Origin of the sequence: Puniceibacterium confluentis, assembly GCF_007923445.1 — a bacterium.
Taxonomy (GTDB): domain Bacteria; phylum Pseudomonadota; class Alphaproteobacteria; order Rhodobacterales; family Rhodobacteraceae; genus Puniceibacterium; species Puniceibacterium confluentis.
In genome coordinates this window covers 1-45,282 of sequence record NZ_VOJI01000024.1, presented here as the reverse complement: position 1 = coordinate 45,282, position 45,282 = coordinate 1, and the positions used below count along the sequence as shown (strand labels likewise).

General features: G+C 62.4%; 58 protein-coding genes and 1 tRNA gene. 45 read left to right on the top strand and 14 right to left on the bottom strand.

Annotated features, from left to right (window positions below; genetic code table 11):
• The first annotated feature begins 188 nt into the window (after nucleotides 1-188).
• The 10 genes from rpsJ (at nucleotide 189) to rplP (ending at nucleotide 6,747) form a co-directional block, all read left to right on the top strand.
• Entirely contained in the window at nucleotides 189-497 is a 309-nt protein-coding gene (rpsJ, locus tag FOY53_RS19045; protein WP_047995998.1) for a 30S ribosomal protein S10, read from the top strand.
• Between the two features lie 15 nt (nucleotides 498-512).
• Nucleotides 513-1,379: a 50S ribosomal protein L3 gene (rplC, locus tag FOY53_RS19040; protein WP_146591838.1), complete on the top strand. Its 867-nt coding sequence runs from the start codon at nucleotides 513-515 to the stop codon at nucleotides 1,377-1,379.
• Nucleotides 1,376-1,993, top strand: coding sequence for a 50S ribosomal protein L4 (gene rplD, locus FOY53_RS19035; RefSeq protein WP_089269151.1), 618 nt, complete (start codon nucleotides 1,376-1,378; stop codon nucleotides 1,991-1,993). The genes rplC and rplD overlap by 4 nt, the downstream gene beginning before the upstream one ends.
• Nucleotides 1,990-2,286 carry a 50S ribosomal protein L23 gene (locus FOY53_RS19030; RefSeq protein ID WP_146591835.1) on the top strand — a complete coding sequence of 99 codons (297 nt, stop codon included), beginning with the start codon at nucleotides 1,990-1,992 and terminating at the stop codon, nucleotides 2,284-2,286. Before rplD ends, FOY53_RS19030 begins: the two co-directional genes overlap by 4 nt.
• 97 nt (nucleotides 2,287-2,383) lie before the next feature.
• On the top strand, nucleotides 2,384-3,772 hold the full coding sequence (locus tag FOY53_RS19025; RefSeq protein WP_246107471.1) for a GAF domain-containing sensor histidine kinase: 1,389 nt from the start codon (nucleotides 2,384-2,386) through the stop codon (nucleotides 3,770-3,772).
• 327 nt (nucleotides 3,773-4,099) lie between these two features.
• A complete protein-coding gene (rplB, locus tag FOY53_RS19020; protein WP_146591833.1) occupies nucleotides 4,100-4,942 on the top strand; it encodes a 50S ribosomal protein L2 in 843 nt (280 codons plus the stop codon).
• 3 nt (nucleotides 4,943-4,945) lie between these two features.
• The gene (gene rpsS / locus FOY53_RS19015) at nucleotides 4,946-5,224 is read left to right on the top strand and encodes a 30S ribosomal protein S19 (RefSeq protein WP_099911981.1); all 279 of its coding nucleotides are present in this window, start codon (nucleotides 4,946-4,948) and stop codon (nucleotides 5,222-5,224) included.
• A gap of 3 nt (nucleotides 5,225-5,227) precedes the next feature.
• Nucleotides 5,228-5,608 carry a 50S ribosomal protein L22 gene (gene rplV, locus FOY53_RS19010; protein ID WP_089270634.1) on the top strand — a complete coding sequence of 127 codons (381 nt, stop codon included), beginning with the start codon at nucleotides 5,228-5,230 and terminating at the stop codon, nucleotides 5,606-5,608.
• Entirely contained in the window at nucleotides 5,608-6,330 is a 723-nt protein-coding gene (gene rpsC / locus FOY53_RS19005; RefSeq protein ID WP_146591832.1) for a 30S ribosomal protein S3, read from the top strand. Before rplV ends, rpsC begins: the two co-directional genes overlap by 1 nt.
• Nucleotides 6,331-6,333: 3 nt before the next feature.
• Entirely contained in the window at nucleotides 6,334-6,747 is a 414-nt protein-coding gene (rplP, locus tag FOY53_RS19000; RefSeq protein ID WP_146591830.1) for a 50S ribosomal protein L16, read from the top strand.
• A gap of 92 nt (nucleotides 6,748-6,839) precedes the next feature.
• Here rplP and FOY53_RS18995 read toward each other — a convergent pair whose 3' ends face one another.
• Both FOY53_RS18995 and FOY53_RS18990 read right to left on the bottom strand, forming a co-directional pair.
• Nucleotides 6,840-7,568 carry a SpoIIAA family protein gene (locus tag FOY53_RS18995; RefSeq protein WP_186766669.1) on the bottom strand — a complete coding sequence of 243 codons (729 nt, stop codon included), beginning with the start codon at nucleotides 7,566-7,568 and terminating at the stop codon, nucleotides 6,840-6,842.
• 174 nt (nucleotides 7,569-7,742) lie between these two features.
• Entirely contained in the window at nucleotides 7,743-8,051 is a 309-nt protein-coding gene (locus FOY53_RS18990; RefSeq protein ID WP_146591825.1) for a YciI family protein, read from the bottom strand.
• 232 nt (nucleotides 8,052-8,283) lie between these two features.
• Between FOY53_RS18990 and FOY53_RS18985 the strand changes: the two genes are divergently transcribed.
• From FOY53_RS18985 to FOY53_RS18835, 31 genes are all read left to right on the top strand, one after another.
• Nucleotides 8,284-8,601: a bactofilin family protein gene (locus FOY53_RS18985; RefSeq protein ID WP_146591823.1), complete on the top strand. Its 318-nt coding sequence runs from the start codon at nucleotides 8,284-8,286 to the stop codon at nucleotides 8,599-8,601.
• A gap of 63 nt (nucleotides 8,602-8,664) precedes the next feature.
• Nucleotides 8,665-9,285 carry a TIGR02466 family protein gene (locus FOY53_RS18980; RefSeq protein WP_146591821.1) on the top strand — a complete coding sequence of 207 codons (621 nt, stop codon included), beginning with the start codon at nucleotides 8,665-8,667 and terminating at the stop codon, nucleotides 9,283-9,285.
• A 283-nt stretch (nucleotides 9,286-9,568) separates the two neighbouring features.
• The gene (rpmC, locus tag FOY53_RS18975; RefSeq protein WP_146591819.1) at nucleotides 9,569-9,775 is read left to right on the top strand and encodes a 50S ribosomal protein L29; all 207 of its coding nucleotides are present in this window, start codon (nucleotides 9,569-9,571) and stop codon (nucleotides 9,773-9,775) included.
• Nucleotides 9,776-9,789: 14 nt separating this feature from the next.
• The gene (rpsQ, locus tag FOY53_RS18970) at nucleotides 9,790-10,020 is read left to right on the top strand and encodes a 30S ribosomal protein S17 (RefSeq protein ID WP_146591817.1); all 231 of its coding nucleotides are present in this window, start codon (nucleotides 9,790-9,792) and stop codon (nucleotides 10,018-10,020) included.
• Between the two features lie 75 nt (nucleotides 10,021-10,095).
• Nucleotides 10,096-10,464 carry a 50S ribosomal protein L14 gene (rplN, locus tag FOY53_RS18965; RefSeq protein WP_007427594.1) on the top strand — a complete coding sequence of 123 codons (369 nt, stop codon included), beginning with the start codon at nucleotides 10,096-10,098 and terminating at the stop codon, nucleotides 10,462-10,464.
• Nucleotides 10,464-10,775 carry a 50S ribosomal protein L24 gene (rplX, locus tag FOY53_RS18960; RefSeq protein WP_146591815.1) on the top strand — a complete coding sequence of 104 codons (312 nt, stop codon included), beginning with the start codon at nucleotides 10,464-10,466 and terminating at the stop codon, nucleotides 10,773-10,775. The genes rplN and rplX overlap by 1 nt, the downstream gene beginning before the upstream one ends.
• Nucleotides 10,768-11,331, top strand: a complete 564-nt coding sequence (gene rplE, locus FOY53_RS18955) for a 50S ribosomal protein L5 (RefSeq protein ID WP_146591813.1) — start codon at nucleotides 10,768-10,770, stop codon at nucleotides 11,329-11,331. Before rplX ends, rplE begins: the two co-directional genes overlap by 8 nt.
• Nucleotides 11,332-11,344: 13 nt before the next feature.
• A complete protein-coding gene (gene rpsN, locus FOY53_RS18950; protein WP_146591811.1) occupies nucleotides 11,345-11,650 on the top strand; it encodes a 30S ribosomal protein S14 in 306 nt (101 codons plus the stop codon).
• A gap of 12 nt (nucleotides 11,651-11,662) precedes the next feature.
• Nucleotides 11,663-12,055, top strand: coding sequence for a 30S ribosomal protein S8 (gene rpsH / locus FOY53_RS18945; protein ID WP_146591809.1), 393 nt, complete (start codon nucleotides 11,663-11,665; stop codon nucleotides 12,053-12,055).
• 12 nt (nucleotides 12,056-12,067) lie between these two features.
• A complete protein-coding gene (rplF, locus tag FOY53_RS18940) occupies nucleotides 12,068-12,601 on the top strand; it encodes a 50S ribosomal protein L6 (protein ID WP_146591807.1) in 534 nt (177 codons plus the stop codon).
• 11 nt (nucleotides 12,602-12,612) lie between these two features.
• Complete coding sequence (rplR, locus tag FOY53_RS18935; RefSeq protein WP_146591805.1) at nucleotides 12,613-12,972, top strand: 50S ribosomal protein L18; 360 nt, start codon at nucleotides 12,613-12,615, stop codon at nucleotides 12,970-12,972.
• 124 nt (nucleotides 12,973-13,096) lie between these two features.
• A complete protein-coding gene (gene rpsE, locus FOY53_RS18930; RefSeq protein WP_146591803.1) occupies nucleotides 13,097-13,675 on the top strand; it encodes a 30S ribosomal protein S5 in 579 nt (192 codons plus the stop codon).
• 12 nt (nucleotides 13,676-13,687) lie between these two features.
• Nucleotides 13,688-13,876, top strand: coding sequence for a 50S ribosomal protein L30 (rpmD, locus tag FOY53_RS18925; RefSeq protein ID WP_146591801.1), 189 nt, complete (start codon nucleotides 13,688-13,690; stop codon nucleotides 13,874-13,876).
• A 249-nt stretch (nucleotides 13,877-14,125) separates the two neighbouring features.
• The gene (locus tag FOY53_RS18920) at nucleotides 14,126-14,566 is read left to right on the top strand and encodes a GFA family protein (protein ID WP_146591789.1); all 441 of its coding nucleotides are present in this window, start codon (nucleotides 14,126-14,128) and stop codon (nucleotides 14,564-14,566) included.
• Nucleotides 14,567-14,826: 260 nt separating this feature from the next.
• The gene (rplO, locus tag FOY53_RS18915; protein ID WP_146591786.1) at nucleotides 14,827-15,303 is read left to right on the top strand and encodes a 50S ribosomal protein L15; all 477 of its coding nucleotides are present in this window, start codon (nucleotides 14,827-14,829) and stop codon (nucleotides 15,301-15,303) included.
• A gap of 110 nt (nucleotides 15,304-15,413) precedes the next feature.
• Nucleotides 15,414-16,778 (top strand): preprotein translocase subunit SecY, encoded by a 1,365-nt coding sequence (gene secY / locus FOY53_RS18910; protein WP_146591784.1) that lies wholly within the window; start codon nucleotides 15,414-15,416, stop codon nucleotides 16,776-16,778.
• Nucleotides 16,775-17,419, top strand: a complete 645-nt coding sequence (locus FOY53_RS18905) for an adenylate kinase (RefSeq protein ID WP_146591781.1) — start codon at nucleotides 16,775-16,777, stop codon at nucleotides 17,417-17,419. Before secY ends, FOY53_RS18905 begins: the two co-directional genes overlap by 4 nt.
• A 313-nt stretch (nucleotides 17,420-17,732) precedes the next feature.
• Nucleotides 17,733-18,101: a 30S ribosomal protein S13 gene (gene rpsM, locus FOY53_RS18900; protein ID WP_146591779.1), complete on the top strand. Its 369-nt coding sequence runs from the start codon at nucleotides 17,733-17,735 to the stop codon at nucleotides 18,099-18,101.
• 15 nt (nucleotides 18,102-18,116) lie between these two features.
• Nucleotides 18,117-18,509, top strand: a complete 393-nt coding sequence (gene rpsK, locus FOY53_RS18895) for a 30S ribosomal protein S11 (protein WP_146591777.1) — start codon at nucleotides 18,117-18,119, stop codon at nucleotides 18,507-18,509.
• Between the two features lie 114 nt (nucleotides 18,510-18,623).
• Nucleotides 18,624-19,640 (top strand): DNA-directed RNA polymerase subunit alpha, encoded by a 1,017-nt coding sequence (locus FOY53_RS18890; RefSeq protein WP_146591775.1) that lies wholly within the window; start codon nucleotides 18,624-18,626, stop codon nucleotides 19,638-19,640.
• Between the two features lie 169 nt (nucleotides 19,641-19,809).
• Nucleotides 19,810-20,232, top strand: a complete 423-nt coding sequence (gene rplQ, locus FOY53_RS18885; RefSeq protein ID WP_146591773.1) for a 50S ribosomal protein L17 — start codon at nucleotides 19,810-19,812, stop codon at nucleotides 20,230-20,232.
• 189 nt (nucleotides 20,233-20,421) lie between these two features.
• Nucleotides 20,422-21,801 (top strand): trypsin-like peptidase domain-containing protein, encoded by a 1,380-nt coding sequence (locus tag FOY53_RS18880; protein ID WP_146591771.1) that lies wholly within the window; start codon nucleotides 20,422-20,424, stop codon nucleotides 21,799-21,801.
• A gap of 1 nt (nucleotide 21,802) precedes the next feature.
• A complete protein-coding gene (locus FOY53_RS18875) occupies nucleotides 21,803-23,101 on the top strand; it encodes a replication-associated recombination protein A (RefSeq protein ID WP_146591769.1) in 1,299 nt (432 codons plus the stop codon).
• 97 nt (nucleotides 23,102-23,198) lie between these two features.
• The gene (gene crcB / locus FOY53_RS18870) at nucleotides 23,199-23,576 is read left to right on the top strand and encodes a fluoride efflux transporter CrcB (protein WP_146591767.1); all 378 of its coding nucleotides are present in this window, start codon (nucleotides 23,199-23,201) and stop codon (nucleotides 23,574-23,576) included.
• Nucleotides 23,573-24,613, top strand: a complete 1,041-nt coding sequence (locus FOY53_RS18865) for an RluA family pseudouridine synthase (RefSeq protein WP_146591764.1) — start codon at nucleotides 23,573-23,575, stop codon at nucleotides 24,611-24,613. Before crcB ends, FOY53_RS18865 begins: the two co-directional genes overlap by 4 nt.
• Nucleotides 24,613-25,293 carry an HAD-IA family hydrolase gene (locus FOY53_RS18860; RefSeq protein ID WP_146591762.1) on the top strand — a complete coding sequence of 227 codons (681 nt, stop codon included), beginning with the start codon at nucleotides 24,613-24,615 and terminating at the stop codon, nucleotides 25,291-25,293. The genes FOY53_RS18865 and FOY53_RS18860 overlap by 1 nt, the downstream gene beginning before the upstream one ends.
• The gene (locus FOY53_RS18855; protein WP_146591760.1) at nucleotides 25,290-26,024 is read left to right on the top strand and encodes an ATP12 family chaperone protein; all 735 of its coding nucleotides are present in this window, start codon (nucleotides 25,290-25,292) and stop codon (nucleotides 26,022-26,024) included. The genes FOY53_RS18860 and FOY53_RS18855 overlap by 4 nt, the downstream gene beginning before the upstream one ends.
• A 181-nt stretch (nucleotides 26,025-26,205) precedes the next feature.
• The gene (locus FOY53_RS18850; RefSeq protein ID WP_146591758.1) at nucleotides 26,206-27,222 is read left to right on the top strand and encodes an amino acid ABC transporter substrate-binding protein; all 1,017 of its coding nucleotides are present in this window, start codon (nucleotides 26,206-26,208) and stop codon (nucleotides 27,220-27,222) included.
• Between the two features lie 134 nt (nucleotides 27,223-27,356).
• On the top strand, nucleotides 27,357-28,571 hold the full coding sequence (locus FOY53_RS18845) for an amino acid ABC transporter permease (RefSeq protein ID WP_146591756.1): 1,215 nt from the start codon (nucleotides 27,357-27,359) through the stop codon (nucleotides 28,569-28,571).
• Between the two features lies 1 nt (nucleotide 28,572).
• Nucleotides 28,573-29,865, top strand: a complete 1,293-nt coding sequence (locus FOY53_RS18840) for an amino acid ABC transporter permease (protein ID WP_146591753.1) — start codon at nucleotides 28,573-28,575, stop codon at nucleotides 29,863-29,865.
• 11 nt (nucleotides 29,866-29,876) lie between these two features.
• The gene (locus tag FOY53_RS18835) at nucleotides 29,877-30,644 is read left to right on the top strand and encodes an amino acid ABC transporter ATP-binding protein (protein WP_146591751.1); all 768 of its coding nucleotides are present in this window, start codon (nucleotides 29,877-29,879) and stop codon (nucleotides 30,642-30,644) included.
• A 48-nt stretch (nucleotides 30,645-30,692) separates the two neighbouring features.
• Here the strand turns inward: FOY53_RS18835 and FOY53_RS18830 are convergent, their stop codons facing one another.
• The 11 genes from FOY53_RS18830 to rpmH all read right to left on the bottom strand — a co-directional run bounded on the left by FOY53_RS18830 (nucleotide 30,693) and on the right by rpmH (nucleotide 39,821).
• Nucleotides 30,693-31,181, bottom strand: coding sequence for a SixA phosphatase family protein (locus tag FOY53_RS18830; protein ID WP_246107470.1), 489 nt, complete (start codon nucleotides 31,179-31,181; stop codon nucleotides 30,693-30,695).
• Nucleotides 31,182-31,224: 43 nt separating this feature from the next.
• Nucleotides 31,225-31,881, bottom strand: coding sequence for a ferredoxin (locus FOY53_RS18825; RefSeq protein ID WP_146591749.1), 657 nt, complete (start codon nucleotides 31,879-31,881; stop codon nucleotides 31,225-31,227).
• Nucleotides 31,878-32,768 (bottom strand): acetylglutamate kinase, encoded by an 891-nt coding sequence (gene argB / locus FOY53_RS18820; protein WP_146591747.1) that lies wholly within the window; start codon nucleotides 32,766-32,768, stop codon nucleotides 31,878-31,880. The genes FOY53_RS18825 and argB overlap by 4 nt, the downstream gene beginning before the upstream one ends.
• Nucleotides 32,769-32,864: 96 nt before the next feature.
• Nucleotides 32,865-33,515, bottom strand: coding sequence for a ribosome biogenesis GTP-binding protein YihA/YsxC (gene yihA, locus FOY53_RS18815; protein WP_146591745.1), 651 nt, complete (start codon nucleotides 33,513-33,515; stop codon nucleotides 32,865-32,867).
• Entirely contained in the window at nucleotides 33,515-34,258 is a 744-nt protein-coding gene (locus FOY53_RS18810) for an MOSC domain-containing protein (protein WP_146591743.1), read from the bottom strand. Before FOY53_RS18810 ends, yihA begins: the two co-directional genes overlap by 1 nt.
• The gene (yidC, locus tag FOY53_RS18805; RefSeq protein WP_146591741.1) at nucleotides 34,255-36,063 is read right to left on the bottom strand and encodes a membrane protein insertase YidC; all 1,809 of its coding nucleotides are present in this window, start codon (nucleotides 36,061-36,063) and stop codon (nucleotides 34,255-34,257) included. The genes FOY53_RS18810 and yidC overlap by 4 nt, the downstream gene beginning before the upstream one ends.
• A gap of 179 nt (nucleotides 36,064-36,242) precedes the next feature.
• Nucleotides 36,243-37,790, bottom strand: a complete 1,548-nt coding sequence (locus FOY53_RS18800; protein ID WP_342784271.1) for a putative bifunctional diguanylate cyclase/phosphodiesterase — start codon at nucleotides 37,788-37,790, stop codon at nucleotides 36,243-36,245.
• 131 nt (nucleotides 37,791-37,921) lie between these two features.
• The gene (gene ttcA / locus FOY53_RS18795; RefSeq protein ID WP_146591739.1) at nucleotides 37,922-38,791 is read right to left on the bottom strand and encodes a tRNA 2-thiocytidine(32) synthetase TtcA; all 870 of its coding nucleotides are present in this window, start codon (nucleotides 38,789-38,791) and stop codon (nucleotides 37,922-37,924) included.
• 216 nt (nucleotides 38,792-39,007) lie between these two features.
• Nucleotides 39,008-39,250, bottom strand: a complete 243-nt coding sequence (gene yidD / locus FOY53_RS18790; RefSeq protein WP_146591737.1) for a membrane protein insertion efficiency factor YidD — start codon at nucleotides 39,248-39,250, stop codon at nucleotides 39,008-39,010.
• Complete coding sequence (gene rnpA, locus FOY53_RS18785; protein WP_146591839.1) at nucleotides 39,247-39,660, bottom strand: ribonuclease P protein component; 414 nt, start codon at nucleotides 39,658-39,660, stop codon at nucleotides 39,247-39,249. Before rnpA ends, yidD begins: the two co-directional genes overlap by 4 nt.
• A 23-nt stretch (nucleotides 39,661-39,683) precedes the next feature.
• Complete coding sequence (gene rpmH / locus FOY53_RS18780; protein ID WP_011453767.1) at nucleotides 39,684-39,821, bottom strand: 50S ribosomal protein L34; 138 nt, start codon at nucleotides 39,819-39,821, stop codon at nucleotides 39,684-39,686.
• Between the two features lie 296 nt (nucleotides 39,822-40,117).
• Here rpmH and FOY53_RS18775 point away from each other — a divergent pair, with 296 nt between their 5' ends.
• The 4 genes from FOY53_RS18775 (at nucleotide 40,118) to FOY53_RS18760 (ending at nucleotide 43,819) form a co-directional block, all read left to right on the top strand.
• Entirely contained in the window at nucleotides 40,118-40,852 is a 735-nt protein-coding gene (locus FOY53_RS18775) for a TVP38/TMEM64 family protein (RefSeq protein ID WP_146591735.1), read from the top strand.
• Nucleotides 40,853-40,855: 3 nt separating this feature from the next.
• Nucleotides 40,856-42,274, top strand: coding sequence for a dihydrolipoyl dehydrogenase family protein (locus tag FOY53_RS18770; protein WP_146591733.1), 1,419 nt, complete (start codon nucleotides 40,856-40,858; stop codon nucleotides 42,272-42,274).
• A gap of 20 nt (nucleotides 42,275-42,294) precedes the next feature.
• Nucleotides 42,295-43,677 (top strand): sensor histidine kinase, encoded by a 1,383-nt coding sequence (locus FOY53_RS18765; protein WP_146591731.1) that lies wholly within the window; start codon nucleotides 42,295-42,297, stop codon nucleotides 43,675-43,677.
• Between the two features lie 65 nt (nucleotides 43,678-43,742).
• Nucleotides 43,743-43,819, top strand: a tRNA-Arg gene (locus tag FOY53_RS18760).
• Nucleotides 43,820-44,094: 275 nt separating this feature from the next.
• On the opposite strand, the gene FOY53_RS18755 is transcribed toward FOY53_RS18760, so the two are convergent.
• Nucleotides 44,095-44,919 carry a site-specific integrase gene (locus FOY53_RS18755; protein ID WP_146591729.1) on the bottom strand — a complete coding sequence of 275 codons (825 nt, stop codon included), beginning with the start codon at nucleotides 44,917-44,919 and terminating at the stop codon, nucleotides 44,095-44,097.
• Nucleotides 44,920-45,282: the final 363 nt, after the last annotated feature.

Here is a 45,282-nt window from a genome sequence, read left to right as displayed (position 1 = left end):
GTCGGCTCGGGCGTGGTTTCCAAAGTCCTCGAGTAAGGCGCCGCAAGGCACCCCCCGGCGACCCGCAAGGGACGCCGGTTCGACCGTGACAATTCGGCTGTCCCTCGGGTCAGCCACCCGGGTTCGAAGAGGGGGCAGGGTGTTCCTGCCCCCTCCTCTCAACTCAAACGCCGCGAAAGGCCAAGAATATGCAAAGCCAGAACATTCGCATTCGGCTCAAGGCTTTCGACTACCGCGTCCTGGATGCCAGCACGCAGGAAATCGTCAACACAGCCAAGCGGACCGGTGCCGCTGTGCGCGGGCCCATCCCGCTGCCGAACAAGATCGAGAAATTCACCGTTCTGCGTGGACCCCACGTGAACAAGAAATCCCGCGATCAGTTCGAAATCCGGACGCACAAGCGTCTGTTGGACATCGTCGATCCGACCCCCCAGACCGTGGACGCGCTAATGAAGCTCGACCTCGCCGCTGGTGTGGATGTCGAGATCAAGGTTTAAGGGGGCAGATCAGACATGCGCTCTGGAATCATAGCAAAGAAAGTCGGCATGACCCGGCTTTTCATGGAAGACGGCAAGCAGATCCCTGTGACCGTTCTTCATGTCGACAACCTTCAGGTCGTGGCGCAGCGTACCGCTGACGCACACGGTTACTCGGCTGTTCAGCTGGGCACCGGCACGATCAAGGCCAAGAACGTAAGCCAGGCGATGCGCGGCCACTTTGCCGTTGCCAAGGTGGAACCCAAGCGCAAGGTCGCCGAGTTCCGCGTCGCCCCCGAGAACCTCATCGCCGTCGGCGAAGAGATCACGGCCGACCATTACTTTGAAGGTCAGTTCGTGGACGTTTCGGGCACCTCCATCGGTAAGGGTTTTGCCGGTGCCATGAAGCGGCACAACTTCGGCGGCCTTCGCGCGTCGCACGGTGTGTCGGTCAGCCACCGTTCGCACGGCTCGACCGGTCAGTGTCAGGATCCGGGCAAGGTCTTCAAAGGCAAGAAGATGGCCGGTCACATGGGTGCCGCCAAGGTGACAACCCAGAACCTGCAAGTGGTCAAGACCGATGCCGAGCGTGGCATCATCATGATCAAGGGCGCGGTTCCGGGCTCCAAGGGTGGCTGGGTGACAATCAAGGACGCGGTGAAGAAGCCGACGCCCGAGAATGTGATCCTGCCCGCCGGCCTGCGTTCCGCCGCTGAAGAAGCCAAGAAGATGGCCGAAGAAGCCGCCGCAGCAGCCGCAGCAGAAGCCGCCGCCGCCGAGGCAGCAGCAGCCGAAGCAGCCGCCGCCGCAGAAGCCGCCGCTCTGAAAGAGGCAGAAGCCTCGATCGAAGCGGACAAGGGTGACGACGCAGCAGCATCCGAGAAGAAGGAAGGCGACGAATGAAACTCGACGTGATCAAACTGGACGGCGCGACTGCCGGGTCGGTCGAGCTGGGCGACGAGATCTTTGGTCTCGAACCCCGCGCCGACATCCTGCACCGTGTGGTCCGCTGGCAGCGCAACAAGGCGCAGGCCGGTACGCACTCGACACTGGGCCGCTCCGAAGTGTCCTACTCGACCAAGAAGATCTATCGCCAGAAGGGCACCGGCGGCGCACGCCACGGTTCGCGCAAGGCACCGATCTTCCGTTCGGGTGGCATCTACAAGGGCCCGACACCGCGCAGCCACGCACACGAACTGCCCAAGAAGGTTCGTGCGCTGGGTCTCAAGCACGCCCTGTCGGCAAAGCTCAAGGAAGGCTCGCTCATCATCATCGAGAGCGCCGAATCCGATGGCAAGACAGGCGCCCTGGCCAAGCAGATCAAATCGCTCGGCTGGAAGCGCACGCTGATCATTGACGGCGCTGCCGTGAATGAGGGCTTTGCCAAGGCCGCCGCAAACATCGAAGGTCTGGATATCCTGCCGTCGATGGGCGCAAACGTCTATGACATCCTCAAGCGTGACACGCTCGTGCTCACCAAGGCGGGTGTCGAAGCACTGGAGGCTCGTCTGAAATGAGCGCGAAGGCAGAACATTACGACGTGATCCGCAAGCCGATCATCACCGAAAAGTCGACCATGGCGTCGGAAAACGGTGCGGTCGTGTTCGAGGTCGACATCGCGGCCAACAAGCCCCAGATCAAGGAGGCCGTCGAGAGCCTCTTTGGTGTGAAGGTCAAGGCCGTGAACACCACGATCACCAAGGGCAAGGTCAAGCGGTTCAAAGGCATGCTGGGGCGTCGCAAGGACGTCAAGAAAGCCTATGTGACGCTCGTCGAGGGCAACACCATCGACGTGACCACCGGTCTCTGAACCGGCCGAACGTTTGAAAATTGGACCCCGGTTGCGCAAGCGGCCGGGGTCTTTTGATTGCGACTGAATTCAGACGCCGGCGCAGGCATGGTCGTGAATGGCCGGTGTGACGCGATGCCAACCGCACGAAAAAGAGGCGCGCGCACGCATGTCCAAGCGGGCGGGTTCGGTGGAGATGACGTGGGCAGGGAATTGGTCTAAGTTTCTCGGCAACTCCGTGTCAGGCTTGATCACCCCAACCATGAAACGCCGTACTTCGATGAACCAGCACGATTTTCAGAACGACATAGACATGATCGGTCGCAGTACGACCATTCCCACCCTCCTGGAAACGGTCCTGTTGGCAACCGGCATGGGATTTGCCGCCGTGGCCCGGGTCACAGACACACGGTGGGTCACCTGTCAGGCGCTGGATCGGATTGCATTCGGGCTGACGCCGGGGGACGAGCTGGACGTCACAAGCACACTTTGCCACGAAGTCATGCAACTTGGCGAAGAGATCGTCATCGATGACGTAAGGAGCGACCTGAAATATGATGACGTAAGGAGCGACCTGAAATATAAGGATCACCACTGCCCCGCACGCTATGGTTTCCGGGGCTACATCTCGGTTCCGATCCGCAGGTCGGATGGATCGTTCTTTGGCACGTTGTGCGCCATTGATCCCGAGCCCCGCAAGCTCAGGGACCAACGTGTCCTGTCGATGTTCCGGTTGTTCGCCAGAATGATCGGCGACAGTCTCGACGTCGAGGAGGCCCTGTCACAGAGCGAATGTGCTCTGACGAAAGAGCGTCATCTGGCGGAGGTGCAGGAACGCTTCATCGCTATTCTGGCGCATGATCTTCGAAATCCTGTCAGCGCGTTGACTGCGGGTTTTCGATTGATCGAACGCCACGACAGCAAGGCGAAAACCTCGGAAGTGATCGACCTGATGCGGGGCACGGTCAACCGCATGCACCTGCTGATCGAGAACCTGCTGGACCAAGCCCGGGAGCGTCGCGGCGGCGAGCTCGTCATCGAGCGGGAATTGACCGAAACGCTGGAAGAAGCGCTGACGCAGATCATTGCCGAGCTGCAGCCTCTCGCGCCCGGGCAACCGATCCATGCGACATTCGATCTGCCGGGCGCCATCAATTGTGACCTCCCGCGGGTCTCGCAGCTGTTTTCGAACCTGTTGGCAAATGCGATCACCCACGGAGCCGAGGGAACGCCGATCGAAGTCAAATCCAGAATCGTGGATGGCTGTTTCGTCCTGTCGGTTGCCAACTGCGGCACCAAGATTTCCGATGACCTGATGCCGTCACTATTCATGCCTTTCGAACGCGGCGGCGACCGCCCGAGCAGAGAAGGCCTGGGACTGGGGCTGTTCATCGCCTCCGAGATCGCCAAGGGCCATGACGGCACGCTGGACGTCGTATCGGACGACCATGAAACGGTATTCACCTTTCGGATGCGGAACGGCACGTCCCATCCGATTCATGCTTAAACGGGACCGTCGGGACGCCGACGACGAAGGTGGCACCCGTTGCCGAGCGCCTGATATTGGTCGGTTGCGGCCTTTCCCGCCTCAACCACTTGACCCTTCGTCCATCCTCCCCTAAAGCAACCCATCGGCACAGCCCCGGATTCGTCCGGGGCTTGCCTTTTGTCCCGCGCAGGTCCGCCTGCGCATGCAAGGACAGCGAACATCGGGCACCTTCGGGGGCCTATACCCAGGCCACCCTAGTAGCCGGTCGCAGGACCAGCGGGCGGGGGGCTTTAACATAGGCGGGGGTCCAGACCTCTGCCATCTGCTAAACGGAAGACAGAAAGCATGGCACTCAAGTCGTATAAGCCGACGACGCCGGGCCAGCGCGGGCTGGTGCTGATCGACCGTTCGGAACTGTGGAAAGGACGCCCCGTCAAAGCTCTCACCGAGGGTTTGACGAAATCGGGCGGCCGGAACAACACCGGACGGATCACATCGCGGCGCCGCGGTGGTGGGGCGAAACGCCTCTACCGGATCGTTGATTTCAAGCGCAACAAATTCGACGTGTCGGCCACCGTGGCCCGCATCGAATACGACCCCAACCGGACCGCGTTTATCGCTCTGGTACAGTATGATGACGGCGAGCAGGCCTATATCCTGGCCCCGCAGCGTCTTGCCATCGGGGACCGGATCGTGGCGGCCACCAAGGCCGACATCAAGCCGGGCAACGCAATGCCGTTTTCGGGCATGCCGATCGGTACCATCGTTCACAACATCGAACTGAAGCCGGGCAAGGGCGGTCAGATCGCACGCGCGGCGGGCACCTATGCCCAGTTCGTCGGTCGTGACGGTGGCTACGCCCAGATCCGCCTGTCCTCGGGCGAACTGCGTCTGGTACGTCAGGAATGCATGGCCACCGTCGGTGCCGTGTCCAACCCCGACAACAGCAACCAGAACTTCGGCAAGGCCGGTCGCATGCGCCATTATGGCAAGCGTCCGTCCGTTCGCGGTGTCGTCATGAACCCGATCGACCACCCGCATGGTGGTGGTGAAGGCCGGACCTCTGGTGGTCGTCACCCGGTGACCCCGTGGGGCAAGCCGACCAAGGGTGCCAAGACACGCAATACCAACAAGGCGTCGCAAAAGCTGATCATCCGCTCGCGTCACGCCAAGAAGAAAGGGCGCTAACCTATGGCTCGCTCTGTATGGAAAGGCCCCTTCGTTGACGCCTATGTGCTCAAGAAGGCCGAAGCGTCCCGCGAAAGCGGTCGCAACGAAGTCATCAAGATCTGGTCGCGCCGCTCGACGATCCTGCCCCAGTTCGTGGGTCTGACGTTTGGCGTCTACAACGGTCAGAAACATATCCCGGTAAACGTCTCCGAGGACATGATCGGTCAGAAGTTCGGTGAATATTCGCCGACACGGACCTACCATGGCCATGCGGCTGACAAAAAAGCGAAGCGGAAGTAAGCCATGAGCAAGGATAAAAATCCCCGCCGCGTGGCCGACAACGAAGCAATGGCAAAACTGCGCATGCTTCGCACCAGCCCGCAGAAACTGAACCTGGTTGCCGCGATGATCCGTGGCAAGAAGGTGGAAAAGGCCCTGACGGACCTGACCTTCTCGAAAAAGCGGATCTCGGACGACGTGAAGAAATGCCTTCAGTCGGCCATCGCCAACGCCGAGAACAACCACAATCTTGACGTGGACGAACTGATCGTGGCCGAGGCCTATGTCGGCAAGAACCTCACGCTCAAGCGCGGTCGCCCGCGTGCGCGTGGCCGGTTCGGCAAGATCGTGAAACCGTTCTCGGAACTCACCATCCTGGTGCGTCAGATCGAGGAGCAAGCCTAATGGGTAACAAGACCAATCCGATCGGGATGCGTCTCCAGATCAACCGTACCTGGGATTCCCGCTGGTACGCAGACACCAAGGACTACGGCAACCTCCTGCTGGAAGATCTCGCCATCCGCGCGTTCATCCACAAAGAGTGCGTCCAGGCCGGCGTGTCGCGCGTCATCATCGAGCGTCCGCACAAGAAGTGCCGCGTGACGGTCCATACCGCGCGTCCGGGCGTCATCATCGGCAAGAAGGGTGCGGACATCGAAGGTCTGCGCAAGAAGCTGGCCGCGATGACCAAGTCGGAACTGCACCTCAACATCGTCGAGGTCCGCAAGCCCGAGCTTGATGCACGCCTCGTGGGTGAGAGCATCAGCCAGCAGCTCGAACGCCGGGTGTCCTTCCGTCGCGCGATGAAGCGCGCCGTGCAGAACGCCATGCGTATGGGTGCCCAGGGTATCCGTGTGAACGTCGCGGGCCGCCTTGGCGGTGCCGAGATCGCGCGGACCGAATGGTATCGTGAAGGTCGTGTGCCGCTGCACACGCTCCGCGCGGACATTGATCACGCACATGTCGAGGCGGAAACCGCCTATGGCATCATCGGGATCAAGGTCTGGATCTTCAAAGGCGAGATCATGGAGCACGACCCTCAGGCACGTGACCGCAAGGCACAAGAACTCCAGGACGGCCCTGCACCCCGTGGTGCTGGCGGCGGCCGTCGCGATGATCGGAGATAAGCGATGCTTCAACCGAAACGCACTAAATTCCGCAAGCAGTTCAAGGGCCGGATTTCCGGTGAAGCCAAAGGCGGCAGCGACCTGAACTTCGGGACCTTCGGTCTCAAGGCCCTCCAGCCCGAGCGTGTGACTGCGCGTCAGATCGAAGCGGCCCGCCGCGCGATGACCCGCCACATGAAGCGCCAGGGCCGTGTCTGGATCCGGATTTTCCCGGATACGCCGGTAACCTCCAAGCCCACCGAAGTCCGGATGGGTAAGGGTAAAGGTTCCGTCGACTTCTGGGCCTGCAAGGTCAAGCCGGGCCGGGTGATGTTCGAACTGGACGGTGTTGGCGAAGACGTCGCCCGCGAGGCTCTGCGCCTTGCGGCGATGAAGTTGCCGATCAAGACACGGGTTGTGGTCCGCGAGGACTGGTAAGCCGCTGCGGCCGGTTCGTATCCGGCCGAGACAAGACAAGATCCCCGTCGCGCAATCGGCGGGGATTTTTTTGTGCGGCAACCCCGCGCGGTTCAGTCTTCCGAGATCCACGCCATGGCTTTGGACAACTCGTCGTCATCAAAATGCCGGACATCGGCATTGATGAACTTGCTGCTCACCCGTCTGGCCAGTTTCGCGTATCTGCTCGAACCGACCACCGCCATTCTGCTTACAAAGTGGCGGTGATCACGGACCAGCTTCAGATGATCCGCCACCGCACCCAGCCCCTGCCAGCCGTCAAATTCGCGCAGATCGAGCAGCAGCCGGAAGCGGTCATTGGCGCGGATGAACGCGTTCAGGTCCTGCTCTTCCTCGGCGTAGACCGATGAATCCAGCTTGCCCAGCAGTTGCACATGCAAGACGCCGCCGCCCAGATCCGTCTGGTGGATGCTGCCCAGCGACTCGCTCAGCCAGCGCCGGGCCTGGTCTTCTTCTGCCAGGGCAAAGACCATGACAGGACAGGGCATGAAGATGCTGAACGCCTGCACCGCGCGTCGGATCCAGGCCTTGTCGGCCACCAGAGCCACCCGGTCGAAGCCACGCCAATGCATGAGCCCGACCCGGGCATCTTCGAGCAGCGCCCCAAGGGTGTAATCGGTCAGGTCGTTGTCCACCCGCACCAGCATGCGCACATTGTCATGTTCGGCAATCGCGTCTTCCAGCGCCGGTATCAGGATTTTGGTATAGTCTTCTTCGGTCACCGCTCCGGAAAAATGGAACGCCAGGCGGTTGTCACGGGAAAACGGCAATTTTTCGATCATCACGGACCTCCAATTCAGAGCCATGCAGCGCATGGCCGTCCCGGAATCATTCTGTTGCGTCCGCGCACAGTGATTTTGCACGAGAATCCGGTGGGAACGGGCCGCGCGGCATATTGAGGCCCCGACCCGTTGTGCGCGACGGGAAACGGGCAGGTCCTGCGGCGCGGGTGTTCCTCACATCTTGAGAACTTCGGTGACCTCGACGCTGCCATCTTCCAGAATGGGGCAGCCCTTGGCCATATCCACCGCCGCCTCCAGCGACGCCGCCTCGACCAGTGAATAGCCCGACACCGGATTTGCGCCGCCATTGTCGGCCACGCCGTTGGCGGTCACGGTCTTCGAGGGGCCGCAGGGCCCGCCGCCGTCGGTCAAGGCCGCCCCCAGGCCGCCCATCCACTTTCCCCAGGCCGCCATGACCCGCGCGACCTCGGCTTCGGAGTCCGGGCGCTTTCCGCCGTGATATGTGAACAGATACTTTGCCATGTCTTGTTTCCCCTAAATGTGTTGCTTTGAAACGGTGCCAGTATCTCCCGATAATACGCTAAAATCGGCCAAAAGGCTTGTTCCGAATTGCACAAAGCGTCGTGTGGACTGTTCCATCGGCGGCACAGTCCGCAGGCTTTACCCGGCGCAACATGCCCGCAGATGTCGAAATGGTGTTCAAAGCAATACTTCCGGCCTAGGCTTGCCAAGGCATCCGGGGGAGGACCGAATGGTGGCGCGGACTATTATCGAAGAAGACCTGACGATTGAGGGCAACATCAAATCGCAGGATGGCAACGTGGATATCAAGGGCAGGGTGATCGGCGATGTGACCGCCCAGGCGGTTGTCGTGCAGGGGGGCGGCTCGGTGGACGGGGCGGTCTATGCCACCACGGTAACCCTTGAGGGAAAGCACACAGGCAGCTTGCAGTGTGATGATCTCAAGCTGGCCTCGTCGTCCCACGTGCAGGCCGATGTCGTGGCCAAGACCATGACGGTGGAAAGCGGCGCGCATGTGGTCGGAAAGGTTCACATCACCGGGGGGAGCTGACCGGACTTCCGGCAGCCCACGCTGCCCCTCGCCAGGCGGCGCGGGCTGGTCTATGACCGGCACATGACCCAGATTGATTCCCTATTTGTCACCCGTCTCTATCGCGCCCACCTGTCGGAACACGGCAAGCCCGTGGATCTGGCCGAGATGGAGGCGTCCTGTTATTCCATCGCCGAGGATGACGAGGCCGGCCAGGAGTGGTGCGAGGAAAACGACTATGTCGGTTACACCTCGTATGCCTCGCTGACCGACCTTGGCTGGCGCTTTCCGATCTTCAAGGATCTGGTCAAGGTGCTGGACAAACATGTCGCGGCCTTTGCCAAGGATCTGGCCTTTGATCTTGGCGCCAAGAAGCTGAAGCTCGACAGCCTCTGGATCAACATCCTGCCGCAGGGCGGGGTGCACACCTCGCACATCCACCCGCATTCGGTGATCAGCGGCACGACCTATGTGACCATGCCCCAGGGGGCCAGCGCCATCAAGTTCGAGGACCCGCGTCTTGCCATGATGATGGCCGCCCCGACGCGCAAGAAAAAGGCCGCGCCGGAGCTGCGCCAGTTCATCTATGTCGCCCCCGAAGCGGGTGAAGTGCTGCTGTGGGAAAGCTGGCTGCGCCACGAGGTGCCGCTGCACGTGGCCGAGGAAGAGCGGATCTCGGTCAGCTTCAACTACGGCTGGGTCTGACTTCCGGGCAGCACGACGGGCCCGGGCGCAGCAGGCATGTGCCGTTCCGGCGCGTGACGGGCCCCGACAGTCGGCGCGCGGTCGGCTGCAGTGGCGTCGACGCAGGTGGTCACGCGTTGCAGATCGTACAATTTCCAGCCGACTCTGCGCATATCAGCCAAAGACCCTTGCCATACGCCACATCCCCCTGTATGCGACCCCCTCATCATGGACTCCACCGGAATCAGGGTGACCCGTGCAAATCGGCATGGGGCCTACCGGTGATGTTGAAAGGAAGGGCGACATGAACGCCAAGGAACTGCATGACAAGACCCCGGACCAGCTCCGGGACGAGCTTGTCTCTCTGAAAAAAGAGGCCTTCAACCTGCGTTTCCAGCAGGCCACCGGTCAGATGGAAAACACCTCGCGCATGAAGATCGTGCGGCGTGACGTGGCACGGATCAAGACCGTGCTGAACCAAAAGGCCGCTAACGCGGCTTCGGCAGAATAAGGGAGGCCTGACAGATGCCCAAACGTATCCTGCAAGGCACCGTGACAAGCACTGCAAACGCCCAGACCGTCACCGTCTCGGTCGAGCGCCGCTTCAAGCACCCGGTTCTGCAAAAGACCATCCGTAAGTCCAAGAAGTACCGGGCTCACGACGAAGCTGAGAAGTTTCAGGTTGGCGACATGGTCCGCATCATCGAATGCGCGCCCAAGTCGAAGACAAAACGCTGGGAAGTCGTCGCCGAATAAGGCGCCGATCTTTCAGTTTGATCGAAACCATGGGGAGAAGGCTAACCAAGCCCCCCAAAGGTCAGGAGAAACCACATGATCCAGATGCAGACCAATCTGGATGTCGCTGACAACTCCGGCGCTCGCCGGGTGCAGTGCATCAAGGTTCTGGGTGGTTCCAAGCGTAAGTACGCATCCGTAGGCGACATCATTGTCGTCTCGGTCAAGGAAGCCATCCCGCGCGGTCGCGTGAAAAAAGGGGACGTCCGCAAGGCCGTCGTCGTACGCACCGCCAAAGAAGTCCGTCGTGAGGACGGCACCGCCATCCGTTTCGACCGCAACGCCGCCGTGATCCTGAACAACGCAGGTGAGCCGGTCGGTACCCGTATCTTCGGGCCGGTCGTGCGCGAGCTGCGTGCCAAGAACTTCATGAAGATCATCTCGCTTGCTCCGGAGGTGCTGTAATGGCTGCTAAACTCCGCAAAGGTGACAAGGTCATCGTTCTTGCCGGCAAGGACAAGGGCACCACAGGCACAATCACTGTTGTCGATCCCAAGGCTGGCAAGGCCGTGGTCGAGGGCGTGAACATGGCCGTGCGTCACACCAAGCAAAGCCAGACTTCGCAGGGCGGCCGCGTCCCCAAGGCGATGCCGATCCAGCTGAGCAACCTGTCTTTGGTAGATGCAAACGGCAAACCCACCCGCGTCGGCTTCAAGATCGAAGGCGACAAGAAGGTGCGTTTTGCCAAGACCACGGGGGACGTGATCGATGCTTGATACAGCAAACTATACCCCGCGCCTCAAGGCCCAGTTCAACGACACCATCAAGGCCGCTCTGAAAGAAGAGTTCGGCTATTCCAACATGATGATGGTGCCGCGTCTGGACAAGATCGTGCTGAACATCGGCTGTGGCGCAGAAGCCGTCCGTGACAGCAAGAAAGCCAAGTCGGCCCAGGATGACCTGACCACGATCGCCGGCCAGAAGGCCGTCGTGACCAAGGCCAAGAAATCCATTGCCGGTTTCCGGGTGCGCGAAGAGATGCCGCTCGGTGCCAAGGTGACTCTGCGCGGGGATCGTATGTACGAATTCCTCGACCGCCTGATCACCGTGGCGATGCCCCGCATCCGCGACTTCCGTGGCGTGTCGGGCAAGTCGTTTGATGGCCGCGGCAACTATGCCACCGGCCTCAAGGAACACATCGTCTTCCCGGAAATCAACTTTGACAAGGTTGATGAGAACTGGGGCATGGACATCGTGATCTGCACGACTGCCAAGACCGACGCAGAAGCCAAAGCGCTGTTGAAAGCTTTCAACATGCCGTTCAACAGCTGAGGGGAATCAGAACATGGCAAAGAAATCCATGATCGAGCGCGAAAAGAAGCGCCAGCGTCTGGTGGCCAAGTATGCTGCCAAGCGGGCTGAGCTGAAAGCCGCCGCCACCGACGAGTCCAAGCCGTTCGAGGAGCGCTTCAAGGCGCGTCTCAAACTGGCGGAACTGCCGCGCAACAGCTCGGCAACCCGTCTTCACAACCGCTGCCAGCTGACGGGGCGTCCGCACGCCTATTACCGCAAGCTGAAAATCAGCCGTATCATGCTGCGCGATCTTGGCTCCAAAGGCCAACTGCCCGGCATGGTCAAGTCAAGCTGGTAAGGAGGGCATAGAATGAACGATCCTATCGGCGATATGCTCACTCGGATCCGCAACGCTCAGATGCGTGGCAAATCCACCGTGATGACACCCGCCTCCAAGCTGCGCGCCTGGGTTCTCGACGTACTTGCGGACGAAGGTTATATCCGCGGCTACGAAAAAACCACCGGTGCCGACGGCCACCCGGCCATCGAAATCAGCCTCAAGTATTTTGACGGCGCCCCCGTCATCCGCGAGATCAAGCGTGTTTCCACGCCCGGTCGCCGCGTTTATCTGGGCGTTGAAGACATCCCCACGGTCCGCCAGGGTCTGGGTGTGTCGATTGTCAGCACGTCGCGTGGCGTGATGTCGGATGCACATGCACGCGCGGCCAATGTTGGCGGCGAAGTGCTTTGCACGGTGTTCTAAGGAGAACTGGTAATGTCTCGTATTGGGAAAAAACCGGTCGGCCTGCCTTCGGGCGTGTCCGCAACGCTCTCCGGTCAGACCATCGAAGTGAAGGGTTCCAAAGGAACCAAGAGCTTCACCGCAACCGACGACGTGACTTTGACCGTGGAGAATGACGAAATCACCGTCAGCCCCCGCGGCAAGTCCAAGCGCGCGCGCCAGCAGTGGGGCATGACTCGCACAGTGATTGCGAACATGGTTCACGGCGTGTCCGACGTCTTCAAGAAAGAGCTTGAAATCCGCGGCGTGGGTTACCGGGCGCAGCTTCAGGGCAAAGTCCTGAAACTGAACCTCGGCCTCAGCCATGATGTCAACTTTGAAATCCCTGATGGAGTGACGGTCACTGCACCGAAGCCGACCGAGATTATCGTGGAAGGTCACGATATTCAGCTGGTTGGACAGGTGGCCGCCAATATTCGCGACTGGCGCCGGCCCGAGCCTTACAAAGGCAAGGGTATCCGGTACAAGGGCGAATTTATCTTCCAGAAGGAAGGCAAGAAGAAGTAAGGACGCGCATTATGGCAAACAGCAAAAGAGATCTGTTCCTGAAGCGCCGTCTGCGCGTACGGAACAAACTGCGGGCAGTGAATGCAGGGCGCGTGCGCCTGTCGGTTCACCGCTCCAACAAGAACATCAGCGTTCAGCTGATCGACGATGTGAATGGCGTGACGCTGGCGTCGGCTTCTTCTCTCGAGAAGGATCTGGGCGTCGTCGGCAAGAACAACGTGGAGGCCGCCGCCAAGGTGGGCACCGCGATTGCCGAGCGTGCCAAGAAGGCCGGTGTGGAAGAAGCCTATTTCGACCGCGGCGGTTTCCTGTTCCACGGCAAGGTGAAGGCTCTGGCCGACGCTGCACGTGAAGCAGGTCTGAAGATCTAAACAAAGCGCAGGGGGCCTGTTCAGGGCCCCCTCGATGATCCGGGGGCCGGTGCCGCAGGGCCGGGCCCACCGAGGATCGAGAAAATCGGGTGCTTCCGGCACCACAGTACAAGGATGCCTCTACATGGCAGAACGTGAAAACCGTCGGGGTGGTGGCAACCGCCGTGACCGCGAAGAGTCCAACCCCGAATTCGCCGATCGTCTGGTTGCGATCAACCGGGTGTCCAAGACCGTAAAGGGTGGTAAGCGCTTTGGCTTCGCCGCTCTTGTCGTTGTGGGTGACCAGAAGGGCCGTGTCGGCTTTGGCAAAGGTAAAGCCAAGGAAGTTCCCGAAGCGATCCGCAAGGCGACCGAGCAGGCCAAGCGCAAGATGATGCGCGTGCCGCTGCGCGAAGGCCGCACGCTGCACCACGACATCGAGGGCCGTCACGGCGCCGGTAAGGTGGTCATGCGCACCGCGCCGCAGGGTACCGGTATCATCGCCGGTGGTCCGATGCGTGCCGTATTCGAGATGCTGGGCGTCCAGGACGTTGTCGCCAAGTCGATCGGTTCGCAGAACCCCTACAACATGATCCGCGCTACGCTCGACGGTCTGGGCAAGGAAACCAGCCCCCGTATGGTCGCACAGCGCCGTGGCAAGAAGGTCGGTGACATTCTTGGCCACAAGGAAGACGCCCCCGCTGCCGAGCCGGCAGAAGCGTAAGGAGCTGAGAACATGGCAAAAACCATCGTCGTCAAGCAGATCGGCTCGCCGATCCGCCGCCCCGAAAAGCAGCGCCAGACCCTGATTGGTCTGGGCCTGAACAAGATGCACAAGACCCGTGAACTTGAAGACACGCCTGCCGTGCGCGGCATGGTCAACAAGATCCCGCACCTGGTCACCATCATCGAAGAGCGCGGCTGAGGTCGCATCGGGCTGACGCCTGAGTGCACGCATTCTTGAACGCCCCTCGGGAAACCGGGGGGCGTTTTGCCGTGCGTCCGGCGCAACCCGTCCCACAGGGGACGTCCGGCACCAGACCACCCGAAAGGCGGCTGACGGTGCGGGCAGGGCGCTCTGACGATCCGAAAGTCCGTATCGCTTTTTGCACCGGTTTGCTGTCCCCTCGGGAGGCGCGCGAACCGTGAGGCGCGCACAACAGGAGGAGAAATCATGTCCAGTCCCTATACCGGTGGATGCGACCACGTGCACATCAAGGCGAACGCAGAGCCGATCGACAACCACGAGTGCCACTGCAATGTCTGCAAGGGCGTCACCGGCCAGCAGCACACCCATGTGGCGTTTTTCAAATACGGCGACGTCTCTGTCGATCATCCCGAGAAGATGAAGCGCCAGCCGTTCAATGCCGAGAATCCCAATGGCCCGCTGGAACTGTGCACCTGTGGTGAATGTGGCGCCGCGCTGATGCTTGACGACAAGGAAAAGCGGATTCGGGTCGCCGTGCCCAATGTCATGGGGTATGACGACGCCGCCTTCCCGGACGCGAGCTACCATGCGTTCTACGATGACTCCAAGGGCTACGCCAAACCTTCGGATGGCCGGCCGGTCTATGAAGGCCTGCGCCCGGATTTCAGCTGGCCCGCTTCGGCCTGAGCGCTGACAGCCTGCTCGGATGCGTCCCCCGAAATTCCGGGGGACGTTCTTGTTTGTGCCCGCCCGACAGCGAGGGGCCGGCCCCTCGCGCTCCCCGGAGTATTTGCCAAGAGAAGAAGCCGGGAGCGGAGAGGCTTGAACCCGGCCGGTTGTGGGTCTATACGCCCCCGGTGGTCCTGCGGGGCCGCGACTCATTCATCTGAAACGCCGTGTTTGCCCACTCCGTCGCTGGAGGGCAGTTCCGGCAAAGGAGAAGCGACATGAAACTGCATGAACTGCACGACAATCCCGGCGCAACCAAGCGCAAGAAGCGTATCGGCCGCGGCGCCGGCTCGGGCATGGGCAAGACCGGTGGCCGGGGTATCAAGGGTCAGAAATCCCGTTCCGGCGTGGCGATCAACGGCTACGAGGGCGGCCAGATGCCGCTCTACCAGCGTCTGCCCAAGCGCGGCTTCAACAAGCCGAACCGCAAGGCCTATGCCGTTGTCAACCTGGGCCTGATCGAGAAGTTCGTGCAGGCCGGCAAGATCGATGCCTCGGCGCAGATCACCGAAGAGGCGCTGATCGCTTCGGGTCTGGTGCGCCGCAAGCTGGACGGTGTCCGGGTTCTGGCCAAGGGCGTGTTCGGCACCAAGCTGGACCTCGCCGTGACCGGGGCTTCGAAGTCAGCGGTCGAGGCGGTCGAAAAGGCCGGCGGGTCGATCACGATCACCGCTCAGGCTAAAGCGGCCGAATAACCGGTTGTGAGCGGCCGCTGCGCCGCTTACATAAGCTTCAGGTTTTCCCCGACGCCGCCCGAGCCGTTAAACCGCTCCGGGCGGCGTTTGTCTGACAAGAGAGATTCCTCATGGCATCCGCAGTAGAACAAATGGCCGCGAACACGAGCTGGGCGGCTCTGGGCAAGGCGACGGATCTGCGCAACCGCATCATCTTTACGCTCGGTCTGCTCATCGTCTATCGTCTTGGCACCTACATCCCGGTTCCCGGCATCGACGGTGGCGCCCTGCGTGACTTTATGCAGCAGGCCCAGCAGGGTATCGGCGGCATCCTCACGATGTTCACCGGGGGCGCTCTGGGGCGGATGGGGATCTTTGCGCTGGGGATCATGCCGTATATCTCGGCCTCGATCATCATCCAGCTTCTGACCGCAATGGTGCCCTTCCTCGAGCAGCTCAAGAAAGAGGGCGAGCAGGGCCGCAAGAAGATCAACCAGTACACCCGCTATGGCACGGTGTTTCTGGCGACCTTCCAGGCTTATGGTCTGTCCGTGGGTCTTGAGTCCGGCAGTCTGGTGACCGATCCGGGCCTGTTCTTCCGCGCCTCCTGCGTGATCACGCTGGTGGGCGGCACGATGTTCCTGATGTGGCTGGGTGAGCAGATCACCGCGCGCGGCATCGGCAACGGCATTTCGCTGATCATCTTTGTCGGCATCATCGCCGAAGTTCCCGCGGCGCTGGCGCAGTTCTTCGCCTCCGGCCGGTCCGGCGCGATCAGCCCGGCGGTGATCATCGGCGTGATCGTCATGGTGGTTGCGGTGATCATGTTCGTGGTCTTCATGGAGCGCGCCCTGCGCAAGATCACCATCCAGTATCCCCGCCGTCAGGTGGGCATGAAGATGACCGAGGCGCAGAATTCGCACCTGCCGGTCAAGGTGAACCCGGCCGGGGTCATCCCGGCGATCTTTGCCAGCTCGCTGCTGCTGCTGCCGACCACCATCGCGACCTTCTCGCAGGCCGGGCAGACCGGGCCGATCATGTCGACGATCCTGGCCTACTTTGGTCCCGGTCAGCCGCTGTACCTGCTGTTCTTTGCGGCGATGATCGTGTTCTTTGCCTATTTCTACACCTTCAACGTCTCGTTCAAGCCCGACGAGGTGGCCGATAACCTGAAGAACCAGAACGGCTTTGTTCCCGGGATCCGTCCGGGCAAGAAGACCGCCGAGTATCTGGAATATGTGGTCAACCGGGTTCTGGTGCTGGGCGCCGCCTATCTTGCCGCGGTGTGCCTGCTGCCCGAGATCCTGCGCAATCAGTTCGCCATTCCGTTCTACTTTGGCGGCACCTCGGTCCTGATTGTTGTCAGCGTGACAATGGACACCATCCAGCAGGTGCAAAGCCATCTTCTGGCACATCAATACGAAGGTCTCATTCAAAAGTCGCAGCTGCGCGGCAAGAGTAAGGCCCGCAAAACCAGGGGGCCGTCGCGTCGATGAACATCATTCTTCTTGGACCGCCGGGTGCCGGCAAGGGCACCCAGGCGCGTATGCTTGTGGACGAACGCAACATGATCCAGCTCTCGACCGGCGACATGCTGCGCGAGGCCAAGGACAGCGGCACCGAAATGGGCCGCATCGTGGCGGACGTCATGGCGCGGGGCGAACTGGTCACCGACGAGATCGTGATCGGGCTGATCCGCGAAAAGCTCCAGGGCGATACCGGCGGCGGGCTGATCTTTGACGGCTTCCCGCGCACGCTGAAGCAGGCGGATGCTCTGGCCGAGCTGCTGGAGGAAAACGGTCAGACACTGGACAAGGTGATCGAGCTGCGGGTCAACGATGAGGCACTGGTCAGCCGCATCACCGCGCGTTCGACCTGTGCCAGTTGCGGCGAGGTCTACAACGATCTGACCAAGCCAATTCCGGCGGATGGGAAATGCGTCAACTGCGGCGGCACAGAATTCAAGCGCCGGGCGGATGACAATGCCGAGAGTCTCAAGAAGCGCCTGATGGAATACTACAAGCAGACCTCGCCACTGATCGGCTATTACTACGCCAAGGGGCAGCACTGCCGGGTCGATGGCCTGGGCGAGATGGACGAGGTCAAGGCCGCCATCGCGGAAAAGCTGCAGGGCTGACGGGCGCGTCGCGACCGGACCGGCGGGATTGCGGATCGGTGCCCCGTGGGGATTCGCCGCGGAATGCCAACCCGGGACACCGGGTCGGCGTCCCGGAGCCGGGTGACGGAACGGCGCGTGAGAAACGGGCTTGACGCTCCGCCGGAATCCCCATACCCACCCCTATCTCTTACAGAGAATCGCTTTTGCAGGCTCGAGCGCAGTGCCCTGCAAGAACACCTGATCAGCCGCAAGCCCGCAGGCAGTCGCCTCGGGCTTGATGTTGTGAAAAAAGGGTCTGGAACTACGGACCCGCAACGAAAAGGAAAGACACGTGGCACGTATCGCCGGCGTTAACATCCCGACCCACAAACGGGTCCCGATTGCCCTCACCTACATCACCGGAATTGGCCATGCTTCGGCAAAGGCCATCTGTGAAGCCGTAAACATCGACGCCGCGCGTCGTGTGAACGAACTCTCCGACGCCGAAGTGCTCGCCATCCGCGAACACATCGATTCGACCTACAGCGTCGAAGGCGACCTGCGTCGCGAGACCCAGATGAACATCAAGCGTCTGATGGACCTCGGCTGCTATCGTGGCCTGCGTCACCGCCGCAACCTGCCGGTGCGCGGTCAGCGGACCCACACCAACGCACGTACCCGCAAAGGCCCCGCAAAGGCCATTGCCGGCAAGAAGAAATAAGGGAGGGCTGACAACATGGCACGTGATACTCGTCGCGCAGGCAAGAAGAAGGTCTCCAAGAACATCGCCGCAGGTGTGGCGCATGTGAATTCTTCGTTCAACAACACCAAGATCCTGATCTCGGACGTGCAGGGCAACGCCATTGCATGGTCCTCGGCCGGAACCATGGGCTTCAAGGGGTCGCGCAAGTCGACTCCCTATGCAGCCCAGCTGGCCGCCGAAGACGCCGGCCGCAAGGCGCAGGAACATGGCGTCAAGACCATCGAAGTCGAAGTGCAGGGTCCCGGTTCGGGCCGTGAATCGGCACTGCGCGCTCTGGCGGCTGTCGGTTTCAACATCACCTCGATCCGTGATGTGACCCCGATGGCGCACAACGGCTGCCGCCCGCCAAAGCGCCGCCGGGTCTGATCCCACTTATTTTCGGTTGGGGCCGCGCCATTTGCGCACGGCCCCAATCCGTCATTTTAACCTCGGGCGTTTTTGTCTTTAGGACATGGGGCAGAAACTGGAATGGAGGGACGTATGATCCACAAGAACTGGGCTGAACTGATCAAGCCGACGCAGCTTGAAGTGAAGCCGGGCAACGATCCGACCCGCGTCGCGACCGTCATCGCGGAACCGCTCGAGCGCGGCTTTGGTCTGACCCTTGGCAACGCGCTGCGGCGCGTGCTTCTGTCTTCGCTGCAGGGGGCTGCCATCACCTCCGTGCAGATCGACAACGTGTTGCACGAATTTTCGTCTGTCGCCGGTGTGCGTGAAGACGTGACAGACATCGTCCTGAACCTCAAGGGGGTTTCCCTGCGCATGGAAGTCGAAGGGCCCAAGCGCCTGTCGATCAATGCCAAGGGCCCCGGCGTCGTGACTGCGGGCGACATCTCGGAATCCAACGGCATCGAGATCCTGAACAAGGAACACGTGATCTGCCACCTCGACGATGGTGCGGATCTGTTCATGGAACTGACCGTGAACACCGGCAAGGGTTATGTTTCGGCTGACAAGAACAAGCCGGAAGACGCCCCCATCGGCATGATTCCGATCGACGCGATCTATTCACCGGTCAAGAAGGTCGCCTATGACGTTCAGCCCACCCGCGAGGGCCAGGTCCTGGACTATGACAAGCTGACCATGAAGATCGAAACCGACGGGTCGCTGACGCCTGAGGATGCCGTGGCCTATGCCGCGCGGATCGTTCAGGACCAGCTGTCGATCTTCGTCAACTTTGACGAGCCGGAATCGGCCAACCGTCAGGACGATGACGACGGGCTCGAGTTCAACCCGCTTCTGCTCAAGAAAGTGGACGAGCTGGAACTGTCGGTGCGTTCGGCAAACTGCCTCAAGAACGACAACATCGTTTACATCGGCGATCTGATCCAGAAGACCGAAGCAGAGATGCTGCGCACGCCGAACTTTGGCCGCAAGTCGCTGAACGAGATCAAAGAGGTTCTGTCCGGCATGGGCCTGCACCTCGGCATGGATGTCGAGGACTGGCCGCCGGACAACATCGAAGACCTTGCCAAGAAGATGGAAGACACCTTCTGATCCTGGCTTGCCAAATTGCGCGGATGCCCTGAACGGGGCGTCTGCGTTTTCCGGAGCCTTCTGGTTCCAAACGACCCCGAACCGGGCACTTCCGCCCCAATGACGGGTGAGACACGCATCTCGCCCCGGACAAAGCATAGAGCCAACCAAGGCTTAAAGGAGATAGAAAATGCGTCACGCAAGAGGCTACCGCCGCCTGAACCGTACCCACGAGCACCGCAAGGCGCTGTGGGCCAACATGGCCGGCTCGCTCATTGAGCATGAACAGATCAAGACCACGCTGCCCAAGGCCAAGGAACTCAAGCGCGTGATCGAAAAGCTGGTGACCCTTGGCAAGCGTGGCGACCTGCACGCCCGCCGCCAGGCCAATGCCCAGCTCAAGCAGGACATGCACGTTGCCAAGCTGTTCGAAGTGCTTGGCCCGCGCTATGCCGAACGTCAGGGTGGCTATGTCCGCGTCCTGAAGGCCGGTTTCCGTTATGGTGACATGGCGCCGATGGCGATCATCGAGTTCGTCGAGCGTGATGTCGATGCAAAAGGCGCCGCCGACAAGGCCCGTCTGGCCGCCTACGAAGTGTCCGAAGACGCATAAGATCCCCCGGGATCGAAGAATTTGGGCCTCTGCCGGTTTCCCGGCGGAGGCCTTTTCGTTTGTGCGACCGGGGTCGGATCAAGTCATCTTCAGCGGTCGCACCAGGGTTTGCCAGCACGTGCCGAGGATTTGCACGCCTTGCAATCCCGGATGGCGGGGCGCATATCTGCGGTGACAAGGAGGCCGATGATGTTCCGTATCCTGATGATTTTGTTCAGTTTAGTCGCGACACAGCTTCCGGCTCAGGTGGAGCGCGTGCCGACGTCACAGGCTGAGATTTCCTTGACCTTCGCGCCGCTGGTGAAATCCGCCGCGCCCGCGGTGGTCAATATCTACGCCAGCCGGGTGGTCGAGACCCGCTCGCCCTTTCAGGACGACCCGGTCTTCGGGAACTTCTTCAGAGACTTCGGCGCCGGTCGGCCCCGGGTTCAGAATTCGCTGGGCTCGGGTGTGATCCTGTCTGACGACGGCTATGTGGTGTCGAACTATCACGTGGTCGGGCAGGCGACGGACATCCGGGTCGTGCTGAATGATCGGCGCGAGTATTCCGCCAGGGTTCTGCTTGGCGACGAAGAGAGCGACCTTGCCATCCTCCGGCTCGAGGGCGCCGAAAACATGCCGCATCTGACCTTGCGCGACAGCGACACCGTGGAAGTCGGTGAACTGGTGCTGGCCATCGGCAATCCCTTTGGGGTCGGGCAGACGGTGACCAGCGGCATCGTTTCGGGCCTTGCGCGGTCCGGCACCGCAACCGGCAACGCACGTGGCTATTTCATCCAGACCGATGCGCCGATCAACCCCGGCAATTCGGGCGGTGCGCTGATAGACGTGCAGGGGCGGCTGATCGGGGTCAACACCTCGATCCTGAGCCGTTCGGGCGGTTCGAACGGCATCGGCTTTGCGATACCCTCGGCGCTGATCGCGCAGTTCGTCGATCAGGCCCGTGGCGGCAAGGACCGGTTCGAACGGCCCTGGGCAGGCATGTCCGGACAGCCGGTGGATGCGGATCTTTCCGAAAGCCTCGGGCTGGTACAGCCCGGCGGCGTGGTGGTGACCGAACTGCATCCCCAAAGCCCCTTTGCCGCAGCCGGGATCGAGGTCGGAGACGTGATCACCGCGGTGGACGGGCAGGCGGTCAACACGCCGGCCGAGATGATCTATCGCATGTCGGTGCGGGGTTTGGGCGCCAAGTCCGAAGTCACGCGTGCGCGCGATGGCGCGTCGGCTACGGTGTCGATTGCGATGCTCGCCGCGCCCGAGTCCCCACCGCGCGAGTCTCGGGTTCTGGGCGCGCGCGATCTGTTGCCGGGTCTGCGGCTGGCCAACATCAATCCGGCGGTGATCGTCGAAACCGGCCTGCCGCTGGCGGCGAAGGGAGTTGTCGTTCTGGATCCGGGACCCTACGGCGCGCGGGTCGGGCTGCGTTTCGGCGATGTGCTGCGCGCGATCAACGGTCAGGAAATCGCCACATCGGGTCAGGTGCCCGCAGCGCTGCGCGCGGCCGGAGCGCGCGTGGTGCTGGAAATCCTGCGCGGCGGTCAGCCGGCGCGCCTGCGGTTCCGTGTCTGAGATGGCGGATCTGTTCGCAAGCACCGGCGTGCCTGACACCGCCCCGCGTCCACTGGCAGACAGGCTGCGGCCGCGCACACTGAGCGATGTGATCGGCCAGCAGAAGGTCATCGGCCCCGACGGGCCGCTGGGGGTGATGCTGGCCTCGAACTCCTTGGGGTCGCTGGTTTTCTGGGGACCGCCGGGCGTGGGCAAAACCACGATCGCGCGGTTGCTCGCGGATGAGACCGATCTGCATTTCGTGCAGATAAGCGCCATCTTCACCGGCGTCCCTGAACTGCGCAAGGTGTTCGACGCGGCCAAACACCGGCGACAGAACGGGCAGGGGACTTTGCTGTTCGTGGACGAAATCCACCGCTTCAACAAGGCGCAGCAGGACGGATTTCTGCCCCATATGGAGGACGGCACAATCCTGCTGGTCGGGGCCACCACCGAGAACCCGTCGTTTGAACTGAACGCCGCCTTGCTGAGCCGCAGTCAGGTGCTGGTGCTGGAGCGTCTGTCGTTGGCAGAACTGGAATTGCTTACGCAACGGGCCGAGGCGGAACTGGAGCGCGCGCTGCCGCTGAACGGGCCTGCCCGCGAGGCGCTGCTGGAGATGGCGGATGGCGACGGGCGCGCCCTGCTCAACCTGATCGAGCAGGTAGCCGCCTGGAAGGTCGAGGGAAAACTGGGCACCGATCAGCTGACCACCCGGCTGATGCGGCGGGCGGCGCAGCACGACAAGTCGGGTGAAAGCCACTACAACCTGATTTCGGCACTGCACAAATCCGTGCGGGGCTCGGACCCGGATGCGGCGCTTTACTGGTTTGCCCGGATGCTGGAGGGCGGCGAGGATCCGCGGTTCCTGGCGCGGCGCATCACCCGGATGGCGGTCGAGGATATCGGCCTGGCCGATCCGCAGGCGCAGGCGGTCTGCCTGCAGGGCTGGGAAACATATCAGCGACTGGGCAGCCCCGAAGGCGAACTGGCGCTGGCGCAGGCGGTGGTTTACCTCGCGCTGGCGCCGAAATCCAACGCGGTCTACGCTGCCTACAAAGCAGCGCGCCGCGCCGCCAAGACCACCGGATCGGTGCCGCCGCCGAAGCACATCCTGAATGCGCCCACGGCCCTGATGAAGGATCTGGGGTATTCCGACGGCTATGCCTATGATCACGACGCCGAAGATGCCTTTTCCGGGCAGGATTATTTCCCCGAAAGCATGGGCCGCACAGTGTTTTACGAGCCGGTGGAGCGTGGCTTTGAACGCGACCTGAAGAAACGGGTGGAGTATTTCAACAAGCTCAGGTCCAAGCGATAGGCCGGTGATTGCAGCGGTGCGGTCAGCGTCCCGGACCGCAAGCCGGTCGGCCTTGGCTTCGCTTGACATCCAGCAGTGCAGGCGCGATGCACCGCAGATGTTCTACACTTTGCTTCAGGTCGCGCTCGGGGGCGCTTTGGGTGCCGCGACGCGCTATCTGACGGGGCTCGCGACACTGCGCCTGATGGGTTCGGGCTTTCCCTGGGGCACGCTTGCGGTGAATGTCGTCGGGTCGTTCCTGATGGGGGCGGTGGTGGTGGCACTGGCGCAGACCGTCGGAAACCGCTATGCGCCCTTTTTGTTGACCGGAGTCCTCGGGGGCTTTACCACCTTTTCGGCGTTTTCGCTGGACGCGGTCAGCTTGTATGAACGCGGCGACGCGGGGCTGGCGGCGGGCTATGTGCTCGCCTCTGTGCTTTTGTCGCTGCTGGCACTTTTGGCGGGCCTCTGGGTCGCGCGGGGGATTTTCGCATGAGCCAGGTACAGACGCTCACGGTCGGGGACGATGACGGCGACCAGCGGCTTGACCGCTGGCTGCGGCGCAAGTTTCCGCATCTGGCGCAGACGCGGATCGAAAAGATGTGCCGCAAGGGCGAACTGCGGGTCGATGGCGGGCGCGTCAAGGCCAACACCCGGCTGGAAGTGGGCCAACAGGTCCGGGTGCCGCCACTGCCCGAACCCGGCCAGATCGAATCCGGACCCAAGACCGAGGTGACCGCTGCCGATGCGCGGATGATCCGCGACTGTGTGCTCTACCAGGACGACCACATCATCGCGCTGAACAAGCCGCCGGGCCTGCCGACCCAGGGCGGCAGCAAACAAAGCCGCCATGTCGACGGTCTGTCGGCGGCGCTGCAGTATGACTACGAGGACAAGCCGCGTCTGGTGCACCGGCTGGACAAGGACACGTCGGGTGTGCTGCTGCTGGCGCGCACCCGCGCGGCGGCACAGGCCCTGACCGCGTCGATGCGGCACAAGGAAACGCGCAAGATCTACTGGGCGCTGGTTGCCGGAGTCCCGACGCCCTATCTGGGCGAGATCAAGTATGGTCTGGTCAAGGCGGCGGGGCGCGGTGCCGGCGGCGAGGGCGAGAAGATGATCGCCCTGCATCCGCGAGATATCGATTCCACCCCCGGTGCCAAGCGCGCCTATACGATCTACGCGACTCTCTATCGCGTTGCCGGTCGTGCCTCCTGGGTGGCGATGGAGCCGCTGACCGGGCGCACCCATCAACTGCGCGCGCATATGGCCGAGATCGGTCATCCGATCATCGGCGACGGCAAATACGGCGGCTCGGGGCAAGAGAACCAGGGCGACGGCTGGGGTGCGCAACTGGGGGGGCTGATTTCGAAAAAACTGCACCTGCACGCGCGGATGCTGAGGTTCGAGCACCCCGAAACCCGCAAGGAAATCACGGTGACTGCGCCGTTGCCCGACCATATGGCGCACAGCTGGGACACGTTCGGCTGGACCGAAGACCTGGCCGCAGAAGATCCGTTCGAGGCAATCTGATGGCGGATCTGCGGCTTGTCGTTTTTGACGTCGACGGCACTCTGGTCGACAGTCAGGCGGATATTCTGGCCGCGATGGCTGCGGCATTCGGCGGTGCCGGCCTGCCCGTCCCGACACGGGAAGAGATCCTCGCCATCGTCGGACTGTCCCTGCCAGAGGCGATGACGGTGCTTGTTCCCGGCGTAGCCACGCCGCTGCGCCGCGAACTCGTTGCCGGATACAAGGCGGCCTACATGGACCTGCGTGCCGAAAACGGTGTCGAGGTGTCCTCGCCGCTGTATCCGCATGTCCGCAGTGTACTGGAGCAGATGCACGCCGTCCCTGAATTGTTGCTGGGCGTGGCCACCGGGAAATCCCGGCGCGGGCTGGACAAGTTGCTGGACGGCCATGCATTGCGGCACCTGTTTGTCACGCAGCAGGTGGCGGACAACCATCCCTCGAAACCGCATCCGGCGATGCTGCGCGCGGCGCTGTCGGAAACCGGCGTCGATGCGCATCGGGCGGTGATGATCGGCGACACAAGTTACGATATGGAAATGGCTCGGGCTGCCGGAATGCTGGCGGTCGGCGTCAGCTGGGGATATCACGACCGCGCGCGGCTGAAAGAGGCACATATCCTGCTGGAGGACATCCGCCTTCTGCCCGGCCTCTTGCAACAGATATGGGAGCAGATGGCATGAGCGAATGGGCTCCGAAACGGTTCTGGACCGCTGCCGACGTGGCGCAGGTTGCCGACGGCTATGGCGTCACGCTGGACGGGCGGCCGGTAAAGACGCCGGCCAAGGCTCCTTTGGTGGTGCCGACTCAGGCGCTGGCCGAGGCAGTGGCGGCGGAGTGGCGGGCGCAGGGCGACAAGATCGATCCGACCTCGATGCCATTTACCCGTGGTGCAAATGCAGCGATCGACAAGGTCCGGATCCAGCATGCCGAGGTTGCCGACATGCTGGCGGCATATGGCGACAGCGACCTTTTGTGTTACCGCGCGGAAAGCCCCGCCGAACTGGTCGCCCGGCAGGCCGCGGCGTGGGATCCGCTGCTGGAGTGGGCCGAGGCGGAATTCGGTGCGCGTCTGGAGGCGCGTGCCGGAGTCATGCACGTGGCGCAGGATCCGGCGGCGCTGAGGCCGCTGCGCGACGCGGTGCACAGGCTCGATGCCTTCGCGCTGGCGGCCTTTCATGATCTTGTGTCGCTCAGCGGGTCGCTGGTCCTGGGATTTGCGGCACTGCGTGGTCATGCCCCGGCCGAAGAGCTCTGGACCCTGTCGCGCATCGACGAGGACTGGCAGCAGGAACTCTGGGGTGGCGACGAAGAAGCCGAAGAGGTCGCCGCCCGAAAGAAAGCTGCGTTTCTTCAGGCACAAAAGTTTTTTTGTCTCTCGCAGACCCGGCCAGAGCGACTGGCTGAGTGCTAACGCAGGGGAAAGCGGGTCCGATCCGGCCATTTTCCCGGGTATGCCGCTTGACCTTCAATCCTGAATCCGCCCAAACTTGCTCTCACAAAGGCTGGGGAACGCTCGGCCTTGGTGGTTACGGTCCCCGGGGCCGTGCAAAAAACCGTTTCTAGAGGAAGCGGGGAAACAGGAAGAGGTTAACATGAAAAAAAGCGTAATTCTTGGCACACTGACCGTGGCCGGCCTCGCGGCTGGCGCTGCTGGTGCTGCCACGCTCGACGACGTCAAGGCTCGGGGTAAACTGAACTGCGGCGTGGTCACGGGACTCGTCGGATTCGGGGCACCGGATGCCAATGGCGAGTGGCAGGGTTTTGACGTCGGCGTCTGCCGCGCGATTGCTGCCGCTGTTCTGGGCGACCCGACTGCCGTCGAATTCATTCCGACAACGGCCAAGACGCGTTTCACGGCGCTGGCGTCCGGTGAAATTGATGTTCTGGCCCGCAACACGACCTGGACCTTCTCGCGCGATGTCGATCTCAAGTTCGATTTCGTCGGCGTCAACTACTATGATGGTCAGGGCTACATGGTTCCCAAGGCACTGGGCGTCAGCTCGGCCAAGGAACTGGACGGCGCGACCGTCTGCATCCAGACCGGCACCACGACCGAGCTCAACCTTGCCGACTACTTCCGCAAGAACAACATGAGCTATCAGCCGGTTCCGATCGAAACCAACGCCGAAGCGCAGCAGCAGTACCTTGCCGGTGCCTGTGACGTCTACACCACCGACGCTTCCGGCCTTGCCGCGACCCGTGCCGCGTTCGAGAATCCGGGCGATCACGTCGTTCTGCCCGAGATCATCTCGAAAGAGCCGCTTGGACCGCTTGTCCGCCACGGTGACAACGACTGGGGCGATGTCGTGCGCTGGACCTTCTACGCGCTGGTGGCCGCCGAAGAGTACGGCATCACCTCGGCGAACATCGAGGAACTGTCCGCCGGCACGGACAATCCGGAGATCAACCGGATCCTCGGCACCGAAGACAACCTTGGCGCGATGCTGGGGCTGGACGCAGGCTGGGCCAAGAACGCCATCGCAGCTGGCGGCAACTACGGTGAACTGTTCGAAAAGAACATCGGCGAGAACACTCCGATCGGCCTGTCGCGTGGTCTGAACGCGCAGTGGACCGACGGTGGTCTGATGTACGCACCGCCGTTCCGCTGATAGCGGACGGCATGGGGCGCGGGGAAATCCCCGCGCCCTTACTCCTGCCTGCCAGGACAACATAACCTTCGCGGCTCGTCAGACGGGATCAACCAGTCGGCGCAAAATGCCCGGGGACATCAGGGATGTCATTCATGACAACACTCAGCGACCCGCCCCGCGGTGCGTTTCGGCTGTCCATGCTGATCAACGATACGCGCTATCGGTCTTATACATTCCAGTTCATCGCCCTTGTGATCGTGATCGCCATCTTCGGCTATCTCGGGTCGAACCTGATGGCCAACCTCAGGGCCGCAGGGCTGAACATCAGCTACGGGTTCCTGGGCCAATCGTCGAATTACGACATCAACCAGACCCTGATTGAATACTCCAGTCGCTCGACCCACTGGCGCGCCGCGATGGTGGGGATTCTCAATACCATGCTGGTGGCGTTTCTGGCCTGCATCACCGCGACAATCATCGGCGTGCTTGCCGGGGTGCTGCGGCTGTCGCCGAACTGGATCGTGCGCAAGCTGATGGCGGGTTATGTCGAGGCGTTCCGCAATGTGCCGGTGCTGATCTGGATCATCATCATCTTTACCATCATGACCGCGGTCCTGCCCGCCCCCAACGCGTTCCGGGGCGACAATCCGACGGCCAGCATGCTGTTTGGCGCCTTTGCCTTTACCAACCGCGGTCTTTACCTGCCCGCTCCGGTCTGGGGACCGGGGTCGCTGATCGTCGCTCTTGTGTTCGTTGCGTCGATCATCGGCGTCTTTGTCTATCGCCGTTACGCGACGAAGCTGCTGTATGATACCGGCAAGCTGCTGCCGATGGGCTGGCCGTCGCTGGTCATCCTGTTCGTGCCGACACTGCTGGTGTTCTTTGTATTGGGGCGCCCGATCAGTCTGGATTATCCGGAACTCAAGGGGTTCAACTTTCAGGGCGGCATCCAGGTCCTGGGGTCGCTGATCGCGCTCTGGTGGGCGCTGGCCATCTATACCGGCGCTTTCATCGCCGAAAACGTCCGCGCCGGCATCCAGTCGGTCAGCAAGGGGCAGGCCGAGGCTGCGGCCTCGCTGGGGATGCGGCCGAATCGAATCATGAACCTCGTGGTGCTGCCGCAGGCGTTGCGGGTGATCATTCCGCCACTGATTTCCAACTACCTCAACATCACCAAGAACTCGTCCCTGGCAATTGTGGTCGGCTACATGGACATCACCGGTACCCTGGGTGGCATCACCCTGAACCAGACCGGCCGGGCAATCGAGGCGATCCTGCTGCTGATGCTGTTCTACCTGCTGATCAGCCTTGCGATTTCCGGGCTGATGAACGTCTACAACAACGCCGTCCGGCTGAAGGAGCGCTGATATGTCCGACACTCACCAGCAATCCATCGGCTATGTCCGTGATTCGATGCTGCCGGAAACCGCGCCGCCCCTGGGCGAGGCGGGGGCGATCAAATGGGCGCGGGCGAACCTGTTTTCCTCTGTCGCCAACGGAATCCTGACGCTTGTGGCGCTGTTCACCATCTACCTGCTGATCTCTGCGGTTCTGCCCTGGATCCTGAACGGTATCTGGGAAGCGCCCTCCATTCGGGCCTGCCGTGAAATCCTGGATGGCGCAACCGGCGGCTGCTTTGCCGTCCTTACCGAACGCTGGAACCAGCTTCTGTTCGGCTTCAAATACCCCAGCGACATCTACTGGCGCCCGACACTGGCATTCGTGCTGCTGTTCGTGGCCATTGCACCGGTGCTGTTTCGCAAGGTGTTCCCGGCGCAGATGCTGGTCTTTACCGCGCTTTATCCCTTTGTGGCGTACTACCTGATCTGGGGCGGGTCGATCCTGATCCCGATCTTCGCCCTGTTGGGCTTTGTCGTCGGTTACCTGGTCTACAGCCGCTTCGTCGCCCAGAGCTTTGCTGCCGGTTTCTTTGGCGGCATCGTGGCGGCACTGCTGTTCTGGTACGTCACCGGCTTCTTGCCGGTCGAGGGCATCCTTGCCCTGGAGGAAGTGCCAAGCCGCGACATGGGCGGCTTCATGCTGAACCTGATCCTGGGCACGGTCTGTGTGTCGCTGTCGATTCCCTTCGGCATCGCGCTGGCACTGGGGCGGCAATCGGATATGCCGATCATCAAATGGATCTGCGTCGTCTTCATCGAGTTCATCCGTGGCGTGCCGCTGATCACCCTGCTGTTTGTCGCCAACGTGGTGCTGGCCTACTTCCTGCCGCCGGGCACCAATTTTGACCTGATCCTGCGGGTGATCATCATGATCACCATGTTCGCCTCGGCCTATATCGCCGAGGTGATCCGGGGCGGACTCGCCGCGCTTCCGAACGGTCAGTACGAGGCCGGTGATTCGCTGGGGCTGGACTATGCGCAAAAGATGCGGCTGATCATCCTGCCGCAGGCGCTGAAGATCTCGATCCCGGGCATCGTCAACGTCGCCGTCGGTCTGTTCAAGGATACGACGCTGGTGTCGGTGATTTCGATGTTCGATCTGGTCGGCATGATCCGGGGCCCGATTCTGGCCTCGACCGAATGGAACGGCGTCTACTGGGAGCTGCTGAGCTTTGCCGCGCTGCTGTTCTTTGTCGTCTGCTATGGCATCTCGCAATATTCACAATGGTTGGAGCGCGAGCTTCAGACCGATCATCGTTAAGGAGCTGGCACATGGCTGAAGCTGCGCAATTGAATGTCTCTGACGAGGTCGCCGTCTCGATCGAGAACATGAACAAATGGTACGGCACATTTCACGTGCTGCGTGACATTGACCTGACGGTGTACCGGGGCGAACGGATCGTGATTGCCGGCCCCTCGGGGTCGGGAAAATCGACGCTGATCCGGTGCATCAACGCCCTGGAGGAGCATCAGAAGGGACGCATCACCGTCGACGGCACGGTGCTGTCCTCGGATCTCAAGAACATCGACCGGATCCGGTCCGAAGTCGGCATGGTGTTCCAGCACTTCAACCTGTTCCCGCATCTCACGATTCTGGAAAACTGCACTCTGGCGCCGATCTGGGTGCGCAAGACACCCAAGAAGGAAGCCGAGGAATTGGCGATGCACTTCCTCACCAAGGTGAAGATCCCGGACCAGGCCAACAAGTATCCCGGCCAGCTCTCAGGCGGTCAGCAGCAGCGGGTGGCGATTGCCCGGTCCCTGTGCATGCAGCCGCGCATCATGCTGTTCGACGAGCCGACCTCGGCGCTGGATCCCGAGATGATCAAGGAAGTGCTCGACACCATGGTGCAGCTGGCCGAAGAGGGCATGACCATGCTCTGTGTCACCCACGAGATGGGTTTTGCGCGCCAGGTGGCGAACCGGGTGATCTTTATGGATGCGGGCCAGATCGTCGAGCAGAACGAGCCCGAGGAATTCTTCCTCAACCCGCAGCACGAGCGGACCAAGCTGTTCCTGAGCCAGATTCTCGGCCACTGAGGGCAGGCGGGGCAGGGGGTTGTCCCCAGCCCTGGCGCGACGGCTGTGCTAGACCGACATCAACTCGCGCGGGATCACGAAGTCCCGCGCGTTTCCCGTTCCGGGGCTCAGCTGCGACCAGTCGGAAATGTCGAAATCGACGATCAGCGTGGCGCCGGTCGGATAATCCCGGAAACGCACATGTGCCGGGCGGATGTTGACCAGGGTGTTGGCCAGGGACGCGATGCCGGGGTTGTGCCCGATGACAAGCAGTGACCGGCCGGTGCCGCTGCGGAGAACGTTCAGCAGGGTGTCGGGACTGGCGTGGTACAGATCCCTTTCGAACCGCACCGGGGCGCTCAGCTTCAGCAATGTCAGTGTCTGCCGAGTGCGGCACGAGGTCGAACACAGCACGTCGTCCGGCAGGTAACTTTCAGCCCGCAGCCAATCCCCGAGAATACGCGCGCTTGCCTCTCCTCGGGCATTCAGCGGTCGGGCGTGGTCGTCTGCATCCAGAGACCAATCGGATTTGGCGTGACGCATGAGGATAAGGCGCATGGGGTTGTGTTCCTTGGGACCTTAAGGCGGATGTGGCCTTTTGTCAGTCTTTCACGAAGGCGGCCATGTGAAAAGCCGCCTGTGCGGGATCGCGCCTGTGTGCCGACGATACCGGACACGCGCGGCGCACGAGGCACCCGCCCAGGCGGCAGTCCTGCCCCGCATCGGTGGCGAGATACGTCTGGCAGGCCGGGACATCATAGGCGCCTTCAGTCCCCAGCGCGCCGATCGGACAGACCGAGGTGCAGGGACGGTCGGCACAGGTGAGACAAGGCGATTCGACCCGGGGCGAAAGTCCGAGTCTCAGAGGCAGGGCGAGGGCGCCGCGAAAGCTCAGCATCAGGCCCGCGGTGTCATGCACCAGCAGGCCGGTCGGCGAGGTCCAGCAGCGTCCGGTCGCCCGCGCCCATCGCAGAAAGGGCGGGTATGGCGGGCCGTCGCTGGGCAAGATGGCCTGTCCGCCGAATTGCTCGGCCAGTGAGCCGACCACCCGTCTGGACCAGCGGTCCAGCGGGTCGGGCTGGCCATCGCCATGTTCGGCACTGGCCGCGAACACCTGCCAGAATGCCGGTTCATCCGGACCCAGCATCACCAGGGTCTGGCAGTCCGCTGGAACGTGAGGATCCGCAACCGGGTGAATTGCGCCGCGTATTGTCAGGGCATGGGCCTGCGCCTCGACCTCGATCGCGGCCAGGGTCACTTGGCGTCGCGCGGCGGAAGATCCGTTGACCGGATGAGCGATCCGGCGCCATGCTCGGTGAAAATTTCCAGAAGGCAGGCGTTGGGAACCCGCCCGTCCAGAATCACCACACCGCGCACGCCATCCTCGATCGCCTTGAGCGCGGTTTCCGTCTTGGGAATCATGCCGCCCGCGATGGTGCCATCGCTGATCATGGCGCGCACCTCGTCGGGCGTCATTGCCGTCATGATTTCGCCCGCGGCGTTCTTGACGCCCGAGACATCGGTGAGCAACAGCAGCCGGTCGGCCTTGAGCGCGCCGGCGATGGCACCTGCGGCGGTGTCGCCGTTGACGTTGAAGGTTTCGACCGGGTCCATCCCGGTGGCGACAGGGGCCACAACCGGGATGATCCCGGCCGACATGAGGTCGCGCAGCACCTGAACGTTCATTTCGACCGGACGGCCGACCCAGCCAAGTTCCGGATCCTCCATCTCGCAGACCATCAGGTCGTCATCCTTGCCGGAGAGGCCGACGGCGCGGCCGCCTTCGTCCATGATCGCCTGCACGATGCGTTTGTTCACCAGACCGGTCAGCACCATTTCGACCACTTCGACGGTGGCCTGATCGGTGACCCGCTTGCCGCGCACGAATTCGGATTTGATCCCGAGCTTTTTCAACAGGTCGTTGATCATGGGGCCGCCGCCGTGCACCACCACCGGATTGACACCCACCTGCCGCATCAGCACGATGTCGCGTGCAAACTCGGCCATGGCATCGGCGTCACCCATGGCGTTGCCGCCAAACTTGACCACAACGATGGCACCTGAATAGCGCTGCATGTAGGGCAGCGCTTCCGAAAGGGTCCGTGCGGTGGCGATCCAGTCCTGATCCATGGCGCGTTTCTTCATCCTTGTGGGTCCTTTGTCCGACTCTTCGGGTTTATCCGATGTGTCGCGCAAACGTGCAAGGGCGGTGTCAGTCGGCGCGCCCACCGGTCCGCCGGATCACGTGAGGGTGGAAATGATGGCGCGCAGCAACGGGATGCCGTCACCTTTTTCCGAGCTGGTCATCACGATCTCGGGGTAGGCGGCCGGATGGGTGGCCAGCTTGGCACGGACCTGATCCAGGATCCTGACCTGCTCCGCTTCCTTGACCTTGTCCGCCTTGGTCATCACCACCTGAAAGGTCACCGCACTTTTGTCCAGCAGGGACATGATTTCTTCGTCCACCGGCTTGATGCCGTGGCGGGTGTCGACCAGTACAAAGGCCCGGCGCAGGGTGGCGCGGCCTGACAGATACTGCTTCAGAAGGCGTTGCCATTTTTCGACCACCGCGACCGGGGCATTGGCATAGCCATAGCCGGGAAGGTCCACCAGATAATGGCTGTCCGCCAGGGTGAAAAAGTTGATCTCTTGCGTGCGCCCCGGCGTGTTCGAAGCCCGGGCCAGACCTTTTCGCCCGGTGAGCGCGTTGATCAGGCTGGATTTGCCGACGTTCGAGCGGCCGGCAAAACACACTTCGAGCCGGTCATCGGGCGGCATGCCGTCCATCGCGACCACACCCTTGAGGAATTCGGTCTCACCGGCAAACAGCTTGCGGGCGGACTCGATGATCTGTTCGTCAGGCTGTTCAGCCAGAGGGAAGGGGAGTTGCATCAGAGCAGCCTCACTGTATCGCCAAGTGCGATCTCACCGGTGCGGACCACTTCGGCGCGCACGGAAAAGTCCTGGTGGCCCCAGCTTTGAAGCACATTCAGGGTGTCGGCATCGCGCTGGCCGGTGTCAGGATTTGTGGTGGTTGCGGCACAGCGGTCTGTCCGCTCGCGGATCTTGAAAATGGTGCTGCCGATCTGGACCTCGTGGCCGAGCCAGTCGAATTCCGCCCAGGGCGCAAGGCCGTCCATCCAGATGTTGCCGCGCCAGCGCTGGATGGACAAGGTCTGTCCCAGTTTCTGTTCCACGGCGCGGTGCGAGGACATGTTGCACAGGGTCACGCTCGCGAAATCGCTGTCGGTCATGCCGCGTTGCCGGGCGCGGACGATCCGCGCCGACTGGGCGCGGTCTTCGGGCATCAGCGGGCGCACCCAATCCAGAAATGCCAGCTGATCGCGATCCGGTGAAAAGGTCAGGTCCGGGCGCGCCGGGTGACGCAGTGTGATGGTTTCCGTGGCCTCGTCCAGAGTCGCGGTCACCGCCATCAGCTGCGGCGCCTTGGACACCCGGCTGAAATGCGCGCAGGGCAGCCATTGGCTGCCATCCGCATCGGAATTTTCATGGGCAATCGCCCAGACCCTGTCCCAGGGCAGGGTCTGACCGGCAGACAGCGTCACCCGCTCCAGGGCCTCGCGGCCGTGGCTCTTGATCGGGTGTCGCCATATGCCGGTCACGCGACCGCTCATTTCTTTTCAGTCTTCGGCGTGCGCTTGAACCCGCGGATGATGTTTCCGAACACATCCGGTTTGTACCCCTGAGACCGCATGATCAGATACTGCTGGGTGAAGGTGATCGTGTTGTTGGCAATCCAGTACAGCACCAGACCGCTGGCAAACGAGCCCAGCATGAACATGAACACCCAGGGCATCCAGGCAAAGATCATCGCCTGGGTCGCATCGGTGGGCGCCGGATTGAGCTTTTGTTGCAGCCACATCGAGATGCCGAGGATGATCGGCAGCACGCCAAGGCTGATGATCGCGAGGAACGATCCGGGGTCTGGCGGCGCAAACGGCAGCAGCCCGAACAGGTTCAGGATCGAACTGGGATCGGGTGCGCTGAGGTCACGGATCCAGCCCACCCAGGGGGCGTGGCGCAGTTCCAGCGTGACGAAGATCACCTTGTAGAGCGAAAAGAAGATCGGAATCTGCAGCAGGATCGGCAGACAGCCCGAGGCCGGGTTGACCTTGTTCTTCTTGTAAAGCTCCATCATGCCCTGCTGAAGCTTCTGCCGGTCATCTCCGGATTTTTCCTTCAGCTTCTCCATCTCGGGCTGGAGTTCCTTCATCTTGGCCATGGAGACGTAAGATTTGTAGGCCAGAGGGAACAGCAGTGCCTTGATCAGCAGGGTAAGACAGATGATCGACCACCCCATGTTTCCGATCAACTGGTTGAGATGGTGCAGCACCCAGAAGATCGGCTTGGTGAGGAAAAAGAACCATCCCCAGTCGATGCTGTCGATGAAACGATCGACACCCTGGTCCTGGTATTCCCGAATGGTTGCCCATTCCTTCGCACCGGCGAAAAGCTGGGTGGTGACCTCTTTTGTCTCGCCGGGCGCCAGCGCCATCGTGGGCAGCACGGTTTCGGTCTGATAAATGTCGCGGGCGTCATCGTATTTCGCGACCGCCTTGAACGAAGACCCGGCTTGCGGGATCAGCGCCGACATCCAGAAATGATCGGTGAAACCGATCCAGCCGTTTTCCTGAACCTGCGTGACTTCCGCACGCGCGCCCTCGGACGGGATCACGTCAAGGTCGGGCATGTCCGAATAATCGGTCTCGGTCAGCGTGCCGTCCGCCATGGCGACGACACCCTCATGCAGGATGAAGAACTTCTTGCGGTCCGCAGGTTCGCCGCGCCGGGCGATGATGCCGTAGGGCGCCAGCGAGGTCTGAGCGGTGCCGGTGTTCTCGACCGACTGGGTGACCTGAAACATGAAGTTTTCATCGACGGCGATGGTGCGGCGGAAAACCAACCCGCTGGGACCGGACCAGCGCAGGGTCACCGGCGTTTCGGCGGTCAGGGTATCGCCACTTTCAACGGTCCAGGGGGTGTTTGCTCCTGGCACGTCTTGCGGGCCGAGGCCGGAACCGGGCGCCCAGCCGTAGAGCGCGTAGTAGGGCTGCTCCGAGCTGACCGGACCAAGCATCTGCACGATGGGAGACTCGGGTTCGATCGTGACCCGGTAGTCCTTGAGTTTCAGATCATCGATTCTGCCGCCGATGAGCGAGATCGAGCCCGACAGCCGCGCTGTCTCGACCGGAACGCGGGGCGCCTCGGCGGCGACCGCGTCGGCCGCCGGAGCGCCCGGTACGGTTCCGGGAGCGGCCGATGGTTCGGTCGCGAGCGCGGGGTTCAGTGTCTCGCTGGCAGCGGGTGTTTCGAGGTCCACGACTTCCGGCTCGGGCGGCGGGAAGAGGACAAACCAAGTCAGGATCACGACGAAACTGAGTACTGTTGCCAGGATGAGGTTCTTGTTCTGATCGTCCATGAGGGACTGCACCTGTCCTTTGTAAGTCAGGCTTGGGTTCAACAGACTAGGGCACCAAAGGTCAAGCGGTTTCGCCGGGTTTTGACGCCCTCAGCCTCCAATCATCGCAGGGTTTTGTACCACGGCGCTGGTGCCGCCGCCGCGGAACGCGGATCAGCGGTGGGTGCGGCGCGCACCGCTCAGCTGCTGTGCCGGTCCAGCGGAGGCGTGTCGGCAATGCGGCTGTTGTGCGCCCGGATCCACGTGACGAGCTGCTCGGCCGGCATCGGACGTGCAATCCCGAACCCCTGGACATGGTCACAGCCAAGCTGTGCCAGGAGGGCATGTTCGCCGACGCTTTCGACGCCTTCGGCCAGGGTTTCCAGACCGAGCCGGTCGGACATGCCAAGGATCGCGGCGATCATCCGGCGCTGGTCTTCGTCGCGGTCGACACGGGTGACAAAGCTGCGGTCGATTTTCAGTCGGCTGATGGCAAACCGGCGCAAGGACGTGATGGACGCATGCCCGACGCCAAAATCATCGAGGTCGATCTGGCAGCCGAGTTTGGCCAGCGCCGCGATGTTGCGCACGATGATCCCATCCGTGGTTTCCGCGATGACGGTTTCCAGCACTTCGACGCCAAGACGTTGCGGGGTCAGGTCGTGGCGGTCGATCTCCCACTTCAGGGCTTCGACGAGCCTGGGATTGCGAAGCTCGGACATCGAAAAGTTGACACTCACCCGGGGAACGTCGAGTCCGGCGCGGTCCCACCCACGCAGGGCAGTCAGAGCGTGTGCCAAAACCACCTCGCTCAGTCGCTGCATGCGGCCATCTTCTTCCAGGGTTTCTAGGAATTGCTTTGGCGCGATGACCCCGCGTTCCGGATGAATCCACCGGACCAGGGCCTCTGCTCCGCTGACCCGGCCCGTCGAGGTGCAGAGCTGCGGCTGGTACCAGGGCTGGATCTGCCCGTTCTCCAGCGCCCGGGCCGCTTCGCCGCGCAGGGACTGGCGGGCACTGCGCGCCGCCTTGATGCTGTCGGTCCAGGCACGGATCGCCGAAGGCCCGTTGGCCAGGGCCTCGGTCAGGGCGGCGCTGGCGGCGGCGAACATATCCTGACCCGTGGCAGAATCGGCCAGCCTGACGCTGCTGCAAAAGCCCAGGGCGGCGGACAGGCACTGTGTCGTCCCGTCGATCGAGGCGGGTTCCTCCAGAGCGGATTGCAGCCGGTTGGAAATCTGCAACAACGCTTCGAGATCCAGGCGCAGCGCCGGGCCGAGAAGCACCATGAACCGGGCATCCCCGATGCGCACGGCGATGTCGTCCTTGCGCAGCAGTGTGCGCAGCCGGCCAAGAACCAGATCACGGGCCGTTTGGACGGTGGCGTCGCCAAAGCGATTCTCGAGTGCCTCGAAGCCCTCTATGTCCACCAGGATACAGGCCGTGGCCATCGAAGACTGGCCCGCCTGTTCCAGCGCCTGATCGGCCATCGCGACAGCCCCGTGAGCATCCGTCAGATCGGTTTTCCGTCCCGGAGACGCGCCGACCGCAGTGTCGAAGTTGAAGCCGCCGGCAAGCGAGAACAGAACCGGCACGCCCAGTGCAACCAACAGCAACACGGATTCGCCACCGAGCCAGAAACCGGCAAGTGCCAGAGCGGGCAGAAAGGCCAGCACATGCGGCCCCATCAGGGAGTGACGCAGCCGCAGCCGGAATTGCATCATGCGGGACGGGGATGTCTGTGGCACTGGGATTGCCTCTTGGTTGCTCGGGGGCAACCTAGGCGTGCGGCCCTGTCGGCCGGGTTAATGTCGGCGGGGTATTTCCCGAGAATTTTCGGCAAAACTTCCGGTCGAGCGTGCCGCCGGACCCGGTGCCGCTAGAGCTCCGGCGACCCGGAAGAGCTTTGCCCCAGCGCAAGTCCGGCGAAATCGAACAACTTCGGATCCAGCAGGTGCGATGGCCGGGCATTCATCAGCGCCCGGAACATCACCTGACGGCGACCGGGGCTGTTGCGTTCCCAGCCGTCCAGGATCTGCTTGACCTGCTGGCGCTGCAATCCGTCCTGCGAGCCGCAGAGATCGCACGGGATGATGGGATAGTTCATCGCCTGCGCGAATTTTTCGCAGTCCGCCTCGGCCACATGTGCGAGGGGGCGGTAGAGAAACAGATCGCCCTCTTCGTTGACCAGTTTCGGCGGCATGGTTGCAAGTCGGCCGCCGTGGAACAGGTTCATGAAGAAGGTTTCGAGAATATCGTCCCGGTGGTGTCCGAGAACCACCGCCGAACAGCCCTCTTCGCGGGCAATCCGGTAGAGATTTCCGCGCCGCAGACGAGAGCACAGGGCGCAGAACGTGCGCCCGGCGGGCACCTTGTCCATGACGATGGAATAGGTGTCCTGATATTCGATCCGGTGCGGCACATCCATGCGGGCCAGAAACTCGGGCAGGACCGTCGCGGGAAAGCCGGGCTGGCCCTGATCGAGGTTGCAAGCCAGAAGTTCCACCGGAAGCAGTCCGCGCCACTTCAATTCATACAGGATGGCAAGCAGTGTGTAGCTGTCCTTGCCGCCAGACAGACAGACCAGCCATTTTGCAGGCGCGGTGCCGTCCTTGACAGGCGCGACCATGCCGTATTGCTCGACCGCCTCGCGCACGTTCTGCACCAGGCGCTTGCGCAGCTTCTTGAACTCGGTGCTCTTGGGAGCCCCGTAAAAAAGCGGATGGATGTCGTCGGGCTGATCTAGCATGCGGCGGGCTTAAAGCAGTTGCAGGAACCCGGCAAGAGGCCTGCGCGGGCGCGCGACCTGATCGGACCATTTGGTTCGTGATCCCCTTGGGGCAAGGGGCAGGCATCCGTGTCCGCCACGCGCGCGATCCAGGGCAGAGGCGCCACGATGGCAGGGGGCTTTCCATGCCCTTTTCGCGTCACGGGTCATGCAGGGTCTCCGGGCCGGTGGCCGCGCCTAGTCTGCATCTTTCGGAGCCGTGCCCGGTACCGGGTCGTAGCCCTGACCCCCCCAGGGATGGCAGCGGCAGATCCGGCGGGCGGCATACCAGCCGCCCCTGAGCGCGCCGTGACGCGCGAGCGCCTCAAGCGCATAGACCGAACAGGTCGGTTGAAACCGGCATCCGTGACCGACCCAGGGCGACAGCAGAAGGCGGTAAGCGCGCACCGGCAGGGCCAGCAGATGCGCCAGAGGAGTCATTTGTGAAGTTTGCGCAGCGCGTCGCGCAAATCCTGCTGCAACGCCGGGAAGGGGCGGCGGGCGGTTGCCTCGAAACGCCCGATCAGGACATAGTCCCAGCCCGGGCGCGCCAGATCCGGCAACACCAGCCGCGCCGCTTCGCGCAAACGACGTTTGGCGCGGTTGCGCGCCACCGAGTTGCCGACTTTCTTGGAGCAGGTGAAACCGACGCGCACCCGCGCGGAATCATCGGCGCGGTTGCGCGCCTGCACCATCATGCTGGCCGTGCCCTGACGTCCCGCGCGCGCCGCGTTCAGGAAATCGGCGCGCTTGCGCAGCCGCTCGATCGGCGGTGCACTGGGGGCAGGGCAAAGCGAAACCGCCGGGGGCTCTGTCCCCGTGTCAGTCTCGGGGGCCTCCGGCGGTGTCATCATGCGAACGTCTCGTCTGGCGCTTACGCGCTCAGCGATTTCCGGCCGCGGGCGCGGCGCGCGTTCAGAATCTTGCGGCCCGCTTTGGTGGCCATACGTGCGCGGAACCCGTGGCGGTGCTTGCGCACGAGGTTCGAGGGTTGAAAGGTGCGTTTCGACATCGCTCCGTCTCCGTCTTTAGGCTGGCCCGGGCGATCGGAATCACGGGACCTGATACATTCGAAGCCCGGGCTATAGGCAAGCCTTGGTGATATGTCAAACGCCGAAGCGGCAGATATTGCAACAATCTGTGCCTGGCTGCGGTGGCAATGTTACAGTTCCGGTGCTGGAGCGTGATTTGGCCCCGGTCCCGGTCACCCCGCATCAAGCGCCCGTGAGGCGGCTGTTGTTCTGCGCGCGCTCTGCGCATGTTCTAGGACAGACATCCCCCTGATCGAAGACCAAGAGGCCATATGAGATGACGGACATGACCCAGAACCAACCCAAGACCGGTTACGCACGGTATTTACCGCTGGTCGCAATCGCGGCGGTGGCCGCCGTGGGGTTTTTCACGCTGCGCGATTACCTGAGTTTCGACACTCTGCGGGACAACCGCGAGGCGCTGGTGGCGTTCCGGGATCAGCACTACCTGGCAACGGTTGCGGTGTTCATGTTTGCCTATGTGGCGATTGTCGCCTTTTCGCTGCCCGGGGCGACGCTGGCGACACTGACCGGCGGTTTCCTGTTCGCGACCTTTCCGGGGGCGCTGTTCAACGTGACCGCGGCCACGCTGGGGGCCATCGCCCTGTTTCTGGCGGCGCGCTGGGGGCTGGGTGAACGGCTGGCGGCCCGGATGGAAACCGGTGAGGGTGTGGTAAAGCGCATCAAGGACGGGATTGACGAGAATCAGTGGTCGATGCTGTTCCTGATCCGGCTGGTGCCGGCCGTGCCGTTCTTTGTGGCCAACCTCGTGCCGGCGCTGGTCGGCGTACCGCTGTCGCGCTTTGCCGTGTCGACCTTTCTGGGAATCATTCCGGGCGGTGTGGTTTACACATCGGTGGGGGCGGGGCTGGGAGACGTGTTCGAACGCGGCGAGACGCCGGACCTGGGCATCATCTTCGAGCCGCAGATCCTGTTGCCGATTCTCGGGCTCTGTGCCCTGGCGGCGTTGCCGATTGTGATCAAGGCCGTGCGCGGCAAGAAAGGGCTCTGACCCATGGAACACATCAAGACGGACATATTGGTCATCGGCGCCGGCTCGGGCGGTCTTTCGGTAGCGGCGGGCGCGGTGCAGATGGGCGCGTCGGTGGTCCTGCTTGAGGAACACAAGATGGGGGGCGACTGTCTCAACTACGGGTGTGTGCCCAGCAAGGCGCTGATCGCCAGTGGCAAGGTCGCGCATGGGATGACCCAGGCCCGCGCCTATGGCATCGCGGATGTCACACCGCAGGTGGACTACGCCGCCGCCAAGGACCACGTGCAGGGGGTGATCGACCAGATCGCGCCGGTCGATTCGCAGGAGCGGTTCGAAGCACTGGGGGTGCGGGTGATCCGCGCCCGCGGGCGCTTTGTCTCGGAAACCGAGGTCGAGGCCGGAGAATACTTGATCACCGCGCGCCGGGTGGTGATCGCCACCGGATCGTCACCGCTGATTCCGCCGATTCCGGGGCTGGACAGGGTGCCGCATCTCACCAATGAAACGCTGTGGAGCCTGCGCGAACGACCCGGACATCTGCTGATCATCGGCGGTGGCCCGATCGGGATGGAAATGGCACAGGCGCACCGTCGCCTGGGCAGCAAGGTCACGGTGATCGAAGGGCTCCGGGCGCTGGGCAAGGATGACCCGGAACTGGCAGGGATCGTGCTGGACCGCCTGCGCGGCGAAGGCATCGAGATTGCCGAACATGCGCTGGCCAGGGAGGTGCGAGGCACCGAGGGCGCCATCGAGGTGGAAGTCGAGGGCGGCGCGGTGTTTCGCGGCACGCATCTGCTGGTTGCGGTGGGCCGCCGCGCCAACACCGGATCGCTGGATCTGGAAAAGGCGGGTATCAAGACCGGCCGTGGAGGGATCGAGGTCGATGCCAGCCTCAAGACCACGAACCGGAACGTCTATGCCATCGGCGACGTCGCCGGCGGGCTGCAGTTCACCCATGTCGCGGGCTATCACGCGGGCATCGTCATCCGGTCGGCGCTGTTTGGTCTGCCCGCCAGGGCCAGCACGGGACACATCCCCTGGGCGACCTTTACCGACCCCGAGCTTGCACAGGTCGGACTGACCGAAGAGCAGGCCAAAAAGCAGCACGGTCTGGCCGTCGAAGTCGTCCGCTTTCATTACAACCACAACGACCGCGCCATCGCCGAGCGCCGGACCACCGGGCTGATCAAGGTGATGGTGCTGCGCGGCCGTCCGGTCGGAGTGTCGATTGTCGGGCATCAGGCCGGAGAACTCATCAACCTCTGGGCGCTTGTCCTCGCCAACAAGCTGAAAATGAAGCACGTTGCCAACATGGTTTCGCCGTATCCTACGATAGGGGAGGTTAACAAACGGGCGGCGGGAGCCTATTTTTCGCCGAGGTTGTTCGAAAGTATTGCGGTCAAGCGCATCGTGGGATTTGTGCAGCGCTGGCTGCCATGAAGGAACTGAAGTAACCGCTCATGCTCAATACGCTTTCCGGACGTTTCCTTATCCTGACGGCGGTCTTCGTGATGCTGGCCGAGGTGCTGATCTTTGTGCCCTCGGTCGCCCGCTTTCGCGAGGATTACCTGCTGGCGCGGCTGGAACGGTCACAGATCGCCTCGCTGGCGCTGCTGGCGGATGACATGATCGACCGCGACCTGGAAGAAGAGCTGCTGCTGAATGCCGGCGTGTTCAACATCGTGCTGCGGCGCAACGAGGCCCGCCAGCTGGTGCTGTCCTCGCCGATGCCGGGTGAGGTGAGCGAGACCTACGATCTCCGCGATGTCAGTGCGCTGGCCCTGATCCGGGACGCCATCCTGGTGCTGGCCCGTCCCGAACCCGAGATGATCCGGGTGATCGGCAATCCGCTGCGCGACGCGGGATTGCTGATCGAGATCACGATGGAAACCGGGGCTCTGCGTATGGCGATGATCGACTATGGTCTGCGCATTCTGGCCCTGTCGGCGGTGATTTCCGTGATCACCGCGGTGATGCTGTTCCTTGCCGTGCGTCGCCTGCTGGTCAAACCCATCAAGAGTGTCGTCGGCCACATGCAGAACTACGCCAAGGCCCCCGAAGACGCGCGCCGGATCATCGCCCCCACCGCCGGCATCCGCGAGCTGCGCGAGGCAGAGCAGGCGCTGCAGTCGCTGGAAACCCAGTTGACACAGGCGCTGCGGCAGAAGGAACGGCTGGCCCAGCTGGGCGGCGCCGTCGCGCGGGTAAGCCATGACCTGCGCAACATCCTGACGTCGGCGCAGCTGTTCACCGACCGGATCGAGATGTCAGAGGATCCCACGGTCAAGCGCATGGCCCCCAAGCTGGTGAATTCGATCACCCGGGCGGTATCGCTGTGCGAGACGACGCTGGCCTTCGGGCGCGCCGAGGAACCGGCCCCGGTGATGACGCTGTTCTCGCTCGCCCCGGTGGTCAGCGAGGTGATGGAATCCGAGCGGCTGGCGATAGGCGACGACGAAGTCAGCCTGTCCGAAGACATTCCCGCCAATCTGATGATCCGTGGCGATCCCGAACAAATCTTCCGCGCGATCTCGAACCTGGTGCGCAATGCCCGGCAGGCCATCACCGGAACCGGAAAGCCGGGGGAAATCTGTGTCTCGGCGCGGATCACCGACAGCGCCTGGGTGATCGAGGTGTCGGACACCGGTCCCGGCCTGCCGGCCAAGGCGCAGGAGCATCTTTTCCAGCCCTTCCAGGGCGGCGTGCGCAAGGGAGGTTCGGGGCTTGGGCTTGCCATCGTTCAGGAGCTGGTGCGCGGTCACGGCGGGACACTGACCCTGCGCGAGACCGACGGAACAGGGTCGTGCTTTGTGATCCGCCTGCCGATGGGGGATGTTGGGTAAGGTTGATATTTCCTGCCGATTGCCTCTTGCAATGGTTTTTCACAGCGTCTAAACGCTGCCTCAACGGACCGATAGCTCAGCTGGATAGAGTACTTGACTACGAATCAAGGGGTCGGGGGTTCGAATCCTCCTCGGTCCGCCACCTTGATTGCAAGCGCTTGAAAAAGCCTTACATTTTCCCCGGTTTGCACATTTGCCCGGGATGGTTTGCAACGTTCCCTTCCCGTTCTGTTCCCATAACGGCGCGTCTGTGGTCCGCTTTGCGCGTGTAGAGTTCGACCTCTTGCAGCGTGTGATGACCCGTCCATGCGCCGATTTGGTGCGGCGTCGCGCCAAATTCGGCAAGCTGGATCGCGCGGGATTTCCGCAGGCCGTTTGCGCTTTTGGCGATGCCTGCCTCACGGGCCGATTCCCTGATTAACGTGCCAAGCGCCTTTCCGACCGGGTTTTGCCATGCGCGGTGGCCAGGAACGTCATGTGCCGGGGTGCATGGGTCAGGGCCTCGTGCATCAGGTCGCGATCCGGGCGCATATCCACCGCATAGGCGGGCAGGGAACATGACCATGGCGCATGCGCAATGTCACCGGTCTTTTGCTGGCGGTATGTCAGGACGCCGCTGGCGTCGACCATGCCGGGGCCAATCATCACGGCATCCGATATCCGTGCGCCGGTCCAGTAAAGAATCTCCATCGCACGACGCGGCACGCTGTCGAGCGGCCCGCGCGCCCGATAGGCTGCGATTTCATCCGCGAGCCACGGCGGGTGTCCATCTGTCTTTGCGTGCTTTGGCGGTTTGACGCCATGCGACGGGTCCGATGTTAGCAGATCCGACCAGGCCGCAAATTCACACAGGAACCGCCACGCCTTCATACGGTGATCCGGCGCGGTCGACGTCTTCACGTCTTTGGCAATGTGCCGATCCCGCAGGCCGGATGCAGGCAGTGCGCCATAGTCGGTGCGGATCGCGTCGAAGTGTCGGCGGAGGATCGCTCGGTAGCCTGCGGATGCGGCCAGGAATTTCTCCGATGCGGTGCAGGCCATAATAAGTGCGGACAGACTGCCACGTGGCGCTTTCGGTTTTTGCGCGGCTTTCTGAGCATTGGCATAGGCGCGCAGGAAATCGGGGTAATCCTGCGGCAGATCAGGCAGTGGCACGAGCGGCTGGCCGCGCTTTCGGAAGTAGGTGGACATCCTGCGCCGCGCGCGCTGTTCCCGATGCGGCGCACGCGAGGCGATCGGCATGCGGCTGATCTGGTCGTCGGGGGCCAATGCGCTGGACGGATCGCGAACGGACCGTGAATAGGATTCTGACACTTGTACCAGATTGTGCCAGATGCACCCTTTGCAAACTCAGCCTTATGACTTGATCCGGCGACGTGTCATGCTGCGATGCCGCGCGGAGAAGCTGACGTTCGCCGCAGCCGCATCATCCGAGCGAGGCCGACGGGCAACAGGCTGGACTTTGCTGCCGTTCGCTGCGACTGCACGGTTTCCTGCGACCTCGTCAACTCACCGGACCCAAAGGGCGTGACCTGAGACCTTAAAACTCCTCCACTTTTGAGTAGGATCCGTCCCAAGCATTGGAGATGGAATATGAAGAAGTCA

Bases quoted from the DNA above. Each gene is read 5' to 3' on its own strand.
- FOY53_RS19030 (WP_146591835.1), top strand. From the start codon at position 1,990: ATGAGCGCGAAGGCAGAACATTACGACGTGATCCGCAAGCCGATCATC.
- FOY53_RS18850 (WP_146591758.1), top strand. From the start codon at position 26,206: ATGAAAAAAAGCGTAATTCTTGGCACACTGACCGTGGCCGGCCTCGCG.
- rpsK (WP_146591777.1), top strand. From the start codon at position 18,117: ATGGCACGTGATACTCGTCGCGCAGGCAAGAAGAAGGTCTCCAAGAAC.
- FOY53_RS18995 (WP_186766669.1), bottom strand. From the start codon at position 7,568: ATGATCGAAAAATTGCCGTTTTCCCGTGACAACCGCCTGGCGTTCCAT.
- FOY53_RS18905 (WP_146591781.1), top strand. From the start codon at position 16,775: ATGAACATCATTCTTCTTGGACCGCCGGGTGCCGGCAAGGGCACCCAG.
- FOY53_RS18865 (WP_146591764.1), top strand. From the start codon at position 23,573: ATGAGCCAGGTACAGACGCTCACGGTCGGGGACGATGACGGCGACCAG.
- rplV (WP_089270634.1), top strand. From the start codon at position 5,228: ATGAGCAAGGATAAAAATCCCCGCCGCGTGGCCGACAACGAAGCAATG.
- crcB (WP_146591767.1), top strand. From the start codon at position 23,199: ATGTTCTACACTTTGCTTCAGGTCGCGCTCGGGGGCGCTTTGGGTGCC.
- yidD (WP_146591737.1), bottom strand. From the start codon at position 39,250: ATGACTCCTCTGGCGCATCTGCTGGCCCTGCCGGTGCGCGCTTACCGC.
- FOY53_RS18775 (WP_146591735.1), top strand. From the start codon at position 40,118: ATGACGGACATGACCCAGAACCAACCCAAGACCGGTTACGCACGGTAT.
- rplO (WP_146591786.1), top strand. From the start codon at position 14,827: ATGAAACTGCATGAACTGCACGACAATCCCGGCGCAACCAAGCGCAAG.
- rpsE (WP_146591803.1), top strand. From the start codon at position 13,097: ATGGCAGAACGTGAAAACCGTCGGGGTGGTGGCAACCGCCGTGACCGC.
- FOY53_RS18855 (WP_146591760.1), top strand. From the start codon at position 25,290: ATGAGCGAATGGGCTCCGAAACGGTTCTGGACCGCTGCCGACGTGGCG.
- FOY53_RS18835 (WP_146591751.1), top strand. From the start codon at position 29,877: ATGGCTGAAGCTGCGCAATTGAATGTCTCTGACGAGGTCGCCGTCTCG.
- rplX (WP_146591815.1), top strand. From the start codon at position 10,464: ATGGCTGCTAAACTCCGCAAAGGTGACAAGGTCATCGTTCTTGCCGGC.
- rplD (WP_089269151.1), top strand. From the start codon at position 1,376: ATGAAACTCGACGTGATCAAACTGGACGGCGCGACTGCCGGGTCGGTC.
- rpsJ (WP_047995998.1), top strand. From the start codon at position 189: ATGCAAAGCCAGAACATTCGCATTCGGCTCAAGGCTTTCGACTACCGC.
- FOY53_RS18920 (WP_146591789.1), top strand. From the start codon at position 14,126: ATGTCCAGTCCCTATACCGGTGGATGCGACCACGTGCACATCAAGGCG.
- rpsS (WP_099911981.1), top strand. From the start codon at position 4,946: ATGGCTCGCTCTGTATGGAAAGGCCCCTTCGTTGACGCCTATGTGCTC.
- rplR (WP_146591805.1), top strand. From the start codon at position 12,613: ATGGCAAACAGCAAAAGAGATCTGTTCCTGAAGCGCCGTCTGCGCGTA.
- FOY53_RS18880 (WP_146591771.1), top strand. From the start codon at position 20,422: ATGTTCCGTATCCTGATGATTTTGTTCAGTTTAGTCGCGACACAGCTT.
- rpsC (WP_146591832.1), top strand. From the start codon at position 5,608: ATGGGTAACAAGACCAATCCGATCGGGATGCGTCTCCAGATCAACCGT.
- rplE (WP_146591813.1), top strand. From the start codon at position 10,768: ATGCTTGATACAGCAAACTATACCCCGCGCCTCAAGGCCCAGTTCAAC.
- rplQ (WP_146591773.1), top strand. From the start codon at position 19,810: ATGCGTCACGCAAGAGGCTACCGCCGCCTGAACCGTACCCACGAGCAC.
- FOY53_RS19025 (WP_246107471.1), top strand. From the start codon at position 2,384: ATGGCCGGTGTGACGCGATGCCAACCGCACGAAAAAGAGGCGCGCGCA.
- rpmD (WP_146591801.1), top strand. From the start codon at position 13,688: ATGGCAAAAACCATCGTCGTCAAGCAGATCGGCTCGCCGATCCGCCGC.
- rpsH (WP_146591809.1), top strand. From the start codon at position 11,663: ATGAACGATCCTATCGGCGATATGCTCACTCGGATCCGCAACGCTCAG.
- FOY53_RS18755 (WP_146591729.1), bottom strand. From the start codon at position 44,919: ATGCCGATCGCCTCGCGTGCGCCGCATCGGGAACAGCGCGCGCGGCGC.
- rplP (WP_146591830.1), top strand. From the start codon at position 6,334: ATGCTTCAACCGAAACGCACTAAATTCCGCAAGCAGTTCAAGGGCCGG.
- rplF (WP_146591807.1), top strand. From the start codon at position 12,068: ATGTCTCGTATTGGGAAAAAACCGGTCGGCCTGCCTTCGGGCGTGTCC.
- secY (WP_146591784.1), top strand. From the start codon at position 15,414: ATGGCATCCGCAGTAGAACAAATGGCCGCGAACACGAGCTGGGCGGCT.
- rnpA (WP_146591839.1), bottom strand. From the start codon at position 39,660: ATGACACCGCCGGAGGCCCCCGAGACTGACACGGGGACAGAGCCCCCG.
- yidC (WP_146591741.1), bottom strand. From the start codon at position 36,063: ATGGACGATCAGAACAAGAACCTCATCCTGGCAACAGTACTCAGTTTC.
- FOY53_RS18765 (WP_146591731.1), top strand. From the start codon at position 42,295: ATGCTCAATACGCTTTCCGGACGTTTCCTTATCCTGACGGCGGTCTTC.
- FOY53_RS18990 (WP_146591825.1), bottom strand. From the start codon at position 8,051: ATGGCAAAGTATCTGTTCACATATCACGGCGGAAAGCGCCCGGACTCC.
- FOY53_RS18810 (WP_146591743.1), bottom strand. From the start codon at position 34,258: ATGAGCGGTCGCGTGACCGGCATATGGCGACACCCGATCAAGAGCCAC.
- rpsQ (WP_146591817.1), top strand. From the start codon at position 9,790: ATGCCCAAACGTATCCTGCAAGGCACCGTGACAAGCACTGCAAACGCC.
- rpmC (WP_146591819.1), top strand. From the start codon at position 9,569: ATGAACGCCAAGGAACTGCATGACAAGACCCCGGACCAGCTCCGGGAC.
- argB (WP_146591747.1), bottom strand. From the start codon at position 32,768: ATGAAGAAACGCGCCATGGATCAGGACTGGATCGCCACCGCACGGACC.
- rplN (WP_007427594.1), top strand. From the start codon at position 10,096: ATGATCCAGATGCAGACCAATCTGGATGTCGCTGACAACTCCGGCGCT.
- FOY53_RS18890 (WP_146591775.1), top strand. From the start codon at position 18,624: ATGATCCACAAGAACTGGGCTGAACTGATCAAGCCGACGCAGCTTGAA.
- FOY53_RS18830 (WP_246107470.1), bottom strand. From the start codon at position 31,181: ATGCGCCTTATCCTCATGCGTCACGCCAAATCCGATTGGTCTCTGGAT.
- ttcA (WP_146591739.1), bottom strand. From the start codon at position 38,791: ATGCTAGATCAGCCCGACGACATCCATCCGCTTTTTTACGGGGCTCCC.
- FOY53_RS18875 (WP_146591769.1), top strand. From the start codon at position 21,803: ATGGCGGATCTGTTCGCAAGCACCGGCGTGCCTGACACCGCCCCGCGT.
- rplC (WP_146591838.1), top strand. From the start codon at position 513: ATGCGCTCTGGAATCATAGCAAAGAAAGTCGGCATGACCCGGCTTTTC.
- rplB (WP_146591833.1), top strand. From the start codon at position 4,100: ATGGCACTCAAGTCGTATAAGCCGACGACGCCGGGCCAGCGCGGGCTG.
- FOY53_RS18980 (WP_146591821.1), top strand. From the start codon at position 8,665: ATGACCCAGATTGATTCCCTATTTGTCACCCGTCTCTATCGCGCCCAC.
- FOY53_RS18860 (WP_146591762.1), top strand. From the start codon at position 24,613: ATGGCGGATCTGCGGCTTGTCGTTTTTGACGTCGACGGCACTCTGGTC.
- rpmH (WP_011453767.1), bottom strand. From the start codon at position 39,821: ATGTCGAAACGCACCTTTCAACCCTCGAACCTCGTGCGCAAGCACCGC.
- rpsN (WP_146591811.1), top strand. From the start codon at position 11,345: ATGGCAAAGAAATCCATGATCGAGCGCGAAAAGAAGCGCCAGCGTCTG.
- yihA (WP_146591745.1), bottom strand. From the start codon at position 33,515: ATGCAACTCCCCTTCCCTCTGGCTGAACAGCCTGACGAACAGATCATC.
- FOY53_RS18770 (WP_146591733.1), top strand. From the start codon at position 40,856: ATGGAACACATCAAGACGGACATATTGGTCATCGGCGCCGGCTCGGGC.
- FOY53_RS18845 (WP_146591756.1), top strand. From the start codon at position 27,357: ATGACAACACTCAGCGACCCGCCCCGCGGTGCGTTTCGGCTGTCCATG.
- FOY53_RS18840 (WP_146591753.1), top strand. From the start codon at position 28,573: ATGTCCGACACTCACCAGCAATCCATCGGCTATGTCCGTGATTCGATG.